This is a genomic window from Xenorhabdus sp. SGI240, assembly GCF_040081915.1.
Classification (GTDB): Bacteria; Pseudomonadota; Gammaproteobacteria; order Enterobacterales; family Enterobacteriaceae; genus Xenorhabdus; species Xenorhabdus bakwenae.
In genome coordinates this window covers 115,343-157,057 of the sequence record NZ_JBEBMB010000047.1, presented here as the reverse complement: position 1 = coordinate 157,057, position 41,715 = coordinate 115,343, and the positions used below count along the sequence as shown (strand labels likewise).

At 44.0% G+C, this 41,715-nt stretch carries 41 protein-coding genes, 2 tRNA genes, 1 pseudogene and 1 riboswitch (1 of these 45 running past the window's edge); of the genes and pseudogenes, 15 read left to right on the top strand and 29 right to left on the bottom strand.

The genetic code is table 11. From position 1 onward, the window contains the following. Positions 1-63 precede the first annotated feature (63 nt). The 3 genes from ABLA76_RS12130 to rhlE all read right to left on the bottom strand — a co-directional run bounded on the left by ABLA76_RS12130 (position 64) and on the right by rhlE (position 3,941). A complete protein-coding gene (locus tag ABLA76_RS12130; protein WP_348988104.1) occupies positions 64-1,158 on the bottom strand; it encodes a hypothetical protein in 1,095 nt (364 codons plus the stop codon). Positions 1,159-1,535: 377 nt separating this feature from the next. After that, entirely contained in the window at positions 1,536-2,519 is a 984-nt protein-coding gene (gene dusC, locus ABLA76_RS12125) for a tRNA dihydrouridine(16) synthase DusC (RefSeq protein WP_348988103.1), read from the bottom strand. A gap of 3 nt (positions 2,520-2,522) precedes the next feature. Continuing rightward, positions 2,523-3,941, bottom strand: coding sequence for an ATP-dependent RNA helicase RhlE (gene rhlE / locus ABLA76_RS12120; RefSeq protein WP_348988102.1), 1,419 nt, complete (start codon positions 3,939-3,941; stop codon positions 2,523-2,525). 370 nt (positions 3,942-4,311) lie between these two features. On the opposite strand from rhlE, the gene cecR reads away from it, so the two are divergent. From cecR to ABLA76_RS12085, 7 genes are all read left to right on the top strand, one after another. Next, complete coding sequence (gene cecR, locus ABLA76_RS12115; protein ID WP_348988101.1) at positions 4,312-5,013, top strand: transcriptional regulator CecR; 702 nt, start codon at positions 4,312-4,314, stop codon at positions 5,011-5,013. A 72-nt stretch (positions 5,014-5,085) separates the two neighbouring features. Then, positions 5,086-6,093: a secretion protein HlyD gene (gene hlyD, locus ABLA76_RS12110; protein ID WP_348988100.1), complete on the top strand. Its 1,008-nt coding sequence runs from the start codon at positions 5,086-5,088 to the stop codon at positions 6,091-6,093. A 9-nt stretch (positions 6,094-6,102) separates the two neighbouring features. Further along, the gene (locus ABLA76_RS12105; RefSeq protein WP_348988099.1) at positions 6,103-7,839 is read left to right on the top strand and encodes an ATP-binding cassette domain-containing protein; all 1,737 of its coding nucleotides are present in this window, start codon (positions 6,103-6,105) and stop codon (positions 7,837-7,839) included. Further along, positions 7,836-8,996 (top strand): ABC transporter permease, encoded by a 1,161-nt coding sequence (locus ABLA76_RS12100; protein WP_348988098.1) that lies wholly within the window; start codon positions 7,836-7,838, stop codon positions 8,994-8,996. The genes ABLA76_RS12105 and ABLA76_RS12100 overlap by 4 nt, the downstream gene beginning before the upstream one ends. Positions 8,997-9,008: 12 nt before the next feature. Then, a complete protein-coding gene (locus ABLA76_RS12095; RefSeq protein ID WP_047770233.1) occupies positions 9,009-10,115 on the top strand; it encodes an ABC transporter permease in 1,107 nt (368 codons plus the stop codon). A 330-nt stretch (positions 10,116-10,445) separates the two neighbouring features. After that, positions 10,446-10,817 (top strand): hypothetical protein, encoded by a 372-nt coding sequence (locus ABLA76_RS12090; RefSeq protein WP_348988097.1) that lies wholly within the window; start codon positions 10,446-10,448, stop codon positions 10,815-10,817. 110 nt (positions 10,818-10,927) lie between these two features. Continuing rightward, positions 10,928-11,566 carry a LysE family translocator gene (locus ABLA76_RS12085; protein WP_348988096.1) on the top strand — a complete coding sequence of 213 codons (639 nt, stop codon included), beginning with the start codon at positions 10,928-10,930 and terminating at the stop codon, positions 11,564-11,566. Positions 11,567-11,686: 120 nt separating this feature from the next. Here ABLA76_RS12085 and ABLA76_RS12080 read toward each other — a convergent pair whose 3' ends face one another. From ABLA76_RS12080 to moaA, 5 genes are all read right to left on the bottom strand, one after another. Beyond that, positions 11,687-12,397 carry a Bax inhibitor-1/YccA family protein gene (locus tag ABLA76_RS12080; RefSeq protein ID WP_285811329.1) on the bottom strand — a complete coding sequence of 237 codons (711 nt, stop codon included), beginning with the start codon at positions 12,395-12,397 and terminating at the stop codon, positions 11,687-11,689. A gap of 172 nt (positions 12,398-12,569) precedes the next feature. Further along, a complete protein-coding gene (gene moaE / locus ABLA76_RS12075) occupies positions 12,570-13,037 on the bottom strand; it encodes a molybdopterin synthase catalytic subunit MoaE (protein ID WP_348988095.1) in 468 nt (155 codons plus the stop codon). A gap of 1 nt (position 13,038) precedes the next feature. Then, the gene (gene moaD, locus ABLA76_RS12070; protein ID WP_348988094.1) at positions 13,039-13,284 is read right to left on the bottom strand and encodes a molybdopterin synthase sulfur carrier subunit; all 246 of its coding nucleotides are present in this window, start codon (positions 13,282-13,284) and stop codon (positions 13,039-13,041) included. Beyond that, positions 13,281-13,760: a cyclic pyranopterin monophosphate synthase MoaC gene (gene moaC / locus ABLA76_RS12065; RefSeq protein ID WP_348988093.1), complete on the bottom strand. Its 480-nt coding sequence runs from the start codon at positions 13,758-13,760 to the stop codon at positions 13,281-13,283. Before moaC ends, moaD begins: the two co-directional genes overlap by 4 nt. A gap of 48 nt (positions 13,761-13,808) precedes the next feature. Continuing rightward, the gene (gene moaA, locus ABLA76_RS12060; protein ID WP_348988112.1) at positions 13,809-14,792 is read right to left on the bottom strand and encodes a GTP 3',8-cyclase MoaA; all 984 of its coding nucleotides are present in this window, start codon (positions 14,790-14,792) and stop codon (positions 13,809-13,811) included. Continuing rightward, positions 14,779-14,935, bottom strand: a riboswitch (molybdenum cofactor riboswitch). Its footprint overlaps the gene before it by 14 nt. A 224-nt stretch (positions 14,936-15,159) precedes the next feature. Here moaA and yvcK point away from each other — a divergent pair. Further along, the gene (yvcK, locus tag ABLA76_RS12055; protein ID WP_348988092.1) at positions 15,160-16,068 is read left to right on the top strand and encodes a uridine diphosphate-N-acetylglucosamine-binding protein YvcK; all 909 of its coding nucleotides are present in this window, start codon (positions 15,160-15,162) and stop codon (positions 16,066-16,068) included. Between the two features lie 113 nt (positions 16,069-16,181). On the opposite strand, the gene uvrB is transcribed toward yvcK, so the two are convergent. The 5 genes from uvrB to bioB form a co-directional block, all read right to left on the bottom strand. Continuing rightward, entirely contained in the window at positions 16,182-18,209 is a 2,028-nt protein-coding gene (gene uvrB / locus ABLA76_RS12050) for an excinuclease ABC subunit UvrB (RefSeq protein WP_348988091.1), read from the bottom strand. A gap of 599 nt (positions 18,210-18,808) precedes the next feature. Further along, entirely contained in the window at positions 18,809-19,492 is a 684-nt protein-coding gene (gene bioD, locus ABLA76_RS12045) for a dethiobiotin synthase (RefSeq protein ID WP_348988090.1), read from the bottom strand. Continuing rightward, the gene (bioC, locus tag ABLA76_RS12040) at positions 19,482-20,255 is read right to left on the bottom strand and encodes a malonyl-ACP O-methyltransferase BioC (RefSeq protein ID WP_348988089.1); all 774 of its coding nucleotides are present in this window, start codon (positions 20,253-20,255) and stop codon (positions 19,482-19,484) included. Before bioC ends, bioD begins: the two co-directional genes overlap by 11 nt. Beyond that, positions 20,239-21,390 carry an 8-amino-7-oxononanoate synthase gene (bioF, locus tag ABLA76_RS12035; RefSeq protein WP_348988111.1) on the bottom strand — a complete coding sequence of 384 codons (1,152 nt, stop codon included), beginning with the start codon at positions 21,388-21,390 and terminating at the stop codon, positions 20,239-20,241. The genes bioC and bioF overlap by 17 nt, the downstream gene beginning before the upstream one ends. Beyond that, on the bottom strand, positions 21,390-22,430 hold the full coding sequence (bioB, locus tag ABLA76_RS12030; protein ID WP_348988088.1) for a biotin synthase BioB: 1,041 nt from the start codon (positions 22,428-22,430) through the stop codon (positions 21,390-21,392). The genes bioF and bioB overlap by 1 nt, the downstream gene beginning before the upstream one ends. Before the next feature lie 95 nt (positions 22,431-22,525). On the opposite strand from bioB, the gene bioA reads away from it, so the two are divergent. Both bioA and ABLA76_RS12020 read left to right on the top strand, forming a co-directional pair. Then, on the top strand, positions 22,526-23,794 hold the full coding sequence (bioA, locus tag ABLA76_RS12025; protein WP_348988087.1) for an adenosylmethionine--8-amino-7-oxononanoate transaminase: 1,269 nt from the start codon (positions 22,526-22,528) through the stop codon (positions 23,792-23,794). Positions 23,795-23,999: 205 nt separating this feature from the next. Continuing rightward, the gene (locus tag ABLA76_RS12020) at positions 24,000-24,581 is read left to right on the top strand and encodes a hypothetical protein (protein ID WP_348988086.1); all 582 of its coding nucleotides are present in this window, start codon (positions 24,000-24,002) and stop codon (positions 24,579-24,581) included. Between the two features lie 191 nt (positions 24,582-24,772). Here ABLA76_RS12020 and pgl read toward each other — a convergent pair whose 3' ends face one another. Further along, positions 24,773-25,759, bottom strand: a complete 987-nt coding sequence (pgl, locus tag ABLA76_RS12015) for a 6-phosphogluconolactonase (protein WP_348988085.1) — start codon at positions 25,757-25,759, stop codon at positions 24,773-24,775. 149 nt (positions 25,760-25,908) lie between these two features. On the opposite strand from pgl, the gene ABLA76_RS12010 reads away from it, so the two are divergent. After that, positions 25,909-26,724 (top strand): pyridoxal phosphatase, encoded by an 816-nt coding sequence (locus ABLA76_RS12010; protein WP_348988084.1) that lies wholly within the window; start codon positions 25,909-25,911, stop codon positions 26,722-26,724. 60 nt (positions 26,725-26,784) lie between these two features. Here ABLA76_RS12010 and modC read toward each other — a convergent pair whose 3' ends face one another. The 4 genes from modC to ABLA76_RS11990 form a co-directional block, all read right to left on the bottom strand. Next, the gene (modC, locus tag ABLA76_RS12005; protein WP_285811341.1) at positions 26,785-27,849 is read right to left on the bottom strand and encodes a molybdenum ABC transporter ATP-binding protein ModC; all 1,065 of its coding nucleotides are present in this window, start codon (positions 27,847-27,849) and stop codon (positions 26,785-26,787) included. Continuing rightward, the gene (modB, locus tag ABLA76_RS12000; RefSeq protein ID WP_348988083.1) at positions 27,843-28,535 is read right to left on the bottom strand and encodes a molybdate ABC transporter permease subunit; all 693 of its coding nucleotides are present in this window, start codon (positions 28,533-28,535) and stop codon (positions 27,843-27,845) included. The genes modC and modB overlap by 7 nt, the downstream gene beginning before the upstream one ends. Positions 28,536-28,552: 17 nt before the next feature. Further along, the gene (gene modA / locus ABLA76_RS11995; protein ID WP_348988082.1) at positions 28,553-29,323 is read right to left on the bottom strand and encodes a molybdate ABC transporter substrate-binding protein; all 771 of its coding nucleotides are present in this window, start codon (positions 29,321-29,323) and stop codon (positions 28,553-28,555) included. 220 nt (positions 29,324-29,543) lie between these two features. Further along, entirely contained in the window at positions 29,544-29,678 is a 135-nt protein-coding gene (locus tag ABLA76_RS11990) for an AcrZ family multidrug efflux pump-associated protein (RefSeq protein ID WP_348988081.1), read from the bottom strand. A 279-nt stretch (positions 29,679-29,957) separates the two neighbouring features. Between ABLA76_RS11990 and ABLA76_RS11985 the strand changes: the two are divergent. The 4 genes and pseudogenes from ABLA76_RS11985 to gpmA all read left to right on the top strand — a co-directional run bounded on the left by ABLA76_RS11985 (position 29,958) and on the right by gpmA (position 33,978). Beyond that, positions 29,958-30,342: pseudogene (locus ABLA76_RS11985) on the top strand (TOBE domain-containing protein). 118 nt (positions 30,343-30,460) lie between these two features. Next, positions 30,461-31,945 carry a molybdate ABC transporter ATP-binding protein ModF gene (modF, locus tag ABLA76_RS11980; RefSeq protein WP_348988080.1) on the top strand — a complete coding sequence of 495 codons (1,485 nt, stop codon included), beginning with the start codon at positions 30,461-30,463 and terminating at the stop codon, positions 31,943-31,945. A 211-nt stretch (positions 31,946-32,156) separates the two neighbouring features. Further along, positions 32,157-32,996, top strand: a complete 840-nt coding sequence (locus tag ABLA76_RS11975; RefSeq protein ID WP_047770268.1) for a CPBP family intramembrane glutamic endopeptidase — start codon at positions 32,157-32,159, stop codon at positions 32,994-32,996. 229 nt (positions 32,997-33,225) lie between these two features. Further along, positions 33,226-33,978 (top strand): 2,3-diphosphoglycerate-dependent phosphoglycerate mutase, encoded by a 753-nt coding sequence (gene gpmA / locus ABLA76_RS11970; protein ID WP_047770273.1) that lies wholly within the window; start codon positions 33,226-33,228, stop codon positions 33,976-33,978. Between the two features lie 74 nt (positions 33,979-34,052). On the opposite strand, the gene aroG is transcribed toward gpmA, so the two are convergent. The 11 genes from aroG to ybgC all read right to left on the bottom strand — a co-directional run. Continuing rightward, complete coding sequence (aroG, locus tag ABLA76_RS11965; RefSeq protein WP_348988079.1) at positions 34,053-35,105, bottom strand: 3-deoxy-7-phosphoheptulonate synthase AroG; 1,053 nt, start codon at positions 35,103-35,105, stop codon at positions 34,053-34,055. Between the two features lie 248 nt (positions 35,106-35,353). Then, positions 35,354-36,073: a nicotinamide riboside transporter PnuC gene (gene pnuC, locus ABLA76_RS11960; protein WP_348988078.1), complete on the bottom strand. Its 720-nt coding sequence runs from the start codon at positions 36,071-36,073 to the stop codon at positions 35,354-35,356. A gap of 287 nt (positions 36,074-36,360) precedes the next feature. Then, positions 36,361-36,436: transfer RNA gene (locus tag ABLA76_RS11955), tRNA-Lys, on the bottom strand. A 31-nt stretch (positions 36,437-36,467) separates the two neighbouring features. Continuing rightward, positions 36,468-36,543 (bottom strand) — tRNA-Lys (locus tag ABLA76_RS11950). A gap of 156 nt (positions 36,544-36,699) precedes the next feature. Next, positions 36,700-37,479, bottom strand: a complete 780-nt coding sequence (gene cpoB, locus ABLA76_RS11945; RefSeq protein WP_348988077.1) for a cell division protein CpoB — start codon at positions 37,477-37,479, stop codon at positions 36,700-36,702. Positions 37,480-37,488: 9 nt separating this feature from the next. Continuing rightward, positions 37,489-37,989 carry a peptidoglycan-associated lipoprotein Pal gene (gene pal / locus ABLA76_RS11940; RefSeq protein ID WP_047770281.1) on the bottom strand — a complete coding sequence of 167 codons (501 nt, stop codon included), beginning with the start codon at positions 37,987-37,989 and terminating at the stop codon, positions 37,489-37,491. Positions 37,990-38,031: 42 nt separating this feature from the next. Beyond that, positions 38,032-39,318, bottom strand: coding sequence for a Tol-Pal system beta propeller repeat protein TolB (tolB, locus tag ABLA76_RS11935; protein ID WP_348988110.1), 1,287 nt, complete (start codon positions 39,316-39,318; stop codon positions 38,032-38,034). Between the two features lie 189 nt (positions 39,319-39,507). After that, positions 39,508-40,527, bottom strand: coding sequence for a cell envelope integrity protein TolA (gene tolA, locus ABLA76_RS11930; protein ID WP_348988076.1), 1,020 nt, complete (start codon positions 40,525-40,527; stop codon positions 39,508-39,510). A 35-nt stretch (positions 40,528-40,562) separates the two neighbouring features. Next, on the bottom strand, positions 40,563-40,994 hold the full coding sequence (gene tolR, locus ABLA76_RS11925; RefSeq protein WP_348988075.1) for a colicin uptake protein TolR: 432 nt from the start codon (positions 40,992-40,994) through the stop codon (positions 40,563-40,565). A gap of 24 nt (positions 40,995-41,018) precedes the next feature. Then, a complete protein-coding gene (gene tolQ / locus ABLA76_RS11920) occupies positions 41,019-41,708 on the bottom strand; it encodes a Tol-Pal system protein TolQ (RefSeq protein ID WP_348988074.1) in 690 nt (229 codons plus the stop codon). Beyond that, positions 41,705-41,715, bottom strand: the final stretch of a protein-coding gene (gene ybgC, locus ABLA76_RS11915; RefSeq protein WP_348988073.1) for a tol-pal system-associated acyl-CoA thioesterase. The gene runs 394 nt beyond the window's last position; only the last 11 of its 405 coding nucleotides appear in the window; its start codon lies off the right edge, out of view — the gene reads right to left on this strand; its stop codon occupies positions 41,705-41,707. Before ybgC ends, tolQ begins: the two co-directional genes overlap by 4 nt.

Sequence of the window (41,715 nt, the reverse complement as noted above, 5' to 3'; positions counted from 1 at the left end):
CTCATTTCATAATCAGAGGATGCTCAAGGAAAACTCACTACGGCGACTGACAAAATATTATATTCAGCCCTCCTGTAGGTGAAACGAATCTGCATTGTCCATGATAACTTTTAGAAAGATAGACTCATTACCATAGATATCGCGGAATTTGAATTGTGGAATTTGGTTAGCCTCATCAACCCAAAAATTAACTGCTGCGTTTTCGAAATAAAGCCTACTCAAACTAACAACATCTGTGCGTGTTGTTGTGACTATCTCCTCTTGTGGGGTAGCTTCCCTTTTAGAACTGCTAGTGTAATCCGGGGCATTATTTACTAAGACCCGATAAGCAGCCCCAGCTGTTCTCTTAGCATTATATGTCCCCCAAAGAAACCAAAGATAAAGATTGCCACTCATTGTATGATGGGTAAATCTTCGGTAATTATACTTAAGGGTATCTTCATCATTTATGGTATTTCGAATTTCAACATCATGCACTGCATAGCCATGACTTTTTTTAGGTAAGAGATAATAATTATTTTGAGTCCATTCCGGATATTCAAATTTAATATGAGTGTGCTCTCCAAATATATCATATGTAGTCATGGTCAGTTTAACTTCATATGTGCCAGAGGCAACTCTTTCTTCAATTATTAGCTCCAGACTATCAGAATGATAAATGATTGGTTCATGGCCTTTAACAACAATATGTGACCCCTTATGATGATAATCATCTGATGAATATGTTTTCCCATCCAATGTAACTCTTGCTATTATTTCGATGACTTCACTTTTTTTTGTTTTCAGCCAATAAATTTTTTTCTGAGGTTTAGAGTCATCACTGATCGCGTCTCTTTCATATGAAAAATTTGTGTCTCTTGTGATGCTACGCCCTGGAAACTGGTGATGGTAAGCGTTTTCCTCAGAACTGTATTCCCACTCACCAGATAATTTCTCATTTGTTATTTTATTAACTAATTCAATACTATCTAATTGTTCAGTAGATAAGGTTACCACCTCCTCATTCGCAGTCGCAGCTTGTATATTAATAATGATACAAACTTGCATATTTCCATTAGCAAACAGATGAGCCTCCCTTTCTCCACTTGATAATTCAAGATTAAAGGTAGGTAGATTTATATTTTTTCCCAAAAAACCAGTGTGTTGTTGTGTGATCATTATAATTCCCCTTTGAAAAATAAGAATAAAAAACTCATTGTCCTTTTAAGTAACTCTGGACTTTTTCCATTATTAAATTAAAAAGCAATAGCAACACTTCATTGTTAAAATTAGGTATATTTATAATATTAAATCCAATGCTGAAATATTTCCATAACAAATTACAAAAATAATATTACATCAATTAAATTACTTAAATAGCCAAATAAAAATTCAAATAAAAATGGCAACAAATTATTATTTAATAATATATTTCCCCATAAAATTATTTAATGATAAAAATTCATTAACATATATATCCCAGAGACACAGACAGCACCCTCACCTATATAACATTATGCGATATAGCGATGTGCCTCTGGGGAAAATAATTACCGTTAAGAAAGTTGAGGCTCTAAATTGACAGGATATCGTATTAAATCTTTATCTGTGGCGAAAGCGATAGTATTGGCGATCTCAGCAGATGTTTTTAATGCCCTGATTTGCATAAATAATTCATCCGCTTCATGGTACTCTTTGCGCAAATACCCTAACCATTGCTTGATACGGGCAACGTGATAAAGCCCCGTATCACCCTGTTTTTCCAGATAAGTATATTTTTGCAGTAGCTTGAGTACGCCACTCCACGGCATCTTTGGTTCGTTATATTTAATGACACGACTCAAGTTTGGCACATGCAGGGCACCACGACCTGTCATCACGGCATCACATCCTGTCGTCTTGATACACACCTGAGCACTTTGCCAATCCCAAATTTCCCCATTAGCAATGACAGGAATAGCAAGGCGACGCCGAATCTCGCCTATCGCCTTCCAGTTGATACGTTCTGCTTTATAGCCATCTTCCTTCGTTCGTCCATGCACAACCAGTTCGGTTGCACCCGCTTGTTGGACGGCATCCGCAATCTCAAACTGACGTGACGCAGAATCCCATCCCAACCGTGCTTTTACCGTTACCGGCAAATGTGCAGGCACGGCTTCACGCATGGCTTTAGCTCCCTGATAAATCAGTTCAGGATCTTTCAATAAGCTAGCACCGCCACCACTACCATTTACCGCCTTCGACGGGCAGCCACAGTTTAAATCGATACCCCATGATCCTAACTCAACCGCCCTGAATGCGTTTTCTGCCAACCATTCTGGATATTGCCCAAGAAGCTGGATCCTGACTGGTGTGCCCGATGGTGTCCGGCTCTGATGATGCAGTTCAGGGCACAACCGGTAAAAAGACTTTACCGGTAGTAAGCTGTCAACCACACGCAGGAATTCAGTTATGCACAGGTCATAATCATTGACTTCACTCAACAATTCTCTAACCAAAGGATCCAGAACACCTTCCATCGGAGCCAGCAAAACGCGCATGGATTATTTCCCCGAAGTTACGGCACGTGGTGTTTTGGTTGTGATTCGCTGACGACGCTGACCGCGAGGTTGTTCACTACGTGAATGGCCATCACGAGAGCCACTGCCCCAAGGACTATTTCCATGAGAGCCGTTACCATGACTACTTCCATGAGAATTGCTACGAGAATCATTACCACGAGAACTGCTACTACGTGAACTGTTGTTACCACGTGAACTGTTACCATGAGAACTGTTACCACGATCATTGCGCCCATTTTGGATTGGTTCAGCCTTGATGGAAGGATCTGGCTCATAACCCGAAATAGCAATACGTGGAATCTCTCGCTTCAACAGGCGCTCAATATCTTTCAGGAGCTTGTGTTCATCAACACACACCAGCGATATTGCCTGCCCGGTAGCATCTGCACGCCCGGTACGGCCAATTCGATGGACATAATCTTCGGCAACATTTGGCAACTCATAGTTGACGACATGTGGCAATTGGTCAATATCCAATCCACGGGCAGCAATATCCGTTGCGACCAACGCGCGGATTTCCCCGGTCTTAAAATCAGACAGCGCACGGGTTCTTGCTCCCTGACTTTTGTTACCGTGGATCGCGGCAGCCGTCACACCATCTTTATTCAATTGTTCCGCCAGCCGGTTTGCACCATGTTTGGTACGCGTAAATACCAACACCTGCTGCCAGTTCTGGCTACCAATCATGTAAGCGAGCAATTCACCCTTGCGCTTTTTGTCTACGAAATGGATGGATTGTTCAATCTGTTCAGAGGCCGAATTACGCCGTGCAACCTCTACACTTACCGGCTCTTTCAGCAACTTATTGGCAAGGCTCTTAATTTCATCAGAGAATGTTGCAGAAAAGAGCAGGTTCTGGCGTTTTGCTGGCAGTTTATTCAATACACGACGAATATCGTGAATGAAGCCCATGTCCAACATGCGATCAGCTTCATCTAAAACCAGCATTTCAACGTGGGAAAGATCCACTGCATTTTGATGCTCCAAATCCAGCAAACGCCCAGGTGTTGCGACCAGAATATCCACACCACCGCGTAGTTTCATCATTTGCGGATTAATGCTGACACCACCAAACACAACAAATGAACGTAATTTAAGATATTTACTGTAATTACGTACATTCTCCCCCACCTGAGCCGCCAACTCTCGGGTAGGCGTTAAAATCAGCGCTCTGACCGGACGGCGACCTTTCGCAGGCATCGGGGCTTCACTTAAGAGTTGCAGGATAGGCAAAGTAAATCCTGCGGTTTTTCCCGTTCCTGTCTGGGCGCTGGCCAGAAGATCTTTGCCGGATAACACAACAGGGATAGCCTGTTGCTGAATAGGGGTAGGTTCCACGTAGCCTTGTTCTTCAACGGCACGCAAAATGTCAGCCTTCAAGCCGAGTGACTCAAAATTCATAAATAAGAAATACTCCAGACTTCACCATACCTGATATCAATTCAGGGGCAGTTTTATGGGAAGAAAATAGACGCGATAAAACGCAAGGAAATGACACAAACTGCAATGCACCACAATAATTAGGACGGGATTATAACAGATATGTCTTTCCACGCAGACCTAAAGAGACCAATAAATCAAACTAAAATTGGCTGAACCCCGTTAACCAAGGAAAGTTAGCAAAAACTGGAAGATTATTTTTTATCGGTGTCTATTAAAAAGACAATTTGTATCAACTTTACATCGATTTACTTTGGCTTTAAAGTTAATCATACGATTGATATATTCTTTGGTACTCCCGAAAACTCTTTGTCACAGGAAATATTTTGACATGGCAGCAAAGAAGGTCCAGACATTACGTGGCGAACACGCTAAACAACAACTTCTGGCAGCAGCAATAGAAATTTTTGGCAAATCAGGTCTGGATGGTGCGACTACCCGCAACATTGCCCAACACGCACAGCAAAATATCGCAGCTATCGCATACTATTTCGGTTCCAAAGAGGGGTTATACCTCGCCGTCGTGCAACATATTGCCGATAAGCTAAAATCAGAGTTTGCCCCTCTTATTGAAGCCATTGATCATTTTTTTGCTAAGACAACGAAACCCTATCAAAAAGACCAAATATTGGCATTTATTCATCAGGGAATGGTGAGCTATAACCGCCTGATTTTCGAGAAAAGCAGTATCAATATCAGCCGGATCATGTCCCATGAACAATTGACGCCAACAGAAGCTTACAGTGTCATGCATGAACAGGGATTGGCCCCAATTTATTCTCGCTTGAATAAACTGATCGCCAATTATATCGGTGCCGATGAACGCCAGATTTCAACCCAGATCCATACCCATGCCTTATTGGGTGAGATCCTCTCTTTCCGTCTGGCCAGGGAAGCCTTATTGCGCCAAACCGGATGGGACAATATTGGCACCAAAGAATACGAATTAATCAATCAGGTCTTATCTCAGCACATCAATTTATTGCTTGATGGGTTAAGAAAAAATCAAGAATACATACCCCATAGTTCTTAAGCAATGGCGTAACACACGAAGCCACCACTTGAAAGATAGCGGGTATAAATTGAACAAGGCATAAGGGATGGTATGAACAGTAAAAAGTTTGCTCTTGCCCTATTGGCACTTATTGTTGTTATCAGTGCTATTGTCGGTATCTACTATTATCAGGAACAAAATAGCAGGGAGTTAACCCTATATGGCAATGTTGATGTCAGGACGGTTAACCTCAGTTTTCGGGTTGCAGGTAAATTGGCTGATCTACAGGCGGATGAAGGTGATGCCATAACCGTGGGCCAAATGATTGGTCGCCTTGATGATGCCCCCTTTATTAATGCCTTGAATCAAGCCAAAGCGGCTCGTGATGTCGCTTTGGCAAATCTTGCCAAAGCTGAAGCGGGTTATCGCAACGAAGAAATCGCCCAGGTACGGGCAGAAGTTAAGCAAAAAGAGTCCGCATTCCATTTTGCCGATAGTTTCCTAAAACGCCAGCAAGGCTTGTGGCAAAGCAAAACCATCTCAGCCAATGATCTGGAAAATGCCAGAACCGGACGCAATCAGGCACTGGCGGCTTATCAGGCAGCAAAAGATAAATTACGTCAATTCGAAACAGGTTATCGCACAGAAGAAATTGCTGCGGCAAAAGCCCAACTGACTCAGGCAGAAGCGACTGTAGCACAAGCTGAACTCAATCTAAAAGATACTCAACTCACTTCTCCATCGGCAGGGATAATCCTGACCAGAGCCATTGAACCAGGCACCATGCTGGCAGCGGGCAACACGGTTTTTACCCTGTCATTGACTAATCCCGTTTGGATCAGGGCATATATTGATGAACCCAACCTCAATCAGGCTATCGCCGGGCGCGAAGTCCTGATTTATACCGATGGCCGGAAAAACCAGCCCTATCATGGCAAAATCGGTTTTGTTTCCCCAACCGCCGAGTTTACCCCCAAAAATGTCGAAACACCTGATTTAAGAACGGACTTAGTTTATCGCCTGCGCGTTATTGTCCTTGATCCCGATGAGGGGTTGAAACAAGGCATGCCTGTTACCTTACGTTTTGTCGATTCAAATTTAACTGAAACAAATAAGTAAGGCGATAACATGACCAGTTCAGCCTATACGATAAAACTGAACGGTGTGGAGAAAACTTTTCCCGGCCTGGGCGTTCCTGCTGTCTCGTACCTACAAGTAGAAATTCAGGGCGGATCAGTGACGGGTCTTGTCGGTCCAGATGGGGCTGGAAAAACCACGCTGATAAGAATGTTGGCCGGATTATTGCAGCCTGATAGCGGCAATATTGAAATCATGGGGCTTGATCCCATCAAGGACAGTGTTCAAGTCCGTTCTGAACTCGGTTACATGCCGCAGAAATTTGGCTTGTATGAAGATTTAACTGTCATGGAAAATCTCACTTTATATGCCGATCTGCGTGGTGTACTTGGCGAAGAGCGCACAACAACCTTTCAGAAATTACTCACCTTCACGGACTTAACCCGTTTTACCGGACGGTTAGCAGGGAAATTGTCCGGTGGCATGAAACAAAAACTGGGGCTGGCTTGTACCTTATTGGGCAGCCCGAAGGTTTTGCTACTGGATGAGCCTGGTGTGGGCGTTGATCCCATCGCTCGCCGTGAGTTATGGCAAATGGTTCATGAACTCGCTTCCGACGGTATGTTGATCTTATGGAGCACCTCTTATCTGGATGAAGCCGAGTTATGTCGTGATGTTTTGCTGATGAACCGAGGTGAGCTGCTCTATCGTGGCCAGCCACAAGACTTAACCCGCAAGATTGCGGGTCGATCTTTTTTGCTTGATGTCAAACAAGATGCACGGCGTAAAATGTTGCAGCATGCCCTCACCTTGCCGCAAGTGACTGATGGAGTGATTCAGGGAAAATATGTTCGCTTGATCTTAAAAGAAGAAGCGGATAAAAATGCTTTACTCCAACAAATAGGGGGACATGAAGCCCATCTCTTCGAAGCCGAACCCCGTTTTGAAGATGCATTTATCGATTTATTGGGTGGTGGCCCGTCCCATCGTTCCGAATTAGCGGAAATAATGCCGCAAATTCCGCCAGACCCAACCGAAACCGTGATAGAGGCCCGTAGCCTGACTAAAAAATTTGGCGATTTTGCGGCGACTGACCAGGTCGATTTTCAGGTGAAACGCGGGGAAATATTTGGTTTATTGGGACCCAATGGTGCCGGAAAATCGACTACCTTCAAAATGATGTGTGGTTTGATGATCCCCTCTTCAGGCAAAGCATTAGTTCTGGATATGGATTTAAAAACCGGCTCAGGCAAGGCTCGTGAGCGCCTTGGCTATATGGCGCAAAAATTCTCACTTTATGGCAACCTGACGGTTGAGCAAAATCTCAAGTTTTTTTCTGGTGTTTACGGTCTGAAAGGGCGCCATCAACAAGAAAAGATGTCCGGCATGATCCATGCTTTCAATCTTAAGCCAATCCTGCATCAAAAGACGGATAGCCTGCCGCTCGGATTTAAGCAACGGCTTGCCCTTTCCTGCGCATTGATGCACGAACCTGATATTCTGTTTTTGGATGAACCGACTTCAGGTGTTGACCCACTGACCCGCCGCGAATTTTGGCTACATATCAACGGAATGGTAGACAAAGGGGTAACCGTGATGGTGACCACTCACTTTATGGAAGAAGCAGAATATTGTGATCGTATCGGGCTGGTATTTCGAGGCAAATTGATCGCAGTCGGAACGCCCGATGAACTGAAACAACGGGTTGCCACGGATACGCTCCCTAACCCTTCTATGGAGGATGCTTTTATCGATCTCGTATTGAACTACGATAAGGAGCCGCAATGAGTCATCCTGAACATACCACACCCCGCAAGGCGGTCAGTTTCTCATGGCGCCGATTGAAAGCGCTATGTATCAAGGAGACTAAGCAGATTGTCCGTGATCCCAGCAGTGCGTTGATTGCCGTAGTTATCCCTCTGATGTTACTCTTTATTTTTGGTTACGGCATTAACCTGGATTCCAGCAAACTTCGCCTCGGTATTCTCATGGAGCAACAGAGTGAAGACGCCAGAGAATTAGTGCATGTATTTACGGGATCGCCCTATATTGATGCCACCATCAGCGACAACCGCCCACTCTTAATCAAAAAAATGCAGGAAAACCAAATCCGCGGCATTATCGTCATCCCGGTCAACTTTGATACCCAGCTTGCCCGCACTGGCAGCCACGCTCCGATTCAGGTGATTACTGATGGCAGTGAACCCAATACCGCTAATTTTGTGCAGGGCTATACCAAAGGCATCTGGCAAACCTGGTTACAACAACGAGGACAAAATCGTGGGGTTTCAACGACCCCCTTGATAGATACACAAATCCGCTATTGGTTTAATCCCGCCGCCATTAGCCGGCATTTCCTTATTCCCGGGGCTGTTTCAATTATTATGACCGTTGTAGGCGCAATTCTTACCTCGCTCGTAGTTGCCCGTGAATGGGAGCGCGGAACCATGGAAGCCCTGCTTTCAACTCAGGTTACCCGCACCGAATTGCTGCTCGCCAAATTGTTGCCTTATCAAATGCTGGGTTCTTTTGTCATGGTACTCTGCATGCTATTTACGGTGTTTGTTCTGGGGGTTCCCTATCGCGGCTCACTCTGGATACTGGCATTAGTCTCCAGCCTGTATCTCGCTACCGCTTTGGGTATGGGATTACTGATTTCCACCCTGACACGTAATCAGTTCAATGCGGCGATGATTTCTCTCAATGTGGCTTTTTTACCTGCCATTATGTTGTCTGGTTTCGTTTTCGAGATAGACAGTATGCCTGCGCTTATTCAGGCTTCGACTTATGTCATACCGGCACGTTACTTCGTCAGCAGCCTGCAAACGCTCTTTCTGGCTGGGAACATTGGCACTGTGTTGATGACAAACCTGCTCCTGTTGATTGCCAGTTCCATCGTCTTTATCGGCCTGACCGCGTGGAAAACGCGCCGGCATCTGGATTAAAAAGGAAAGAGCATGTTTTATCGTCTGTATACACTCATCATGAAAGAGTTGCAGTCTCTTCTGAGAGAGCCACAAACACGGAACATTTTGATTTTGACCGTGATTATACAAATGATCCTGTTTCCGTGGGCAGCAACGCTGGAAGTCAAAAATGCCACGATTGCCATTTATAATGAGGATAAAGGACAGGCATCGATTGAATTAACCCAACGGCTGGCAAAATCGAAAGCATTTCCTGATGTTCTTTTGCTAACCAGCTCGCAACAGATCCGCCCGACGCTGGATAACCGCAAGGCACTATTGCTGGTGCGCTTTCCACAACATTTCAGTGCTGATCTCGCCAATCATAAACCGACATCAATTCAGGTTTTGTTGGATGGGCGTAATTCAAACAGCGCTCAAATTGCAGCCAACTATATCCAACAAATTGTGATGAATTACCAGAAACAACTGTTGGGAAATACCGCTAATTTTAATAACAGCGAGCTTATTGTGCGTAACTGGTATAACGCCAATTTGGATTATAAGTGGTTCGTCGTGCCATCGCTGGTTGCCATGATTACCACGATTGGTGTTCTCATTGTCACCGCGTTGTCAGTCGCCCGTGAGCGGGAACAAGGCACGCTGGATCAGTTGCTGGTTTCCCCACTGGCAACCTGGCAAATTTTCCTTGGCAAAGCAATTCCGGCATTGGTTGTGGCGACGATGCAAGCAAGCATTGTTTTGCTGATTGGCACGCTGTTCTATCAAATTCCTTTCGCGGGTTCATTGCTGCTATTTTATGGCTGTATGCTGATTTATGGGTTGTCCCTGGTGGGTTTCGGTTTGCTGATTTCGGCTGTCTGTTCCACCCAGCAACAAGCGTTTATTGGTGTCTTTGTATTTATGATGCCCGCTATTTTGCTTTCCGGTTATATTTCTCCGGTCGAGAATATGCCCGTTTGGTTACAAAACATCACCTGGATTAACCCAATCCGCCATTTTACTGATATCACCAAGCAAATTTATTTGAAAGGGGCTGATTTATTCGTTATCTGGCCTAATTTATGGCCTTTATTGGTGATTACTGTAACAACTGGGGGGATCGCTTATCGGCTGTTTCGCAGTAAGATTGCCTGATAAATTTAAAGCTGTGAAAAAACACCTGATTGAATTGTCTGTCATTAAGCGTGGGATAATTTTCTCTTCTGCTTTTTAATGAAAATTAAAATAGTGTTTATTATATCCCTGCCAGTTATTACTTTACTTTTTTTTCTAATGAGTGTTAATTGTTTTTATAAAATCATAAGGAAACTGGCTTCTATACTCGATAAACTTCAAGTTGCAATCCGCAATACGACGCAAGGCCTTATATTTCCCCGCGGCGCGGGGACATATAACACGCATCTTGAAGTTGGGTTGGTATATATTTTAGATAGTTCAAATTGTAATAATACCTGAGAATAAAATATGACGAAACGTAATTATTTGTCGAGTCAAACACTGACCGATAATGTTGAAGTAATTGGTTGTATTCCTCGTGATAATGGACGTTATTCCACTTGGTTGAAGTCTACAATATTTCATCCTCAAGGAAGGCATGACATTTTTGCTAAGGATGCTCCTGATAGCTTTAGGGCTAAGAGTCTTAAGGCGCAATTTGCAGCTAATGCTTATCTTTCTATGCCCAGTGAAGGTGGCGCTTTACAAATCTGGAAAGATGGACTCTCTCCAGAAGAATTTGATGCGATGCGTGGTGATAGTTATGGGATTGAGCCTTCTTGGCCTAGTGAACCAGCACGCGAGATAACAACCAGTCGCAGGGGATCTTTTAATCTTTAATTCTCATTGCATGCACTCTGTGACTGCGGGTATCGATGATCTGCGTTTGTGCCTGTCTTGTTTTATAGGCCATCGTGGAACAGAAAATTCATTGTCATTCTGGAGTTGATATGCTGTCTAACTATTGGGGGGAATTTCTGGGACTGGCAGTGATTCATTTCTTGGCCGTCGTTGCTCCAGGCCCAGATTTTGCGGTAACTATACGGCAGAGTGTAAGATTCGGACGTTGGGCAGGAATATGTACGGCAGTAGGTATTGGCGCGGGGATATCAATACATGTCATCTATACACTGGTGGGAATTAGTGCGTTAATGCATGCCACTCCGTGGTTGATGGAAATGGCAAAACTCGTTGGTGCAATTTATATCATGTGGCTTGGTATCAAATTTATCAGGAGTAAGCCTGCTAATTTGGATACCTTAGAGAGTGAAGAAAGTATTTTGGTCCCACAGAGCAGATGGAAAGCATTTCTGATGGGGTTTATGACAAATGCCCTTAATCCTAAAGCGACATTGTTCTTTTTGGCAGTTTTCACAACCGTGGTAAGCAGTAATACACCCACTCTGATACAAGTCTTCTATGGTGTTTGGATGTGTGTCGTCAATGCCGTATGGTTTATATTGGTTAGTATCATTTTCTCAAATGTATTGATTCGTAATAAATTCATACAGAAAGGCTATTGGTTTGAACGAGTCATGGGAATCGTGCTGATTGGGTTCGCTATCCGGTTGTTATTTATGTCTGTATGATTTTCCCAAGACCGATCACTACAAATTCATTTTCATTGTTTGATTTGATGTGAAATGATCATAAAAAAACCCTGCGTTGTCAGGGTTTTTTTATCAGAAAATCATTTAATCGATCAGTGATTAGCGGCGATCACCCAAAATACGCAACAGCATTAAGAACAGGTTAATGAAGTCCAGATACAGAGTCAGTGCGCCCGTGATCGAATATCTGCGCAGGTTTTCTTTATCGTTAACATCCAGATGTTCACCCATTTCTTTCAGTTTTTGAGTATCGTATGCCGTCAAACCAGCAAAAATCACAACACCGATATAGGTGATTACCCACATCAATGCCGAGTTTTTCAGCCAGATGTTTAACAAAGAAGCCAGAACGATACCGATTAGCCCCATAAACAGGAAGCTACCCAGACCACTCAGACTACGTTTGGTGGTATAACCATAAACGCTCAATGCACCGAACATACCCGCTGAAACGACAAATGTGCTGGCAATAGAGCCAGTGGTGTAAGCCAAAAAGATACTGGAAAGTGTCAAGCCCGTTAGCATGGAGTACAGCATAAACAGCCCTGTCGCCAATGCGCCACTCATTTTATGCACCAAACCAGACAGCACAAAGACTAATGCAAGCTGTGCGATGATTAAGCCATAAAAAACAATGGAGCTACTGAAAATGGCGAATAAAATTTCAGGGGTATTTGCCACATACCATGCAACAAATGCGGTTAACAGCAAGCCACAAGTCATCCAACCGTAGACTTGTGCCATATATGTTTGTATACCAGAACCAGTTTTCTGGACAATCGAATCATTAGAACGTTGATATCGATCCATGATGATTACCTTTTCATGACAGTGTTGAGAGATTAAGAATGTTTAAAAATAAACAATCTATTCAAAAGTTATACATTAGCATAGAACATTAATAAAACCATCCGCCAATTAATGGCAATTTCAGTGACATATTATTTAGTTGTCTAGTTTTCGAGATAGTCTGCAGAACGATCTACCAAACGCTGTTTTTCCAGCGACTTACCGCATCCTGGTCACTTTGTCTTGCCTCTACCCAGCGTTCGCCCTCTACAAGCGATTCCTTTTTCCAGAATGGGGCTTTAGTCTTTAGATAATCCATAATGAATTCAGCCGCCATAAAAGCCATATTGCGGTGAGAGCTGGTGACACCAACAAATACAATCTCATCCCTTGGGGATAATTCACCAATGCGATGAATAATGCTGACGCGTTGCAAAGGCCAACGTTGGCGGGCTTCGTCAACAATTTTTTGCAACATCTTTTCTGTCATGCCAGCATAATGCTCTAATGTCAGCGCCTTAACACTATCCCCCAAATTATGGTTGCGAACTTTTCCGGTAAAAGTCACCACTGCGCCATCTTCATCACATTGCGAAAGCCATTGATATTCTTCCCCAACACTGAATGTCTCTTGTTGGACACTGATCCGCGTATTTTCCATTTTACCCCCCGGTAACCGGCGGGAAAAAAGCCACTTCATCACCATCCTTCAAAACATGTTCAGCATGGACAAAAGATTGATTGACGGCAGACAACACCTTGCCTGCTTCCAGTGCCAGTGCCCATCGTTCTCCCTTTTCAGTCAGTGCATGACGAAGATGTGTTACAGTTGGATAATCATTAGGCAGTTCAAGTGAATCCGTTCCCACCAGCTCGCGGACTTGAGCAAAAAACAGTACCTTTATCATGCCTCCACCTTAAAATTTCCTGATTTTCCACCCCTTTTTTCTAACAAACGCACAGGCCCGATGGCCATATCTTTTTGTACCGCTTTGCACATGTCATAAATGGTCAAAGCAGCCACGGATACCGCTGTCAAAGCCTCCATTTCTACACCTGTTTTCCCCGTCAAACGGCAGCAGGATTCAATTCTGACCCGGTTGTGCTCTGTTTGTGCTTCCAGTTGAACTTCCACTTTACTCAGCAGCAGCGGATGGCAAAGCGGGATCAATTCCCACGTCCGTTTTGCCGCCTGAATACCGGCAATACGGGCGGTCGCAAACACATCCCCTTTGTGGTGATCACCCGCAATAATCATGGCCAGGGTTTCAGCCTGCATTTCAACAAAGGCTTCTGCCCGTGCTTCACGCACTGTTTCTGATTTGGCAGAAATATCCACCATATAAGCTTCACCCGACGTATTGAGATGGGTTAATTGAGACATTTAATGCTCCTGAAAAACGGCTTTCGAAAAATAAATCTGGCAGCCAAACTAACCGCCAATAAAAGAAAGATTCGGGGTGATCCCGCTGTCCCCTTGATGTAAAAAGTGAGTTTCACGCTTATGACGTAATCCCCCTTGAATACGGAGTTTCAGAGCATCCAGTGATGCGTCATCAGACAATAAATCACGTAATGGAATGCCCTGTTCACCAAACAAGCACAAGTGAAGATTGCCAATTGCAGATACTCTCAGGCGATTGCAGCTTTGGCAAAAATCTTTTTCATACGGCATGATGAGTCCAATTTCTCCCTGATAATCGGGATGACGAAAAACCTGAGCCGGCCCATCACTACGCGTACGTTGCTGTTGCTGCCACCCTTGTTGTAACAGTTGGCGGCGGATCACGTCTCCTGAAAGATGATGACGATGAAAAATATCCCTGCCTTCTCCCGTTTCCATCAGTTCAATAAAACGCAACTGGATAGGACGATGTTTAATCCAATCAAGAAAGGCAGGCAGGTTGCTATCATTCACATTCTTCATCAGCACGACATTAACTTTCACCGTATTGAACCCTGCTTCAAAAGCCGCATCCATGCCACGCAAAATCTGGAAAAACTTATCTTGCCCGGTAATGGCGTAAAATTGGCGGGGATCTAAACTATCAATACTCACGTTAATCGCTGTCAGGCCAGCCGATTTCCATTGTGAGATATCCCTCTCCATACGGTAACCGTTAGTTGTGACTGCAATTTTTTTGATTTGTGGATTTTCATGAACCGCTGCAATAATGTCGCAGAAATCACGGCGCATGGTGGGTTCTCCCCCTGTCAGGCGGATTTTTTCTGTGCCGAGTTCAGCAAATGCCCGGCTAATGCGACGAATTTCTGGCAGGGAAAGGAATGATTTAGGGCCGTGAGGCCGATATCCATCAGGCAAACAATAGGTGCAACGGAAGTTACACACATCAGTAATAGACAATCTCAAATAATAGAACTTGCGCGAGAATGCATCTACAAGTTGTTCCACAATAACACCTTCCAGGTATGGGAGATGCCGGCATTTCTACCTGACATCCTGGTGACTCAGGAGTCACGGCCAGAGCATCATATCAATGTGATATCCATTTGATAGAACAGCGACTTAGACACAGAGGCCAGGAGTTAATATCAATTAAATTTTATATGAACCTAAAATAAAAAGCTAATTTCTGATTCGACATATATCTTATTATACAACGAGTTAACTAACCGCGATAACATCAGCTCCCTACGGTATTTCCAGCCTGTCATTCGCAATGATTGCATAAAATCACCTCAATGTCTGAAAGCATTATATTTTGTGATAAATTACATGCGATTTATTAAAGCCCCTACGTTTAGCCAGTAACAGGAATCCTATGCGAAATCGCACATTAGCTGATTTGGATCGCGTTGTCGCCCTCGGCGGCGGTCATGGACTTGGACGCGTTATGTCTTCCCTTTCTTCCCTCGGAGCACGCCTGACAGGCATTGTCACGACAACGGACAATGGGGGGTCAACCGGCAGAATACGACGTTCGGAAGGCGGGATTGCGTGGGGAGATATGCGCAATTGCCTCAATCAGTTAATCACGGAACCGACTATTGCTTCTGCCATGTTTGAATATCGGTTCAGTGGCAATGGCGAATTATCTGGGCACAATTTAGGCAACCTGATGTTGAAAGCGCTGGATCATTTAAGTGTCCGTCCTCTTGAGGCGATTAACCTGCTCCGCAATCTACTGAAAGTCAATGCACAGTTGATTCCGATGTCAGAGCAGTCGGTTGATTTAATGGCTGTCGATGATCAAGGCAATACTGTGTATGGTGAAGTGAATATCGATCAGCTCAATTGTGTACCACGAGAGTTATTGCTTTACCCTCACGTTAATGCCACTAAAGAAGCACTGGATGCCATTGAGCAGGCCGATTTGATTCTGATTGGCCCGGGCAGTTTTTTCACCAGCCTGATGCCATTGTTGCTATTGGAAGATTTGACACAATCCTTGCGGCGCAGTAATGCAAACCTGATTTATATCGGTAACTTAGGAAAAGAACTCAGCCATGCTGCTGCCAGTCTATCGTTAAAAGATAAACTGGCCATCATGGAAAATAAGATAGGCCGCAAAATGATCAGTGCGCTTATTGTCGGCCCGCGTACCGATATCAGCCCTTTCAGTGCCCGCATTGTGACACAACAGGTTTTGGAAGCACAGGATATCCCTTACCGCCACGACCGTGAACTATTGCGTCAGGCAATTGAGCATACCCTGCAAAAATTGGGGTAGTTATTTCTGGTTAAGTTTAAGTATCTATAAAATGGAGAGTGCGACATTCACTCTCCATCTAAAATTAATTCCGTATATCACCAGCCCATAGCGATTCCTTGCAAAAACAATTTTCAGGAATTGGTAATAAATTGCGCCCGCAATGCCTGAACCTGGTCACGAATATTGGCGGCTTGTTCAAATTCGAGATCCCGTGCATGTTGGTACATTTTCTCTTCCAGTTCACCGATTTTTCTTTCCAGTTCTTTCGCTGACAGGTTGCGGTAATCCTCTGAACCCAAGGTAACTTTACTTTTTCCTTTGGCCTTCCCTTTGCCATTAACCGGTTGACCAATTTTCAGGATGTCACCAATTTTTTTCTTTAAACCTTGCGGTACAATGCCATGTTCCTGGTTAAATGCCTGCTGTTTGGCCCGACGGCGTTCTGTTTCTCCAATCGCTCTTGCCATCGAATCTGTAATTTTGTCACCATATAAAATGGCCTTACCATGCAAGTTACGTGCTGCACGGCCGATGGTCTGGATCAGGGAGCGTTCTGAACGAAGGAAACCTTCTTTATCTGCATCCAAAATCGCCACCAGAGAAACTTCCGGCATATCCAGGCCTTCACGCAATAAGTTAATGCCGACCAAAACATCAAATTCACCGAGACGAAGATCACGGATAATTTCCACTCGCTCTACGGTATCAATGTCGGAATGGAGATAACGCACTCGCTCGCCATGTTCTTCCAAATACTCAGTTAAGTCCTCCGCCATCCGTTTGGTTAAAGTTGTGACCAGCACACGCTCATTTTTTACTGCACGGATACGGATTTCAGACAACAGATCATCCACTTGAGTTGCCACAGGACGGACTTCAACTTCTGGGTCAATCAGTCCCGTTGGACGCACAACTTGTTCAACAACTTCATGACCGGATTTTTCCAATTCATATTTACCGGGAGTAGCTGAAACGTAAATCGTCTGCGGTGCCAAGGCCTCGAATTCCTCAAACCGCAATGGACGATTATCCAGCGCTGACGGCAAACGGAAGCCATATTCCACCAAGGTTTCCTTGCGGGAGCGATCCCCTCGGTACATCCCGCCAATCTGTGGGATAGTCACGTGGGATTCATCCACCACCAACAACCCCTCTGCCGGCAGGTAGTCAAACAGCGTTGGAGGTGGTTCACCGGCAGAACGTCCAGACAGATAACGGGAGTAGTTTTCAATACCAGAGCAGTAGCCCAGTTCATTCATCATTTCGAGATCGAATTGGGTTCGCTGGGTGACACGCTGTTCTTCCAATAATTTGTCTGACGCCAACAGGAGCTTGCGCCGTTGTTCCAACTCAATCTTGATCTCCTCCATCGCCTGGAGGATACGTTCACGCGGTGTAACATAGTGGGTCTTGGGATAGATGGTATAACGCGGCACATGGTATTCTACCTGTCCCGTCAGCGGATCAAACAGGGAAAGGCGTTCGACTTCATCATCAAACAATTCTACACGCAAAGCGCGCTCATCCGATTCGGCGGGGAAAATATCAATGACTTCACCACGTACCCGAAATGTTCCGCGCTGAAATGCCTGATCATTGCGGGTATATTGCAGTTCCGCTAAACGACGCAAGATGCCACGCTGGTCAATTAACATGCCTTCAGTTAAATGAAGCATCATTTTCAGATAACTATCAGGATCACCTAAACCGTAAATCGCGGAGACAGAAGCTACCACTACGACATCACGGCGTTCCAGCAAGGCTTTCGTTGCCGACAGGCGCATCTGCTCGATATGTTCATTCACTGAAGCGTCTTTTTCGATAAAGGTATCAGAACTGGGTACATAGGCTTCTGGTTGGTAATAATCATAATAGGAAACAAAATACTCCACGGCATTCTCAGGGAAAAATGCTTTCATTTCGCCATAAAGCTGTGCCGCCAATGTCTTATTCGGGGCGAGGATCATAGTGGGGCGATTTAAGTTTGCGATAACGTTAGCAATCGTAAAAGTTTTACCCGATCCCGTTACCCCCAGAAGCGTCTGGTGAGCCAGCCCATCTTCCAACCCTTCCTGTAATTGTCTGATGGCCGATGGCTGATCGCCTCCCGGCTTAAAATCAGAATATAACTTGAATACCTTGCTCGTTTCTTTGCTCATTTTCCCCACGCCATCCATACATCGACAAAATTCTTTTTATCATACTGGATAAAAAACCAGCTTCAAGTAGTTGGCAAAATAATGTTATTGCCCGGATGTTATTAATCTTATGGTATTAACCTTTATTTAACATCAAGGATGACTATTTTTATCCCCAGCTAATAATCTGGCTTGTTTCTATTTTTGTATTAACAACTGAAATGATAAAGCACTGAATAGCAAAGGGATGGAAAAAGGAATTGATTTTATTTAACGCATTGATTTTAATTATAAAAAAATCCAAGTAGAGAATAACAGCAAATCTGTCGCAAGCCGCGTATTGCCTTGCACGAGGATACTTTTCTAAAACTAATACACAAGGTTATCCACAGGAATAGTGGATAACTCAGCAAAACCTATTAAGTATGGGCAGTTGCAGAGTTATCCCCACTGATAAATTTTTTCAATAGTGGAATATTTTTATGCTGCTTTGAGATTGATTCACGCTATTTGTTGATCAAAAATGGCTCAATCGTTGTTGAAGTAAAACATCTTCTACGCAAGAACAGCGATTAAAGAACCGCAGTCAGCAGCAATTCTAGCTAACCCACAGTAAACAATTAGTTAACCAAATAATCAATAGTCATATATTTTCCTATGTGATTTTTATCACATGATTCACTCAGATGAGGAATAATTCCCAGTAAAGGTGCAGGGATCGTGCGCTCCAGTGTCGCCAGATAAGCAGCCTGACGTTTGCCGGCTGGCTCAATTTCATTGGCAACCCAGCCCGCCAGTTTTAGCCCCGCATACTGAATAGCCTTTGCGGTTAATACCGCATGGTTGATACAACCCAATTTAACCCCGACGGTTAAAATTACCGGCAAATTCTCCTGAATCACCCAATCAGCAAAAGTCGTATTTTCCGATAAGGGCGTGTACCATCCTCCAGCGCCCTCAATCAAAATCCAGTCAGATTTTTTTGCCAGTGCTGCCAGGCCCTTTGATAAAACAGAAAAATCGATTGGCTGATTAAGTTCCGCACTGACAATATGCGGCGATGTCGGTTCTACAAATACCAGCGGATTCACTTCCTGATAAGTGAGTGGCACCGTACTATTACGCTGCAAGGCCCGTGCATCACCATTACGTATTCCTTCAGTCGTCACTTCACTGCCAGATGCCACAGGTTTATAACCGGCAGTTAAATATCCCTTTTTATTAGCCGCTTGCAACAAAGCACAACTCACCACCGTTTTACCTACTGCGGTATCGGTTCCTGTCAGAAAATATTTATTTGTCACAATAAATGACTCCAAAAGCAATCTGATAGCTTAATGGGTACTCCCCATTGTGCCGTGGATAGGCTTCTGCAAGGGTATTTAGACGTTTTCTCGTCATTAATCCCTGCCGGCGGCCGTGATGAAGATGTGTTGCACCGATCCCTTTTAGCGAATTCAGTAAGGGCAACAATTGTGGATAGCGTTGGTCATATTGCCGGTGAATCATTTTATGTCGATAGAGCTGGCAGGCCCGGGTCATTGTTTGCAGTGGCAGAAAGTGATTAATATGCCGATAATCATCCACCCGCGCCCACGCGGTTGCCAACTCATTCAGCGAACCCTGTGCCAGCGTGGAAAAGACGATAAGACCACCAGGACGGGTAACACGATAGAATTCGCGCAATGCACAGGGCAAATCATTACACCATTGTACCGCCAGATTACTGAAACAGAGGTCAACACTGTTATCCGCTAATCCCAAATGTTCAATATCCCCTTGCAAATAATAATCAGCAACTTGCTGCCCTTTTGCATGTCCCAACATACCGGAAGCCAGATCCAGTGCGATAACTTGTTTACCCAGCTGTTTCCAGCGAGCACTAAAGAAACCGGTTCCGCACCCCGCATCCAATATCCGCATACCGATATCTTCCGCTTGTGCCAACTCCATCAAATACTCACCGGTTTGCTGTTGCAATTTAGCCACCGTGTCATATTTGGCAGCCGCACGGCCAAAAGCGCCGGCAATCGCTTGCTTGTCAACAGATTTAACAACCAGATCCATGCAGTGCCTCCAGTAATACCTCAATGTCATGCCGGGTATGGCTTGCGGTCAATGTAATACGCAATCGTGCACTGTCAGAGGGAACCGTGGGGGGAAGTATCGCTTTAACCCACACTTTTTTTTGCTTAAGCCCATGAGACAGTGCGGTACAACACGCATTATCACCAACAATTAACGGCTGGATGGCCGTTTCTGAATTCATCAAGGCAAAAGGCAGATGCTGTGCTTCGCGGCGAAAGTAACGAATGTTGTCTCGCAACCGCTGACGCAATTCATCCCCAGCCTTAACTTGCCGTACTGCTTCGGAAAGTGCCACTGCCTGTGCAGGGGGCATTGAGGTACTGTAAATCAGATGCCTTGCATATTGGAGCAGGTATTCTGCGGTTTGCTCATCACATAAAATTGCGGCACCACTCAATCCGAATGCTTTACCAAAGGTGACAATCAGAATCTCCGGTTTAACTTTTTGCAGCCAGCAACTGCCGCGCCCTTCATCACCGTGAATGCCGATGCCGTGAGCATCATCCACCATCAGCCAACTTGCCGTAGATTTCGCTTGCTGCGCTATAGCGTCAAGTGGGGCACAATCGCCATCCATGCTAAAAACACCTTCCGTTATCACCAGCGTTTTACCGGGATATGCTTTTGCCAAATGTTGCTGCAAAGATCCGATATCATTGTGCAGAAAACGTCGAAGTTGTGCGGGAGAGTGCATTGCTGCTTCGAGCAACGATGCATGGCTCAGGCGATCGGCAATAATGCGATCTTCCCTTGCCATCAACGCCGCGATCACGCCTTGATTAGCGGTATAGCCGGAAATGAAAAGCAAAGCACGAGAGTATCCCAACCACTCAGCCAATTGTTGTTCCAGAGTATGATGCGCGACGGTATAACCGGTAACATGCCCTGAACTTCCACTGCCCACACCGTATTTTTGGGCACCTTGTTGCCAGGCCGCAATAATCTGCGGATGTTGGCTCAACCCGAGGTAGTCGTTACCGGAAAAATTAAGATAGTGGCCATCCGAAGTGGCTAATAACCGCCCATCAGACCCGTGATGGACTTGCCTGTTACGCCATAGCGGAGTGTCCTGACGTTCGGCCAAACGGCGGGAGAAAAAGTCTGACCAGCTCATCATATTGCCGCATTATAGAATTGTTCGTTATCCGCATTATGAATAATGGCTTCCGTCAAATTCTGCTGTTGTTGATTGTCACCAGATATCGTTTTTGTCTGTTGAGGATTGATGCCCAAACGGCGGAACAGTTGCAGATCTTTATCTTCATCCGGGTTTGGGGTCGTCAGCAATTTACAGCCGTAGAAAATGGAGTTAGCTCCTGCCATAAAACACATGGCCTGGGTTTGTTCATTCATCTGTTCACGCCCTGCGGATAAGCGGACATGAGATTTTGGCATCATGATCCGCGCCACCGCAATAGTACGAATAAAGTCAAAAGGATCGACATCTTCATTATCTGCCAGCGGCGTTCCTGTTACTTTTACCAGCATATTGATAGGAACGCTTTCCGGCGGCTTCGGTAAATTAGCCAATTGCACCAATAATGCTGCCCGATCACGAATTTGCTCGCCCAAACCAACGATACCGCCGGAACAAACTTTAATTCCCGCATTTCGGACATTACCCAAAGTCTCCAATCTGTCCTGATAACGGCGGGTGGTGATGATATTGCCGTAAAATTCTGGCGAGGTGTCTAAGTTATGGTTGTAATAATCCAGACCCGCCTCTGCCAGACGCTGTGCCTGAGAGGGGTTCAGCATGCCTAGCGTCATGCAGGTTTCCATCCCTAGCTCTTTGACTTCCCTGACCATTTTCTCCAAATACGGCATATCACGTTCATGCGGGTTTTTCCAGGCCGCCCCCATACAGAAACGGGTTGAACCGGCATTTTTCGCTTTGCGGGCTGATTCAATGACTTTTCCCACTTCCATCAACCGCTCTTTTTCCAGACCCGTTTTATAACGGGAACTTTGTGGGCAGTATTTACAGTCTTCTGGGCAAGCCCCCGTCTTTATCGAAAGCAGGGTACTGACCTGTACTTGTTGTGGATCAAAATGTTCACGGTGTATCTGTTGTGCCTGAAATAATAATTCAAAAAAAGGCTTATCAAACAGCTCTTGTGCTTGTTTAACTGTCCATTGTTGACGTTCGCTCACAATAACATCTCCGATGTAAAAAACGTTGTCAGTTTAAATAATGGCGCTATCATGTCAACCAAAATGAAACAAGAAAGGTTTACATCAAAGTGATTATGACCCCTTCCGATCTTGAATTTGATCAGCGCCATATTTGGCATCCGTATACCTCAATGACACATCCACTTCCCACTTATCCTGTCGTCTCCGCGACAGGTGTGGAGCTGGTTTTATCAGACGGTCGTACATTGATTGATGGTATGTCTTCATGGTGGGCCGCTATCCACGGTTATCACCATCCTGTTCTCAATGAGGCGGCAAAATTACAGATCGATAGGATGTCCCATGTTATGTTTGGCGGCATAACCCACCCTCCTGCGGTTGCACTGTGCAGACAATTGGTGGCGATGACACCGGATACTTTGGAGTGTGTTTTTCTGGCGGATTCAGGATCTGTCGCCGTCGAAGTGGCCTTGAAAATGGCATTGCAATACTGGCAGGCCAAAGGGAAAAAACGCCATCGTTTCCTCACCCTGCGTCAGGGTTATCATGGTGATACTTTTGGCGCCATGTCGGTTTGCGATCCAGACAACTCCATGCATAATCTGTACAAAGGCTATCTCCCCAATCATCTGTTTGCCGATGCTCCGCAATGCCAGTTTGGTGATGAATGGCAGTCGGAAGATATTGATTCTTTGAAACGATTATTACTGCAATATCATGATGAAATTGCTGCCGTGATTTTAGAACCTATTGTTCAGGGGGCTGGTGGGATGCGGATTTACCATCCTGAATACCTACGCCAGGTTCGTCAGCTTTGTGATGAATATCAGCTTTTATTAATTGCCGATGAAATTGCTACCGGATTCGGGCGAACCGGCAAGTTATTCGCCTGTGAACACGCACAGATCGAACCCGATATATTGTGCTTAGGCAAGGCATTGACGGGGGGATATATGACATTATCTGCAACCCTGACTACCCGTCATGTTGCTGAAACAATCAGCCAAAGTGAAGCAGGCTGTTTTATGCATGGCCCTACGTTTATGGGCAATCCTCTGGCTTGTGCCGTCGCCAGTGCCAGCCTGAAATTGCTTGCTGATAGCCCGTGGCAACAGCGTATTCAATCCATTGAAACTCAATTAAAAACGGAATTATTTCCCCTCAAATCACACCGATTAGTCAAAGATGTTCGGGTGTTAGGCGCGATAGGTGTGGTTGAAATGGAACAGCCCGTCAATGTCGCTTCATTGCAATGCCATTTTGTCCGACATGGGGTGTGGATCAGGCCATTTGGCCGGTTAATTTACCTGATGCCACCTTATATTATTCAACCAGAACAACTGTCAAAACTGACAAATGCAATTACGGGTGCAATAAATTAAAGAAGAATATATTCGATAAACTTCAAGTTGCAATCCGCAAAACGACGCGGGGAAATATAACACGCATCTTGAAGTAGGAATGGTATAAACGACAATCACTGACAAATATTAATTACCAAAACAGAGGCTATTGCGTCACTTAAAAAGAAATTATTTGGTATATTCATGACGTAATCACACTCATTTAAACAAAGAGGAAAATATCATGAATAGAGAAAATTTGATCACATCTTCCAATGAAGAAATGCAAGATGTATTTGAACTGTCCAGAAATAAATATGAACAAGAAATTTTACATTACGAAACTCTGGCAAAAGAAAAGCCTGAATTAGCCCATTTGTTTTCAGAAAATGTCAAACCAGATTCATTAACCAGTCCTGCCCTGCAACAAACAGAATTTGTCAGTGGGTATTTTAACATTAACACATATTATCAATATGGTAGCTATCCTTTTATCCAGCTATCATCTAACTCTGCCATCATTGGACATCAACCCAATACAGGGAAAAAAACCAATTTTAATGGCTATATTCAGGGAGGGTATAATACACCTCTGTTGAATTTTAATAATATTCATCTTGGCGGTGTCGTAAAATACCCTTATTCCATTATCAACGCCCCATTAAATATTCAACTTTATATTTACCCAAGAAATATTATATTACGTCTTTTAAAAGGAAATGTTTATTTGGGGGATTTATATTCCGTCCAACAAAATCACATATTAATCACATATCCTATTGTTTTATCTGGTGTCGGATCTTTTAATTTGATCCAACATCAATAAGTTATATACTCGATAAACTTCAAGTTGCAATCCGCCTGACAATGCGAGGCCTTATATTTCCTCGTTAAGCGGGGAAATATAACACGCATCTTGAAGTTGGATTGGTATATTCAGTTATTAACTTAGCGTCAATTTTTTAGCACAAGGAATAGCTTCCAGTCACAGAGTCATGTGACTGGAAGTTGAATAACTCACAATGCTAATACGGTAACCCACATCGGGCCTTTGCCAACCGGATAACGCGCCAGTTGCGTTAATTCCCCCGAATATTTATCAATACGTGATACGGAAATCTGATCTGATTTCTGGCCTGCTGCAATCAGGAAATGACCACTGTGATCGATGGCAAAACCACGAGGCTGAGTTTCTGTCGGATAATGTCCGGCTAATGTCAGGTGATAGCCATCTTCTGACACGCGGAAATGGCTGATCAGGCTCTCTGAACGTTCACTGGTATAAAGGTGTCGGCCATCCGGTGTAATGTGAATATCTGCCGACCAACGAACATTGGAAAAATCAGTCGGTAGCGAATCAACTGATTGCACAATACGATATTTTTCCCATTTACGCAGAACATCGACCGTTGAATCCAGCTCATTAATGCCGTAGATAGCCTGTTTTTTCGGATGGAATGCCATATGGCGTGGCCCCGCACCCGCTGCTGTTGTCACTTCATCTGTCCGGCTCTCAGTCAGATAACCCTGCCCATCCAGATTGAAAATACGGATATGATCTTCTTTCAGGCATGGAACCAGCAATTGACGGTTTTCCCGATCAATATTGGCAGAATGCGGCGCTTGCAGCCCTTCGACAATTTGGCTTGGTGCTTTAACAGTTCCATTTTCATCAATAGGGTGGACGCTTAAGTTATTGAAGCTATAGGAAGCAGAAAATAAAAAACGCCCTGCTCTGTCAGTGGATATATGGGTCGGGCTACCCGGCAATGGTGCAATGGCCTGCTGTTCAAGACATCCATCTTCCCCAATTGCATAAGTGACAATACTAAATTGCGGACGAATTCCTGCATATAAGTGTTTACCGTCAGGGTTGACAGCCATTGGCTGTACTTCACCCGGCACAGTGACGGTCTGGAGAAGTGCAAGTTCCCCTGCCACATTCAGCGACCATACGTGAATTTGTCGGCTACTTGGGCTGGCTGTATAAACCACCTGTTTCATGTTCTCTCCTTAATACTTCATTGCCATTTTATTGATCTGTAAAGACTCTTAAAAAATTTTAACTACTAAACTACCCATATGACGGTCTAACTCTGTTCAACTGACGTATAATATTTCGTTTATATCATAGACAACTCAGAGGCCAACTCATGTCGTATCGCGTTATCGCGCTGGATCTCGATGGAACACTGCTCGATCCACAAAAACGTATTCTGCCAGAATCACTGGCAGCCTTAAATGAAGCCCGCCAGTCAGGTATCAACGTTTTGATTGTCACTGGACGTCATCATGTCGCCATCCATCCTTTCTATCAGGCATTGCAACTCGATACGCCTGCTATCTGCTGCAATGGGACTTATTCCTATGATTATCATGCTAAGAAAGTATTGGACTCTAATCCGCTCTCCGTTCAAGAAGCCTCTCAAGCACTTTCCTATCTGCAAGACACGGAGATTCAGCATCTGATGTATGTTGATGATGCCATTTTATATCAATTTCCTCACACTGTAGTCCGAACCCTTGCATGGTCGGATTCTCTGCCTGAACACCAACGTCCTAATGTCCAGCAAACAGCGAGTTTTCACGATGCAATCCACAATGTGAATGCGATTTGGAAGTTTGCTACCAGCTCATCCAATTTAGTAAAACTGCGTGAGATTAGTGAACAAATTGAGGAAAATGTTGGCCTTGAGTGTGAATGGTCATGGTTTGATCAGGTAGATATCGCCAAGAAAGGCAATAGCAAAGGCATACGGTTACAGCAATGGGTGGAATCGCAAGGCATGAGCATGAACGATGTGATTGCTTTTGGTGATAATTATAATGATCTCAGTATGCTGGAGAACGTTGGTTTGGGTGTCGCTATGGGTAATGCCGTCGATGCCGTTAAAGAACGGGCAGATATTGTTACACGGGATAATACTCAACCCGGCATTGCGGAAGTTCTGAGAAGATACGTACTGTAATTCAATTCAACGGGAGCAAATCAGTCCACTGCTCTGCTCCCTATATAATGTCCTACCTATTTATAGGTGACGATGTAACGAAACACTTTTTATCTGTGCATATAGCCATTGCCCTGCCCGCAAATTAAGCTCTTCCCGCGCCCACGGCGTAATTCTTGCCCACAGGCTATGTTCACTCAGTGCTAATTTGACATCAACCTGACCATTATCTTCGGAAAGCTCAATAATTTTGACTTGCAAGGTGTTACGGATGCTGCTGGCTTTTGGTGGCGCCAAGACCAACGAAACATCAGATGCATCAATGCGGATACGCAGATCAGTTCCCGGAGAAACATTAACTTGTGGCAACCAAAGAAGTTTGTCAGCCACCGCGACGGCCGTCATTTGATAACGTTGATGATGTTCCATCACAGAAACTTTTAGTATGCTACCCAAACTCTCTTTTTGCAGCCACGGACGCAGTGCACTGCTCGACCAGACCTCTTCCAAAGTGCCTGTCGCCCTGATTTTTCCGTTGTCCATGACAATAATATTCTCTGCCAAACGTAAAATTTCGTCCAAACTGTGGCTGACATAGAGGATCGGGATTTTGACGTCTTCGGACAACTTTTCAAGATAAGGTAATAACTCGCGTTTACGTGGTAAATCTAATGATGCCAGCGGTTCATCCATAAGCAGGATTTCAGGGGCAGTCAATAATGCACGGCCAATTGCTATTCTCTGTCTTTCTCCACCAGATAATGTGCTGGGGAAACGTGACAGCAAATGTTCAATGCCCAACAGGTCAATGATGCTGTCAAACTGGGGTTTCATCTCTGGTGCCATGCCATATTGTAAGTTTCCCTTCACGCGATAATGCGGGAAAAGGCGCGCATCCTGAAAAACATAACCAATTCGGCGCTTCTCTGGTGGCACAAAGATATTTTGTTCTGTATCCACTAAGGTCACGCCGTTTAAAACAAGGCGGCCTTTTTGTGGACGGCTCAATCCCGCAATCACATTGATCAGTGAGGTTTTTCCTGCCCCCGAAAGACCAAATAGGGCGGTAATGTTTTCTGTTGGCAAAGTGGTATCCACCTGCATGTGCAGCGCTCCAAAACGCTGCTCAAAATCCAGTTCTAACATGCGGTCCCCAAACGTTTTCTGCCCCAACGTGTCAGCCATTCAGAAAGCATCAATGAAACCAAAGCCAGCACAATAGCAATGACACACAAACGGGCGGCGGCGGTTTCAGCGCCGGGCGTTTCTATCAAGGTATACATAGCAAGGGGAATGGTTCGGGTTTCCCCCGGAATATTGGAAACAAAGGTAATGGTGGCACCAAACTCGCCTAGCGAACGGGCGAACGCCAATACTATGCCAACAATGATGCCGGGCAATGACAACGGCAGGGTAATGGTGAAAAAGACTTTAAGCGGACCTGCGCCCAAAGTACGGGCAGCCTGTTCCAGACGCCGATCAATGCTCTCCAATGACAACCGAATGGCCCTGACCATCAGCGGAAAAGCCACCACAGCCGAAGCTAATGCCGCACCTGTCCAATTAAACGCAAAACTGACACCCAACCAGTCATAAAGAAATTCACCAATAACTCCACGCCGCCCCATGCTGATAAGTAACAGATATCCCACCACCACTGGCGGTAATACCAGTGGCAGATGAATAATGCTGTCAAGCAGGGATTTACCAACAAACTGGCAACGAGCCAGCATCCATGCCATTAAGATCCCAAATGGCAAACTGAATAGCACAGCAATCACTGAGATTTTTAAGCTCAGTAAAATTGCCTGCCATTCATATTCACTTAACATCTCCAAAAGATCCGTTCCTACAGTGGACTAAAGCCGTAACGTTTAAAAATGACAGCGGCTTCAGGGGTTTTAAGATAATCATAAAAATCTCGAACTGCCTGTTTTTCATGACCTTTGACTATTGCCATCGGATATTCCACCAGTTTATGGCTTTCAGGTGGGAAAACACCCACAATTTTCACCTTATTGCTGGCAACGGCATCAGAACCATAAACAATGCCCAGCGGGGCTTCGCCGCGTTCGACCAACGCCATACCACTGCGTACATTGTTAGTACGCGCCATCAATGGATTAACCGTATCCCATGCATTTAAATATTGCAGTGATTCTTTGGCATAAATACCAACGGGTACATGATCAGGATCGCCAACCGCTAATCGCCCTCCCGCCAGCAAAGACTTCCATTTTGTTTCCCGGTTGATCTCAACTTGATTCAAATGACTCTCTTTAGGCGCAATCAGGACGAGCTGGTTACCCAACAAGGTATGACGGGTATTCTCAGCAATGGATTGTCTGTCAGTAGCATAATTCATCCACTGCTGATCGGCAGAAATAAACATATCCGCCGTAGCTCCCTGCGCTATCTGGCGAGCCAGTGTTGATGATGAAGCATAAGAAGCAACAATATCGCCCCGTTGCTCTTTTTTATACTGTGCTGCAATCTCATCCAATGCATTGGTTAATGAAGCTGCTGCAAAAACCGTCACCTTATCAGCTGCCCAGACATTTCCAGCAAGCGCAAAAGAAACGACTGCCCCTGTCAGCAACGGATAAACTTTATTTTTCATTTTATACTCACCTAAGATCATCAATATGGTGCGTTGCATATAACAAGATATAACGTTAAATGAAAACGCTATTCTGAGATTAATCGGCAAGTTGTGAGCCAGTTTTAGCTTTTATGTTGATCTCAATGCAAAAGTTACAGATGAACAGTTGCATATAAAGAAGAGGCAGGAATTGATGATTACCCGGGTAACCGGGTAATAGAAATTACAAAGCTCAAGACTAACGACTGGTATTTTCCGTTTTGGAGATACAATTGAACAATTCTCCAAGCCCGTAAATCAACGCCAAAATAGCCGCCATCACCACGGGGACCATGATCAGCGCAAATCCCATACTTTTAAGCAATTCAAACATGCTAACCTCATATCCTGAGTGACTAACAAATTAACTGTGTCATATCTGAATCTGACATAACACAAACGTTAATTGGGTTATTCTATACCAATCCAACTTCAAGATGCGTGTTATATTTCCCTGCGCAGCGGGGAAATATAAGGACTCGCGTCGTCTTGCGGATTGTAACTTGAAGTTTATCGAGTATAGACAATAAAACAGTAACAGTAACCGACGAAACGTGCGATTCTTAAGGTTCTGTTGTAAAAACTCTCAAATAGTTACCCTAAATAAATCACTATGCAAGCCCAAATATTGTTAACACTAAAATTGCAACAACGCCTGTTCGCTGATCCCCGACGAATTGCGTTACTTAAGCAAATTAAAATCACGGGTTCTATCAGCCAAGGCGCAAAACAGGCAGGGATCAGCTATAAAAGCGCCGTGGATAACCTTAACTAAAGATCATCTCTCTTCTGCTTCATTAGATAATACCCTCTCCGGCCAGATAAGCCATATTGAAACAGGAGCAGAATACAGTGAAATTATTCTGACACTTGATGGCGGTGAATCCCTTTGCGCTACGCTACCTAATCAGGAAGTGGCACGTTTGCCGCTCCAGCCCTATGATGCTGTTATTGCACTTTTCGATGCTGATAAAGTGATTATTGCCACCTTATGCTAAATCAATTGCAAATGTGATTAACCCTCAATGAATAACAAACAGCTACACATTGACATTGAACATTATTCCGCTTATTTCTGGTGATCCTTTAATTAATGTTGCTTAAAAAGGAAGAAGAATGTCTGAATTGCAAATAACGCAAGGTCGTTTCCGTTTAAGTGACACCCGTACCCTACGGCTACCGTCACTGAAAATGATTTCTGGGGAAAGTTGGGCTTTTGTTGGCGCAAATGGCAGTGGAAAATCTTCATTGGCGCGTGCACTGTCGGGTGAATTAATCCAACTGGCAGGTGACCGTCATTGTTCGTTTCGCACACCAATACGTCTGTCTTTCGAACAATTACAAAAACTGATTGATAAAGAGTGGCAACGCAACAATACCGATTTGCTCAGTATAGGCGAAGAGGATACGGGACGCACTGCCGCAGACATCATTCAACTTCATCATAAAGATAATGAATTGTGTCTTGAATTAAGTGAATATTTTGGTATCAAGGATCTGCTCTCACGACGATTCAAATACCTTTCAACCGGGGAAGTCCGTAAAGTTTTGCTATGTCAGGCATTAATGGTAAACCCGGACTTGCTTATCCTTGATGAACCTTTTGATGGCTTAGACAGTTATGCTCGAGATCAACTTGCCCAATTATTAAATTCTCTGGCTGCGAAAGGCATTACTTTAGTTTTAATCTTAACCCGATTCCATGAAATCCCTGATTTTGTCGAACAAGTCGGTGTACTGGCGGATTGTCACCTGACGCTGGCCGGAAAGAAAGAACGCATTTTGGCAGAATCTCTCGTGGCACAGTTAGCACACAGTGAAGGGCTGAAAAATATTCGTCTTCCCGACAGTGATGAATACCACACGGATGGACAACTTCCCGCTGATCAACCGTTAGTGTCAATGCGTGATGTTATAGTCCAATACAATGATAAACCCATTTTGCACGGCTTAAGCTGGCAAGTGAACCCTAATGAACACTGGCAAATCATCGGTGAAAATGGCGCTGGAAAATCGACACTTCTTAACCTGATTACGGGCGATCACCCGCAAGGTTACAGCAATGAGTTAATATTATTTGGCCGACAACGGGGAAGTGGTGAAACAATTTGGGACATCAAACGCCATATTGGTTATGTCAGTAACAGTATTCATCTGGAGTATCGTGTCAGTACCAGCGTTCGCAATGTTATTCTATCGGGTTTCTTCGATTCAATAGGACTTTATCAGGCCGTTTCAGACCGACAGCAACAGTTAGCCGATGAATGGCTGGATTTATTGGGGTTATCGGGAGCAACAGCAACCAGCCCGTTTCATAGTCTGTCATGGGGGCAACAGCGGCTGGTTTTGATTGCCCGCGCTCTGGTGAAGCATCCTGCTTTATTGATCCTGGATGAACCTTTGCAAGGGCTTGATCCTCTAAACCGCCAGTTAGTCCAGCGCTTCATTGATATCATGATTACTCATGGTGATACGCAGCTTCTGTTTGTCTCTCATCATCAAGAAGATGCGCCACAGTGCATTACCCATCGCCTGCGATTTATTCCTGACGGTGATATTTATCGGTATAAAACTGAAAATATTTCCTTAGGATCGCTGTAATCTTCATTCTTCGCTCAACATATTACTATGATCCCTCTCTTGATGGAGAGGGGTTCCTATTACCGTTCAATTTAATCACTCTTTAATAAAATCAAGTCATATTTTTTTGATATTTTTTATGATTATTTTTGAATTTTTTAACTATTACTATAAAATCACCGTCCATTTTTAGACTATTTCATTGGTTTTTTTAAAGATAATAGGGAATTATATGGCTTGGGCATTACTTGCCATTGCATTGGCTCTTTTAGAAAGTCGCCAGAAAATTGCTTTTTTCGTCGCGCTCTTCGCTATCATTGCTGGGATCAGCACTAACGTGCTTACCTATCCTGCTATCATCACGCTGACAGTGATGGCTCTTTTAGGTATGGCATATATTTATTGCCAAAAAAACAGCAAAAAACATTTTGTCCCCAAAATAGTCATAGAGTTGTTGTTGCTCATCGGTGGTATTTTATTGTTTGTGCATTACATTCCAGGATTCCATAATCTCAAGTATCTGGATAAAGTGCAGGCAGGCCCGTTCAGCGCACCTTTTTCAATGTATTTCAACTTTGACAAGGCGCTGCTGCCATTTATCCTAATATGCTGTATGCCGACTTTGTTCATCCGAAAACCGTTGGTTGATGCACCTGCTCACGGGTGGGCATTATTGATCGCCGCTATTCCAGCGTTATTATGGCTTGCAACCGTATCAGGCGGATTATCTGTTGAACTTCATTTACCGAATTGGTTCCCTGCCTTTGTTATTGCTAATCTTTTCTTTGTCTCTTTGGCTGAAGAAGCGCTGTTTCGTGGCTATATTCAGCAGAAGCTCAGTCAATGGATGAATCCTTACTTAGCCCTTGTTATGACCTCCCTGCTGTTTGGTGCTGCCCATTTTGCTGGTGGCGGTTTGCTAATGATTTTTGCTACGCTGGCAGGGTTAATTTATGGCCTGACCTGGCTGTGGAGTGGGCGTTTATGGGTTGCTGTTGCTTTCCATTTTTCACTCAATCTGATGCATCTGCTATTTTTTACCTACCCAATAAAATCAGTAATCATGCATTAAACTGAATTCTATTTGATCTGAATTGTCTCCCTCTATTCGGGGACAGTTCAGATCATAAACTGCCTGCTATCTCCTTCCTTCCAGATATATAATCGCCGTAATTATCATCAAACATGATTTTAAACAGGAGATACGAGACTATTGTTTGCCGTTTTAGCCTGTCGCGCCCTATAATGCCCGCAGCGTTCTTTTCATTTTGTATTAAAAAGTACTGATAGGAGTTTAAGCTATGGCTGTAACTAAACTGGTTCTTGTAAGGCACGGAGAAAGCGAGTGGAACAAAGAGAACCGTTTTACTGGCTGGACTGACGTTGAATTGTCCGACAAAGGCCGCTCTGAAGCACAACAAGCAGGTCTTCTACTGAAAGAAGAAGGTTTCACTTTTGATGTCGCCTACACTTCTGTTCTAAAACGTGCTATTCACACTTTGTGGAACATTCTGGATCAGGTTGATCAGCAATGGCTGCCAGTTGAAAAAAGCTGGAAACTGAATGAACGTCACTACGGCGCATTACAAGGTCTGGATAAAGCAGAAACCGCAGCCAAATACGGCGATGATCAAGTTAAATTGTGGCGTCGTGGCTTCGCTATTACACCTCCTGATTTGACCAAAGATGATGAACGTTACCCAGGCCATGATCCTCGTTATGCCAGCCTGAACCCCGAAGAGCTGCCTGTTACTGAAAGCCTTGCTACTACGATTGAACGTGTTATTCCTTATTGGGAAGAAGTTATCAAACCACGCGTAGAAAAAGGCGAAAAAGTCATTATCGCCGCTCACGGTAACTCCCTGCGTGCACTGGTGAAGTATCTGGATAATATGAGTGAAGAAGAAATTCTTGAACTGAATATTCCAACTGCTGTACCACTGGTTTATGAGTTTGATGAGAACATGAAGCCTATCAAACACTACTATCTGGGCAACGCTGATGAAATCGCCGCAAAAGCGGCGGCAGTTGCAAATCAGGGTAAAGCTAAGTAATCCTCAAAGGTTACATAAAAAGAATGTTAAAAGCCGGACTGATGTCCGGCTTTTTATGCCATTTTTGCGATAAATTAGCTTCTGCGACGCTGAACGGCCTGGGACAACTGACGCAGTAACATTTCGGTATCTTCCCAACCAATACAGCCGTCGGTCACACTTTGACCATAAACTAAAGGTTTACCATTCTCTAAGCTTTGGCTTCCTTCAACCAAGTGGCTTTCAACCATAACACCCATGATCTCATTCTCACCCCCCGCAATCTGACCGCAGACATCAACACCGACATCCATTTGTCTTTTGAACTGCTTCGCGCTATTTGCATGACTGAAATCAATCATCACGCGGGGAGACAAACCCGCTTTTTTCAGCCCTTCTTTAACGGCACTGACATGTTCGGCACTGTAATTAGGCTCTTTGCCACCACGCAGAATAATATGGCAATCTTGGTTGCCTATTGTATTCACAATTGCGGAGTGACCCCATTTCGTGACAGACAAGAAACAGTGCGATGAACTCGCTGAATTAATCGCATCGATAGCGACTTTAATTGTTCCATCTGTACCATTTTTGAAACCAACTGGACAGGATAACCCCGATGCCAATTCGCGATGAATTTGAGACTCCGTTGTACGTGCCCCTATCGCGCCCCAGCTCATGAGATCGGCTAAATACTGAGGAGTAATCATATCCAGGAATTCACCTGCCGCAGGTAGTCCCATATTATTAATATCAAGCAATAATTTACGGGCAGTACGTAATCCGCCATTGATATTAAAACTGCAATCCATGCCTGGATCGTTAATCAACCCTTTCCAGCCGATAGTTGTACGGGGCTTTTCAAAGTAAACCCGCATGATAATTTCCAAATCGGCTTTCAATTTCTCACGTAATTTACTCAAACGCTCTGCATATTCTAATGCCGCTTGTGGATCATGAATTGAACATGGACCAATCACTACCAATAGACGATCATCTTCACCAATTAAAATATTATGAATAGATTCACGTGCATTACGAACAGTAATAGCACTTTCTTCTGTCGCCGGAAATTTTTCGAGTAATGCAACTGGTGGCAATAATTCCGTTATTTTTCTTATTTTTATATCGTCATTCTGGTAATTCATTATCCTTTCACCTAATACGTTTACAGTTATTTAAAATAATTTTGTGATCTCAATCTAACTGTTAGGCGTTGTTCTGTAAATAATCTTTGTGAGTAAAAATAGAATACTTTTTTATGGAAAATGCTATTGAAAGTAAAAGTGATGTTAATTCAAATAAATAGATAAATAAGAAGAGAATGTTTTGTAGAGAAATATCAAATAACAGGCCATAAAACGTTCATTATCTATGGCCGATGATCGCGTTTAATTTACACGTTATTTTGGATGTTATCCGCTTGTTTCGCTGCCTTGATCCACAGGCGAGCGCCATTCAATGCAATACCTGTCAAAATAATATATTGCAGCGACATCGCCAAAACGCCTTGATAGTAATAAATCACGACACTGATAACATCAATGATGACCCAAATCAGCCAATTCTCTACATGCTTACGCGTCATCAGTATCATTGCCACAATGGATAATACTGTCATCACTGAATCCCAGAATGGGAAAGCATCAGGCTGTAAATCAGGCATGATGATATTAAAACCCATACCCTGTAGGCCGAGCACTACCACTTTTGCCATATAACCAAATATTTGATCGATATTAAACGTCATGATTAATATGGCAAAGATGGAAACCGCAGCAAAAACAGCCATCTGTTTAGGGTTGAGCCACCGAATTTTAAGCTCTATTTGTTTTTGCTCATTGACTCGGCTCCATGCATACCAACCATAGATATTAGCCGCGAAGAAAAAGATTTGTAGAATGAGGCTAGCGTAGAGTTGAATTTGAAAGAAGATGACAGCGAATAGTGAGACATTAATTAATCCAAACAGGTAATTAATGATTTTTTCCTGACTAGCGAGCCAAATACATAACAGCCCTGCTATCGTACCAATTGCTTCAATATATGAAAGGTTATAGCCACCCGTTCCTAGAGGTATATGCACTAATATGTTATCAATGTTGAAAAAATCCATACTTTCTTATCCTTACCATAAATAATGTTTAGTATATCAATACAACAAACATGAAATTACGAGATAACTGGGCTATTTTGCGCTTTGTTGTTTTACATACTAAACAAGATAGCGAATTTAATAAAAAAAGTCTTTAATTATTTTAACGATTTAAAAACGATAAGGAAAAAATGTGAAGTCAGTAATCAACTTATTAAGTTATCTGCTGCGATCAATTGATTAAAAGTCAATTGCTCTGCCGACTGAGCTAACAATTCATTTAAGGCGTGTTGAGATAATAATTTAGATGGTGGGTCGTGCAGGATTCGAACCTGCGACCAATTGATTAAAAGTCAACTGCTCTACCGACTGAGCTAACGACCCATCTAAGGAGTACTTGAGGTGAGAGTTTAGATGGTGGGTCGTGCAGGATTCGAACCTGCGACCAATTGATTAAAAGTCAACTGCTCTACCGACTGAGCTAACGACCCATCTAAATCTGCTTGGCAGTTATCCTTGCCAACGGCGGCATATATTACTGATTTCTCAGCATGACGCAACGTTTATTTTAGAAAACTTGTTTAAATGCTTATTTAGCAGTCAATTATCCCCCAAAAGACCAATATCTGACCTTTCGGGGATAATTATTACATCCCGGAAAGCTTTTTCTCGGCCATTTTGGCTGCATTAGTACCAGGATATTGCTTAACCACCTGCTGATAAACCGCTTTCGCTTTATCCTTTTGCCCTTTTTCCTGCATGATTAAACCCACTTTATACAGGGAATCGCTGCCTTTTGGTGACTTGGGATAGTCTTTCACGACAGTGGCAAAATAGTAAGCGGCATCGTCTTTCTTGCCTTTATTGTAATTCAACTGCCCTAACCAATAATTGGCATTCGGCAAATACTTAGACTTGGGATAGGATTTGGCAAAATTTTGAAATGCTACAATCGCTTTATCATATTCTTTGGTGTTGATAGCCAAAGAAACGGCGGCATCGTAATCACTTTTTTCACTTCCTGTACTCGTCGACGCAGCAGATTGTTTATTCCCAGCAGATGCCGAAGACGCAGCATTACGATTTTCTGGCGCTGAACTCTCTGCACTGGATGGTGGATCCGTGATTTTATCCAATTGCAGATAAAGATCTTTTTGCCGCTCAACGATCTGATTTAATTGATACTGGTTTTCCTGAATTTGACCACGGAGTGTATCAATATCACGTTGAGAATCAGAAAGCTGTTGCTGGAGCTGGGTTAATAATTGACTATGAGCGTCAGAAATACGCTCTAATTGGGAGAGGCGCTCATCTGTGGAACCTGAGCCGACATTACTGATTGGCGCTCGGGCGGTAGCGGCCCAAGGAGCCGCTACGCCAACCAATAACGACAGACCCAACATATAACGTCTGAAGTTACTGTTCATGCATTACTCTTAGTATACGATCACAGCGCGACGATTTTTCGCATATGCTGCTTCGTCATGGCCAAGTACAGCTGGTTTTTCTTTACCGTAAGAAACGATAGCAAGCTGATCAGCGGAAACACCTTTGCCTTGCAGATACATTTTCACTGCGTTTGCACGACGTTCACCCAGAGCAATGTTGTACTCTGGAGTACCACGCTCGTCCGCGTGACCTTCGATAGTCACTTTAACAGACGGGTTAGTACGCAGGAAGGCCGCGTGTGCATCCAACATTTGAGCAAATTCGCTGTTGATGTCGTACTTATCGAAACCGAAGTATACGATGTTGTTGTTTTGCAGCTCTTGCATCTGCTGACGTGCTAATTCTTCAGCAGACAGAGTCTTAGAAGAATTATCAACAGTGCTTACACCAGACTGATCATTATTGCCAGTTTTGTTAGAACTACACGCTGCTACGGCCATGATTGGTAAAGCTAACATCAGCCCTTTTAGCACTTTGTTCAGTTGCATCTCTTTGATCCTTTTATAGTTTGCTATACATATTATTATGCATCACAGATACGGCGACCAGGCAGGGGATTTTACCTGTCCATCGGTAGCCGGAAGACGCGCTTTGAAACGCCCATCAGTCGAAACTAGCTGCAATACAGTTCCCCACCCTTGAGTGGAGCTATAAATCACCATAGTGCCATTAGGTGCGATGCTCGGCGTTTCATCCAGAAACGTATCTGTCAAGACTTGGACAGATCCCGTTGCCAGATCCTGTTTGGCGATATGCTGACTGCCACTCGCTGAGCTAACCATCACAATAAAACTACCGTCAGGGCTAACATCTGCATCTTGGTTTTGTGGTCCTTCCCAAGTTAGGCGTTGTGGAGCACCGCCATTAATATCGATTTTATACAATTGTGGACGCCCACCCTGATCTGAGGTATAGACCAGCGTCTGGCTATCCGGCATCCAGCTTGGTTCAGTATTATTACTGCGGCCATCAGTGATCTGACGGATTTGACCAGACGCTAAATCCATCACATAAAGATTCAAACTACCGGTTTTAGATAATGCAAAGGCAAGCTTAGTCCCATCTGGAGAAAATGCGGGTGCTCCGTTATGACGCGGAAATGAAGCTACCTGACGTACTGCACCTGTTGCCAGGGTTTGAATAATCAGTGAGGAACGACCACCTTCAAATGTCACATAGGCAAGTTTGGCAGCATCTGGCGACCAGGCTGGTGACATCAATGGATCCGATGAGCTATGTACGGTAAATTGATTATAACCGTCATAATCAGAAACGCGCAGCTCATTTCGATACTTACCCGCACTGTTATTTTTAACGACATAAGCTATACGAGTAGTAAATGCACCTCTAATGCCTGTCAGTTTTTCAAATACCTGATTACTGGCTGTGTGTGCCGAGAAACGTAACCATTTCTTTTCAACTGTGAATTGTTCTTGTGCCAATACCGTTCCTGGTGCACCAGCAACGTCAACAAGCTGATAAGAAACCAGAAATTTACCATCAGCACTGGGTTGAATATGTCCAACAACAACTGAATCGATCCCTAACGCAGCCCATGCGGCAGGCGTTACCTCTGATGCAGTCGTCGGTTGTTGCGGCATACGGGCAGAATCAATCGGATTAAATTTTCCACTGTTTCTCAAATCCGCAGCAATAATTGAACCAATATTTTCAGGTGATTCACCTGCCCCAGTCCATTTAAATGGGACAACCCCAATAGGACGGGCAGAATCAACACCCTGTGTAATTTCAATGCGAACCTCTGCATGAGCAAGTGCGGCCCACATTACCAGAAAGCCCAATATGACTTTAAACATCTGTTTAAAAGTTTGCTTCATCATCTCTCCCTTATCGCGATCTTTTATCTGCCGCAATAATCCGCCGGATTCTAACAAACGCCAACAAACAAAACTAGATACCTAAATAAAATCTAATAATTTTGTTTGTACATATAAATTATTCGAAAGTTTGCTTAGAGCATAACGATTATCTACCAAACATTTAACTTACTGCGGTTTAAATTCTAGTGTGAAACTCTTAAAATATTCATAAACCTCTTTGCTTGGTGGAGGCGGCATTTTTTTTGCCAAATTTGCGGCAGTAATTGCGGCTCGGCATAATGCCGGATCACCCGCCCCCGCTTTGATATCAATCAGTAATCCATCTGACGCCAGTTTTATGTTTAAATCACAAGTACGGCCGATATACAGGCTTGGATCACGAAAATTCTGCTGGATTGCAGCCTGAATCTGTCCCTTGTAATTGTTGATATCAGAATCCGAAGGACCGCTTTTCTTACCGCCACCTTTTCCTGCCGCAGTCGCTCCCCCCTGCTTAGGGGTATTAGACGTTAATCCACCTAACAGATCATTAACCGTTTGAGCTTGCTTTGCGGCTTCTGCCTTGGCTTTTGCTTTTGCTTTAGCCTCTGCTTTTGCTTCTGCCTTCGCCTTAGCTTCGGCTTCCGTTTTAGCTTTTGCCTCAACCGCCGCTTTACGTTTTGCCGCCTCTTCCGCTTCTTTCTTCGCCTGAGCTTCCGCTTTCTGGCGGGCTTCCGCTTGCTCTTTTAGAATTCGTTCTTTTTCTGCCAGTGCTTTTGCCGCCGCTTCTTCTGCCTGCTTTTGATCTTCGCGCGCTTTAGCGGCAGCAACCTCAGACTGTTTTTTCTGCGCTTCAGCTTCCTGCAATGCTTTAATTCGCTCTTCTTCAGCCGCTTTCAAGCGTTCCTGCTCTTCCGCCTGCTTTGCCCGCAATTCAGCCGCCTGTTGTTCAGCTTTTTTCTTCCGCTGTTGTTCAGCTAACTTTGCATTGGCCTGTTGCTGTTGCTGCTGATTATATTGCTGAACGACCGCATTCGGATCAACCATAACAGCATCAATGACAGTACCACTCTGTCCACCGCCTCCCATTTCTGTTTTTTGCACCCAAGAACCCCAAATCAGAAATCCGATCAGGATAATGTGCAATATTACCGAAATGATAATAGCGCGATTCAGCCTATTCTTTTGCTCGCTTGTCTTTCCCACGTTCAACATCCAGAAACTTTAAGTGACAGCCATTGTCAGGCGCCGACAGGTTGGGTCATTAAGCCCACCGATTTGACACCTGCCTGACGAAGCATATTCAACGCCTTAATAATTTCATCATAAGGAACTTCCTTAGAGCCACCAATCAAGAAAATCGTTTTCGGATTGGCTTTCATCACGGTTTGCGCTTCTGCAACGATTTGCTGTTCAGGTAACAATTCCAAACGCTCCTGATTAACAATCATGTTGTACTGCCCTACCCCTGAAACTTCCACAATGACCGGCGGATTATCAGTGCTGGAAACTGTCTTTGAATCCACCGAATCAGGTAAATCAACTTCCACACTTTGCGTGATAATCGGTGCTGTTGCCATGAAAATAAGCAGTAATACCAGCAACACGTCCAGCAAGGGGACGATATTGATCTCGGATTTTAGCTCACGTCTGCGACTACGAGTGCGCGCCATTCGCTGATTTCCCCTTACGATTTATTACGACTTATTAGTATTGGAAGCAAAAGCCTGACGATGCAGGATAGCCAGGAATTCTTCCATAAAGTTATCGTAAACTTGTTCTAGTTTGTTAACCCGCTGGTTCAGGCGGTTATAGGCCATCACCGCAGGAATGGCCGCAAACAAACCGATAGCTGTTGCAATCAAAGCTTCAGCAATCCCCGGCGCAACCATTTGCAGGGTTGCCTGTTTAACCGCTCCCAACGCAATAAAGGCATGCATGATCCCCCAAACCGTACCAAACAACCCAATATAAGGGCTGATAGAACCTACCGTACCTAGAAATGGGATATGATTTTCCAATACTTCCAATTCACGATTTAGTGAAATCCGCATGGCACGGGAGGTTCCTGTGATAACAGCTTCCGGAACATGGTTATTTGCCTGATGTAAACGAGCAAATTCTTTAAACCCGGAATGGAATATCTGCTCAGTGCCACTTAACGAATCACGGCGTGACTGACTTTCTTTGTAAAGGCGAGATAATTCAATACCAGACCAAAATTTATCTTCAAATGCTTCTGCCTCACGGCTTGCGGCATTCAGGATTTTTGTTCGTTGAATAATGATTGCCCAAGAGACGATAGAAAAGCCAATCAGAATCAGCATGATCAGCTGCACTAAGAAACCTGCCTTAAGAAATAAATCAAGGATGTTCATGTCAGTCACTGCTTAA

Excerpts from the sequence above, each read along its gene's own strand:
- ABLA76_RS12130 (WP_348988104.1), bottom strand. The coding sequence starts at position 1,158 with ATGATCACACAACAACACACTGGTTTTTTGGGAAAAAATATAAATCTA.
- dusC (WP_348988103.1), bottom strand. The coding sequence starts at position 2,519 with ATGCGCGTTTTGCTGGCTCCGATGGAAGGTGTTCTGGATCCTTTGGTT.
- rhlE (WP_348988102.1), bottom strand. The coding sequence starts at position 3,941 with ATGAATTTTGAGTCACTCGGCTTGAAGGCTGACATTTTGCGTGCCGTT.
- cecR (WP_348988101.1), top strand. The coding sequence starts at position 4,312 with ATGGCAGCAAAGAAGGTCCAGACATTACGTGGCGAACACGCTAAACAA.
- hlyD (WP_348988100.1), top strand. The coding sequence starts at position 5,086 with ATGAACAGTAAAAAGTTTGCTCTTGCCCTATTGGCACTTATTGTTGTT.
- ABLA76_RS12105 (WP_348988099.1), top strand. The coding sequence starts at position 6,103 with ATGACCAGTTCAGCCTATACGATAAAACTGAACGGTGTGGAGAAAACT.
- ABLA76_RS12100 (WP_348988098.1), top strand. The coding sequence starts at position 7,836 with ATGAGTCATCCTGAACATACCACACCCCGCAAGGCGGTCAGTTTCTCA.
- ABLA76_RS12095 (WP_047770233.1), top strand. The coding sequence starts at position 9,009 with ATGTTTTATCGTCTGTATACACTCATCATGAAAGAGTTGCAGTCTCTT.
- ABLA76_RS12090 (WP_348988097.1), top strand. The coding sequence starts at position 10,446 with ATGACGAAACGTAATTATTTGTCGAGTCAAACACTGACCGATAATGTT.
- ABLA76_RS12085 (WP_348988096.1), top strand. The coding sequence starts at position 10,928 with ATGCTGTCTAACTATTGGGGGGAATTTCTGGGACTGGCAGTGATTCAT.
- ABLA76_RS12080 (WP_285811329.1), bottom strand. The coding sequence starts at position 12,397 with ATGGATCGATATCAACGTTCTAATGATTCGATTGTCCAGAAAACTGGT.
- moaE (WP_348988095.1), bottom strand. The coding sequence starts at position 13,037 with ATGGAAAATACGCGGATCAGTGTCCAACAAGAGACATTCAGTGTTGGG.
- moaD (WP_348988094.1), bottom strand. The coding sequence starts at position 13,284 with ATGATAAAGGTACTGTTTTTTGCTCAAGTCCGCGAGCTGGTGGGAACG.
- moaC (WP_348988093.1), bottom strand. The coding sequence starts at position 13,760 with ATGTCTCAATTAACCCATCTCAATACGTCGGGTGAAGCTTATATGGTG.
- yvcK (WP_348988092.1), top strand. The coding sequence starts at position 15,160 with ATGCGAAATCGCACATTAGCTGATTTGGATCGCGTTGTCGCCCTCGGC.
- uvrB (WP_348988091.1), bottom strand. The coding sequence starts at position 18,209 with ATGAGCAAAGAAACGAGCAAGGTATTCAAGTTATATTCTGATTTTAAG.
- bioC (WP_348988089.1), bottom strand. The coding sequence starts at position 20,255 with ATGGATCTGGTTGTTAAATCTGTTGACAAGCAAGCGATTGCCGGCGCT.
- bioF (WP_348988111.1), bottom strand. The coding sequence starts at position 21,390 with ATGAGCTGGTCAGACTTTTTCTCCCGCCGTTTGGCCGAACGTCAGGAC.
- bioA (WP_348988087.1), top strand. The coding sequence starts at position 22,526 with ATGACCCCTTCCGATCTTGAATTTGATCAGCGCCATATTTGGCATCCG.
- ABLA76_RS12020 (WP_348988086.1), top strand. The coding sequence starts at position 24,000 with ATGAATAGAGAAAATTTGATCACATCTTCCAATGAAGAAATGCAAGAT.
- pgl (WP_348988085.1), bottom strand. The coding sequence starts at position 25,759 with ATGAAACAGGTGGTTTATACAGCCAGCCCAAGTAGCCGACAAATTCAC.
- ABLA76_RS12010 (WP_348988084.1), top strand. The coding sequence starts at position 25,909 with ATGTCGTATCGCGTTATCGCGCTGGATCTCGATGGAACACTGCTCGAT.
- modC (WP_285811341.1), bottom strand. The coding sequence starts at position 27,849 with ATGTTAGAACTGGATTTTGAGCAGCGTTTTGGAGCGCTGCACATGCAG.
- modB (WP_348988083.1), bottom strand. The coding sequence starts at position 28,535 with ATGTTAAGTGAATATGAATGGCAGGCAATTTTACTGAGCTTAAAAATC.
- modA (WP_348988082.1), bottom strand. The coding sequence starts at position 29,323 with ATGAAAAATAAAGTTTATCCGTTGCTGACAGGGGCAGTCGTTTCTTTT.
- ABLA76_RS11990 (WP_348988081.1), bottom strand. The coding sequence starts at position 29,678 with ATGTTTGAATTGCTTAAAAGTATGGGATTTGCGCTGATCATGGTCCCC.
- modF (WP_348988080.1), top strand. The coding sequence starts at position 30,461 with ATGTCTGAATTGCAAATAACGCAAGGTCGTTTCCGTTTAAGTGACACC.
- ABLA76_RS11975 (WP_047770268.1), top strand. The coding sequence starts at position 32,157 with ATGGCTTGGGCATTACTTGCCATTGCATTGGCTCTTTTAGAAAGTCGC.
- gpmA (WP_047770273.1), top strand. The coding sequence starts at position 33,226 with ATGGCTGTAACTAAACTGGTTCTTGTAAGGCACGGAGAAAGCGAGTGG.
- aroG (WP_348988079.1), bottom strand. The coding sequence starts at position 35,105 with ATGAATTACCAGAATGACGATATAAAAATAAGAAAAATAACGGAATTA.
- pnuC (WP_348988078.1), bottom strand. The coding sequence starts at position 36,073 with ATGGATTTTTTCAACATTGATAACATATTAGTGCATATACCTCTAGGA.
- cpoB (WP_348988077.1), bottom strand. The coding sequence starts at position 37,479 with ATGAACAGTAACTTCAGACGTTATATGTTGGGTCTGTCGTTATTGGTT.
- pal (WP_047770281.1), bottom strand. The coding sequence starts at position 37,989 with ATGCAACTGAACAAAGTGCTAAAAGGGCTGATGTTAGCTTTACCAATC.
- tolB (WP_348988110.1), bottom strand. The coding sequence starts at position 39,318 with ATGTTTAAAGTCATATTGGGCTTTCTGGTAATGTGGGCCGCACTTGCT.
- tolR (WP_348988075.1), bottom strand. The coding sequence starts at position 40,994 with ATGGCGCGCACTCGTAGTCGCAGACGTGAGCTAAAATCCGAGATCAAT.